Source organism: Paenibacillus sp. FSL K6-2524 (assembly GCF_038005525.1).
Lineage (GTDB): Bacteria > Bacillota > Bacilli > Paenibacillales > Paenibacillaceae > Fontibacillus > Fontibacillus anaericanus.
The window spans coordinates 4,664,288-4,721,958 of record NZ_JBBOSP010000001.1 but is presented as its reverse complement, the minus strand read 5'-3'; the positions used below and the strand labels follow the sequence as shown (position 1 = coordinate 4,721,958).

General features: G+C 41.3%; 50 protein-coding genes (1 of these 50 cut by a window edge). 40 read left to right on the top strand and 10 right to left on the bottom strand.

Going from position 1 to position 57,671, the window contains the following annotated elements; genetic code table 11:
- The 10 genes from NST85_RS21985 to NST85_RS21940 form a co-directional block, all read left to right on the top strand.
- Positions 1-323, top strand: the 3' portion of a protein-coding gene (locus NST85_RS21985; RefSeq protein ID WP_341190408.1) for an ABC transporter ATP-binding protein. It extends 376 nt beyond the left edge of the window; the window shows 323 of its 699 coding nt (coding positions 377-699); its start codon lies beyond the left edge, outside the window; its stop codon occupies positions 321-323.
- A gap of 29 nt (positions 324-352) precedes the next feature.
- Positions 353-2,596: an ABC transporter permease gene (locus NST85_RS21980; protein ID WP_341190407.1), complete on the top strand. Its 2,244-nt coding sequence runs from the start codon at positions 353-355 to the stop codon at positions 2,594-2,596.
- A 374-nt stretch (positions 2,597-2,970) separates the two neighbouring features.
- The gene (locus NST85_RS21975; RefSeq protein WP_341190406.1) at positions 2,971-3,852 is read left to right on the top strand and encodes an AraC family transcriptional regulator; all 882 of its coding nucleotides are present in this window, start codon (positions 2,971-2,973) and stop codon (positions 3,850-3,852) included.
- Between the two features lie 196 nt (positions 3,853-4,048).
- The gene (locus tag NST85_RS21970) at positions 4,049-5,278 is read left to right on the top strand and encodes a glycoside hydrolase family 16 protein (protein ID WP_341190405.1); all 1,230 of its coding nucleotides are present in this window, start codon (positions 4,049-4,051) and stop codon (positions 5,276-5,278) included.
- A gap of 228 nt (positions 5,279-5,506) precedes the next feature.
- Positions 5,507-6,511, top strand: coding sequence for a Gfo/Idh/MocA family protein (locus tag NST85_RS21965; protein ID WP_341190404.1), 1,005 nt, complete (start codon positions 5,507-5,509; stop codon positions 6,509-6,511).
- Positions 6,512-6,595: 84 nt separating this feature from the next.
- Positions 6,596-7,513, top strand: a complete 918-nt coding sequence (locus NST85_RS21960) for a helix-turn-helix domain-containing protein (protein WP_246054404.1) — start codon at positions 6,596-6,598, stop codon at positions 7,511-7,513.
- A 20-nt stretch (positions 7,514-7,533) separates the two neighbouring features.
- Positions 7,534-8,616, top strand: coding sequence for a Gfo/Idh/MocA family protein (locus NST85_RS21955; protein ID WP_341190403.1), 1,083 nt, complete (start codon positions 7,534-7,536; stop codon positions 8,614-8,616).
- Between the two features lie 49 nt (positions 8,617-8,665).
- Entirely contained in the window at positions 8,666-9,550 is an 885-nt protein-coding gene (locus NST85_RS21950; protein ID WP_341190402.1) for a sugar phosphate isomerase/epimerase family protein, read from the top strand.
- Positions 9,551-9,590: 40 nt separating this feature from the next.
- On the top strand, positions 9,591-10,859 hold the full coding sequence (locus NST85_RS21945) for a glycoside hydrolase family 125 protein (RefSeq protein WP_341190401.1): 1,269 nt from the start codon (positions 9,591-9,593) through the stop codon (positions 10,857-10,859).
- A gap of 230 nt (positions 10,860-11,089) precedes the next feature.
- Positions 11,090-12,598, top strand: a complete 1,509-nt coding sequence (locus NST85_RS21940; RefSeq protein WP_341190400.1) for a methyl-accepting chemotaxis protein — start codon at positions 11,090-11,092, stop codon at positions 12,596-12,598.
- 38 nt (positions 12,599-12,636) lie between these two features.
- Here the strand turns inward: NST85_RS21940 and NST85_RS21935 are convergent, their stop codons facing one another.
- The 3 genes from NST85_RS21935 to NST85_RS21925 all read right to left on the bottom strand — a co-directional run bounded on the left by NST85_RS21935 (position 12,637) and on the right by NST85_RS21925 (position 14,071).
- Entirely contained in the window at positions 12,637-12,972 is a 336-nt protein-coding gene (locus NST85_RS21935; protein ID WP_127192158.1) for a hypothetical protein, read from the bottom strand.
- Positions 12,973-12,975: 3 nt separating this feature from the next.
- Positions 12,976-13,584, bottom strand: coding sequence for an ImmA/IrrE family metallo-endopeptidase (locus NST85_RS21930; protein WP_127192159.1), 609 nt, complete (start codon positions 13,582-13,584; stop codon positions 12,976-12,978).
- Between the two features lie 130 nt (positions 13,585-13,714).
- Positions 13,715-14,071, bottom strand: a complete 357-nt coding sequence (locus tag NST85_RS21925) for a helix-turn-helix domain-containing protein (RefSeq protein ID WP_127192160.1) — start codon at positions 14,069-14,071, stop codon at positions 13,715-13,717.
- Positions 14,072-14,370: 299 nt separating this feature from the next.
- Between NST85_RS21925 and NST85_RS21920 the strand changes: the two genes are divergently transcribed.
- The 9 genes from NST85_RS21920 (at position 14,371) to NST85_RS21880 (ending at position 26,815) form a co-directional block, all read left to right on the top strand.
- Entirely contained in the window at positions 14,371-14,520 is a 150-nt protein-coding gene (locus NST85_RS21920; protein ID WP_341190399.1) for a hypothetical protein, read from the top strand.
- Positions 14,521-15,073: 553 nt separating this feature from the next.
- Entirely contained in the window at positions 15,074-15,568 is a 495-nt protein-coding gene (locus tag NST85_RS21915; RefSeq protein WP_341190398.1) for an ArpU family phage packaging/lysis transcriptional regulator, read from the top strand.
- Complete coding sequence (locus NST85_RS21910; protein WP_341191190.1) at positions 15,531-15,845, top strand: hypothetical protein; 315 nt, start codon at positions 15,531-15,533, stop codon at positions 15,843-15,845. The genes NST85_RS21915 and NST85_RS21910 overlap by 38 nt, the downstream gene beginning before the upstream one ends.
- 334 nt (positions 15,846-16,179) lie before the next feature.
- A complete protein-coding gene (locus NST85_RS21905) occupies positions 16,180-16,893 on the top strand; it encodes a hypothetical protein (protein ID WP_341190397.1) in 714 nt (237 codons plus the stop codon).
- Positions 16,894-16,918: 25 nt separating this feature from the next.
- Positions 16,919-17,713 carry a hypothetical protein gene (locus NST85_RS21900; RefSeq protein ID WP_341190396.1) on the top strand — a complete coding sequence of 265 codons (795 nt, stop codon included), beginning with the start codon at positions 16,919-16,921 and terminating at the stop codon, positions 17,711-17,713.
- 151 nt (positions 17,714-17,864) lie between these two features.
- On the top strand, positions 17,865-18,311 hold the full coding sequence (locus NST85_RS21895) for a hypothetical protein (protein ID WP_341190395.1): 447 nt from the start codon (positions 17,865-17,867) through the stop codon (positions 18,309-18,311).
- Between the two features lie 38 nt (positions 18,312-18,349).
- A complete protein-coding gene (locus tag NST85_RS21890) occupies positions 18,350-23,257 on the top strand; it encodes an NlpC/P60 family protein (protein ID WP_341190394.1) in 4,908 nt (1,635 codons plus the stop codon).
- A gap of 3 nt (positions 23,258-23,260) precedes the next feature.
- Positions 23,261-24,040 carry a hypothetical protein gene (locus NST85_RS21885; RefSeq protein WP_341190393.1) on the top strand — a complete coding sequence of 260 codons (780 nt, stop codon included), beginning with the start codon at positions 23,261-23,263 and terminating at the stop codon, positions 24,038-24,040.
- 12 nt (positions 24,041-24,052) lie between these two features.
- The gene (locus NST85_RS21880) at positions 24,053-26,815 is read left to right on the top strand and encodes a phage tail spike protein (RefSeq protein WP_341190392.1); all 2,763 of its coding nucleotides are present in this window, start codon (positions 24,053-24,055) and stop codon (positions 26,813-26,815) included.
- A 6-nt stretch (positions 26,816-26,821) separates the two neighbouring features.
- On the opposite strand, the gene NST85_RS21875 is transcribed toward NST85_RS21880, so the two are convergent.
- Entirely contained in the window at positions 26,822-27,409 is a 588-nt protein-coding gene (locus NST85_RS21875) for a copper amine oxidase N-terminal domain-containing protein (protein ID WP_341190391.1), read from the bottom strand.
- Positions 27,410-27,498: 89 nt separating this feature from the next.
- On the opposite strand from NST85_RS21875, the gene NST85_RS21870 reads away from it, so the two are divergent.
- The 13 genes from NST85_RS21870 (at position 27,499) to NST85_RS21810 (ending at position 42,963) form a co-directional block, all read left to right on the top strand.
- Positions 27,499-28,644, top strand: coding sequence for a fibronectin type III domain-containing protein (locus NST85_RS21870; protein WP_341190390.1), 1,146 nt, complete (start codon positions 27,499-27,501; stop codon positions 28,642-28,644).
- Positions 28,645-28,718: 74 nt separating this feature from the next.
- On the top strand, positions 28,719-30,743 hold the full coding sequence (locus NST85_RS21865; RefSeq protein WP_341190389.1) for a hypothetical protein: 2,025 nt from the start codon (positions 28,719-28,721) through the stop codon (positions 30,741-30,743).
- Positions 30,744-30,758: 15 nt separating this feature from the next.
- On the top strand, positions 30,759-33,512 hold the full coding sequence (locus NST85_RS21860; RefSeq protein WP_341190388.1) for a glycosyl hydrolase family 28-related protein: 2,754 nt from the start codon (positions 30,759-30,761) through the stop codon (positions 33,510-33,512).
- 531 nt (positions 33,513-34,043) lie between these two features.
- The gene (locus NST85_RS21855; protein ID WP_341190387.1) at positions 34,044-34,289 is read left to right on the top strand and encodes a hemolysin XhlA family protein; all 246 of its coding nucleotides are present in this window, start codon (positions 34,044-34,046) and stop codon (positions 34,287-34,289) included.
- A gap of 1 nt (position 34,290) precedes the next feature.
- A complete protein-coding gene (locus tag NST85_RS21850; RefSeq protein WP_341190386.1) occupies positions 34,291-35,193 on the top strand; it encodes a glycoside hydrolase family 25 protein in 903 nt (300 codons plus the stop codon).
- A gap of 34 nt (positions 35,194-35,227) precedes the next feature.
- A complete protein-coding gene (locus NST85_RS21845; RefSeq protein ID WP_341190385.1) occupies positions 35,228-35,449 on the top strand; it encodes a phage holin in 222 nt (73 codons plus the stop codon).
- Between the two features lie 300 nt (positions 35,450-35,749).
- The gene (locus NST85_RS21840) at positions 35,750-35,968 is read left to right on the top strand and encodes a hypothetical protein (RefSeq protein ID WP_341191149.1); all 219 of its coding nucleotides are present in this window, start codon (positions 35,750-35,752) and stop codon (positions 35,966-35,968) included.
- Positions 35,946-36,188, top strand: coding sequence for a hypothetical protein (locus NST85_RS21835; RefSeq protein ID WP_341190384.1), 243 nt, complete (start codon positions 35,946-35,948; stop codon positions 36,186-36,188). The genes NST85_RS21840 and NST85_RS21835 overlap by 23 nt, the downstream gene beginning before the upstream one ends.
- Before the next feature lie 264 nt (positions 36,189-36,452).
- A complete protein-coding gene (gene araA / locus NST85_RS21830; RefSeq protein ID WP_341190383.1) occupies positions 36,453-37,940 on the top strand; it encodes an L-arabinose isomerase in 1,488 nt (495 codons plus the stop codon).
- A gap of 76 nt (positions 37,941-38,016) precedes the next feature.
- Positions 38,017-39,111 carry a GntR family transcriptional regulator gene (locus tag NST85_RS21825; RefSeq protein WP_341191148.1) on the top strand — a complete coding sequence of 365 codons (1,095 nt, stop codon included), beginning with the start codon at positions 38,017-38,019 and terminating at the stop codon, positions 39,109-39,111.
- A gap of 31 nt (positions 39,112-39,142) precedes the next feature.
- Entirely contained in the window at positions 39,143-39,832 is a 690-nt protein-coding gene (gene araD / locus NST85_RS21820; protein ID WP_341190382.1) for an L-ribulose-5-phosphate 4-epimerase, read from the top strand.
- Between the two features lie 287 nt (positions 39,833-40,119).
- Positions 40,120-41,790: a ribulokinase gene (locus NST85_RS21815; RefSeq protein WP_341190381.1), complete on the top strand. Its 1,671-nt coding sequence runs from the start codon at positions 40,120-40,122 to the stop codon at positions 41,788-41,790.
- A 15-nt stretch (positions 41,791-41,805) separates the two neighbouring features.
- Entirely contained in the window at positions 41,806-42,963 is a 1,158-nt protein-coding gene (locus NST85_RS21810) for a sn-glycerol-1-phosphate dehydrogenase (RefSeq protein ID WP_341190380.1), read from the top strand.
- A 71-nt stretch (positions 42,964-43,034) separates the two neighbouring features.
- Here the strand turns inward: NST85_RS21810 and NST85_RS21805 are convergent, their stop codons facing one another.
- Positions 43,035-43,442, bottom strand: coding sequence for an ASCH domain-containing protein (locus tag NST85_RS21805; protein ID WP_341190379.1), 408 nt, complete (start codon positions 43,440-43,442; stop codon positions 43,035-43,037).
- A 50-nt stretch (positions 43,443-43,492) separates the two neighbouring features.
- Positions 43,493-44,377: an AraC family transcriptional regulator gene (locus tag NST85_RS21800; RefSeq protein ID WP_341190378.1), complete on the bottom strand. Its 885-nt coding sequence runs from the start codon at positions 44,375-44,377 to the stop codon at positions 43,493-43,495.
- Between the two features lie 204 nt (positions 44,378-44,581).
- On the opposite strand from NST85_RS21800, the gene NST85_RS21795 reads away from it, so the two are divergent.
- The 6 genes from NST85_RS21795 to NST85_RS21770 all read left to right on the top strand — a co-directional run bounded on the left by NST85_RS21795 (position 44,582) and on the right by NST85_RS21770 (position 51,185).
- Positions 44,582-45,175, top strand: a complete 594-nt coding sequence (locus tag NST85_RS21795; RefSeq protein ID WP_341190377.1) for a YjgB family protein — start codon at positions 44,582-44,584, stop codon at positions 45,173-45,175.
- A 233-nt stretch (positions 45,176-45,408) separates the two neighbouring features.
- Positions 45,409-47,199 carry an L-fucose isomerase gene (locus tag NST85_RS21790; RefSeq protein ID WP_341190376.1) on the top strand — a complete coding sequence of 597 codons (1,791 nt, stop codon included), beginning with the start codon at positions 45,409-45,411 and terminating at the stop codon, positions 47,197-47,199.
- 415 nt (positions 47,200-47,614) lie between these two features.
- Positions 47,615-48,274, top strand: coding sequence for a class II aldolase/adducin family protein (locus NST85_RS21785; RefSeq protein ID WP_341190375.1), 660 nt, complete (start codon positions 47,615-47,617; stop codon positions 48,272-48,274).
- A 31-nt stretch (positions 48,275-48,305) separates the two neighbouring features.
- Positions 48,306-49,802: a rhamnulokinase gene (locus NST85_RS21780; protein WP_341190374.1), complete on the top strand. Its 1,497-nt coding sequence runs from the start codon at positions 48,306-48,308 to the stop codon at positions 49,800-49,802.
- 82 nt (positions 49,803-49,884) lie between these two features.
- A complete protein-coding gene (gene fucU, locus NST85_RS21775) occupies positions 49,885-50,316 on the top strand; it encodes an L-fucose mutarotase (RefSeq protein WP_341190373.1) in 432 nt (143 codons plus the stop codon).
- Positions 50,317-50,564: 248 nt separating this feature from the next.
- Entirely contained in the window at positions 50,565-51,185 is a 621-nt protein-coding gene (locus NST85_RS21770) for an acetate uptake transporter (RefSeq protein WP_127192195.1), read from the top strand.
- An 89-nt stretch (positions 51,186-51,274) separates the two neighbouring features.
- Here the strand turns inward: NST85_RS21770 and NST85_RS21765 are convergent, their stop codons facing one another.
- The 3 genes from NST85_RS21765 to NST85_RS21755 form a co-directional block, all read right to left on the bottom strand.
- On the bottom strand, positions 51,275-52,312 hold the full coding sequence (locus NST85_RS21765; RefSeq protein ID WP_127192196.1) for a serine hydrolase domain-containing protein: 1,038 nt from the start codon (positions 52,310-52,312) through the stop codon (positions 51,275-51,277).
- Between the two features lie 294 nt (positions 52,313-52,606).
- Positions 52,607-53,227, bottom strand: coding sequence for a hypothetical protein (locus NST85_RS21760; RefSeq protein ID WP_341190372.1), 621 nt, complete (start codon positions 53,225-53,227; stop codon positions 52,607-52,609).
- Between the two features lie 184 nt (positions 53,228-53,411).
- Positions 53,412-54,167, bottom strand: coding sequence for a DeoR/GlpR family DNA-binding transcription regulator (locus tag NST85_RS21755; protein WP_341190371.1), 756 nt, complete (start codon positions 54,165-54,167; stop codon positions 53,412-53,414).
- Positions 54,168-54,412: 245 nt separating this feature from the next.
- Here NST85_RS21755 and NST85_RS21750 point away from each other — a divergent pair, with 245 nt between their 5' ends.
- Positions 54,413-55,564 carry an iron-containing alcohol dehydrogenase gene (locus NST85_RS21750; protein ID WP_341190370.1) on the top strand — a complete coding sequence of 384 codons (1,152 nt, stop codon included), beginning with the start codon at positions 54,413-54,415 and terminating at the stop codon, positions 55,562-55,564.
- Positions 55,565-55,603: 39 nt separating this feature from the next.
- On the top strand, positions 55,604-56,452 hold the full coding sequence (gene rhaD / locus NST85_RS21745) for a rhamnulose-1-phosphate aldolase (protein WP_341190369.1): 849 nt from the start codon (positions 55,604-55,606) through the stop codon (positions 56,450-56,452).
- A 214-nt stretch (positions 56,453-56,666) separates the two neighbouring features.
- Here the strand turns inward: rhaD and NST85_RS21740 are convergent, their stop codons facing one another.
- Positions 56,667-57,584 (bottom strand): ArsR/SmtB family transcription factor, encoded by a 918-nt coding sequence (locus NST85_RS21740; protein ID WP_341190368.1) that lies wholly within the window; start codon positions 57,582-57,584, stop codon positions 56,667-56,669.
- Between the last annotated feature and the right edge of the window lie 87 nt (positions 57,585-57,671).

The following is a 57,671-nucleotide window of genomic DNA, read 5'->3' as shown; positions in this document are numbered from 1 at the left end:
TCGAAGATCTGTTACACCATTTCCCAAGTGAACTATCAGGCGGGCAACAACAGCGGGTAGCTGTCGCTAGAGCTATCATAAAAAAACCGAGTATTCTATATTGTGATGAAGCAACAGGCGCGTTGGATGAAGCAAATAGCAAGAAGGTAATCTCGCTGTTACACCTCATTCGCCAGCAATATGGGATAACTATTGTTTTTATTACTCATAACCATGAGATAGCTAAGACGGCGGACCGAGTTATTACAGTAAAAGATGGATCGATCCTACATGACATGCTTTGTGCGAATCCCATATCTGTTGAGCAGATGAGTTGGGTTTAACCTGACCGTGCTAACGAAGGAGCAACGAAATGAACCTAATCAGAAAGCAAGTCTATAAGAATTTACTGCGCAATAAAGGATATATAGCGGTCTTATTTTTAGTGGTTCTTTTAACATCGTTTATGTATTATTTTGTGGAGTTTTCCGTCGATAAGAATACGACAAATCTGCAAAGTTATGTAACTGAGCAACAAAGAGAACAGTTTAGATTTCAAGTTAGAAGTGATGTGGATGAAGCCAAGGTCATTGACCAGTTGGGTCAGGATTATGTACTAGAAGCACGAAGTATCAAGAAAATATCAGATGGAGATCAAAAATACTTTTTTATAAATAAAACAGATCATATTAACCTCCCTTACATCAAGACAGGGCGTTTGCCAATTACAGAATCAGAAATTGCCCTCTCGCCGGAGTTTATGCAAAGTAATCACATCGAGCTCGGACAGTCTTTAACGATTGAAGACACTACATACACGATATCAGGTTCTTTTTATTTACCGGATTATAAGGTCTTTATCCCTTTTGGAGATATTCAGCAGGATTATGATAGCGCAACGTTCGCGATTGTTACTCCAAAGGTTTATGAGAAATATACGGGGAAAGAGGAACTATATTTTGCAGGCAAGGTTAAGGTGGATGATGATATTGAAATTGAAGCCAAGTTAATTACCTTGAAGGGGAATTCAGCCTTTTCATATATGGTCCAAACCAATGAAATAACTAGTCATTCGCAATTACAGACTGGACTCGATTCGAATAAAATTCTCGCACATACGTTTCTGCTAATCATAGGGTTGATTAGTTTGTTCTTATATTACATGTTTTATAAACGTTTTATGATGTTACATAAACAAGAGTTTGGTTGTTACAAAGCTCTCGGATTTACTTCTCTGCAGATTAGTTCTGTACTGGTGAGATTCTCGCTCCTGATCGCAGCTGTAGGAACACTTGCCGGATTGGTATTAGGATTCTTTGGTTCTTCTATTCTTCTCCAACTCTATAGCAGCAGTTATTCATTCCCATACTTGACGAGAGGGATTGATGTGAGCTCCTTTTGTTACGGTGTGGTGTTGGTAATTGCAGCTACTGTACTGGTTACCTATATTGCGGTGATACAGTTTATGACGCAAGATGGCTACTCATTATTGAATAATGTTGATAAAACTCAGAATATGAGCGGTGCCACCGCCGTGGCTAATAAAATTGCTAATCTATTACCCCCACGTTGGAGACTTCCGGTTCGTGTGGTTTTGCGTAAGTGGAATACGTTATTACTCAGCGCACTCACGATTTTGATCGTAAGCACCTTGTTTATTACGAGTTATTCCTTATATATCTCTAGTGGCACAATCATTGATGCTCAAACGACAGGAAGATCCTATGAATATGATGTTACGTATGACAGCTATCAACAGGATCAGGAAAGTCTACGAGTTTCAAGAATGTATTACCTGAAGGAACCTATACAGATCATACAAAATGAACGTCAGATTCCGGTAACTATAGTTGGATTAGATACGCAAGGATCATTACTAAATTTGTATAACCTGAAGAATGATCTGATCCAGCTGGATCATGTAAACGGAGTTGTAATTAGTCAAGGGATTAATGAGTTATACGGTATAGGCAAGGGTGAAGCTTTACAATTTATTTTAGATAGAAAACAAATAAGTGTAAATGTTGCGGATATTGTCATAAACGGTGATACGAATACGATATATTTGGATAAAGAAGAATTGGCGACGAAGCTGGGAATTGCAAGTGATATGCATTCAGGGGAACTGAGTAATGAGTATAAGCATGATGCGAACAGTAGCGTAGTTACAGCGAAAGAGAAACGGGCAATTATAGAGAATAATGCGGTTTCCAATCGTTCTAGCGCCGTTATAAATCAAATATTAGGGGCAGTTATCGGATGCCTCCTGTTGTACATCGTTGTCATGCTCAATTTTCAAGATCGCACCCAGGATATGGTCATTCTACGGTTGTTAGGGTATAAGCCTAGAGAGATTAACCGTTTGTTAGTGGATGTATACAGACCGATGTTTGTAATTTTATATGTATTCATGTCCCCGATTGCGATCTATATTTCGGCTCAAATCCATAGGCTGATTTCCATTCAAACTAGTGACTATATTCCCTTCTCAACGAATGGCTGGTTCATAATGCTAGCGATTGTCCTCATTATGTTGCTATATAGCTTGGTTGTATTCTTTTTTAAACGGAAGACTTACGTGTGGGTACGCAATGAACCTATTGATATTTCACATTAGAAAAGAGGCTCAAAACCAAAATTGGTGCTTGATAAAATAAAGCAGGAAGTAACGTTACGTTTTGGAGGATGTTACCATCGCTGTTAAATGAGAATTTCCTTTATATACGATTGTAGTGGTTGAAATTCTCATTTAAAGGCGAACGCTTCACTTGTCCACATTCCTCCAAAACTCCACTGGTACGCTGGTTCTTATCAAGCAATGATTTCAGAGATGAGCCAGAGAAGATAGCAAAAGTCCTATAGCGATCGTAAGAACATTTCGATCTCGTAGCCTATAAATGGTACAATTCATTAATGGTTGAAACAGAAATGATGACCAACTTGGCAATTGTAGGGTTGTAGTCGCATCATTGTGGAGAAGGTGAATTTGTCATGCTCGATAAGCTTCCTGTTCTAAGTCCTGAGGAAACAATTCCATTATTACAGCATCAATTCTATTATCCGCCTTACATTACACTTGCGCATATGTACAAACCTCCAGCGGGTTGGTTTATGACGGAGCAGGAGATTATGCAATATCAGCTTCTATATGGAGTTGATGGGATGGCTGAAAATATCATTGATGGTACTACATATGAGATAAAAAAAGGAGATATTTACATTATCCCACCTCATGCCATTCGTTCACTACAGCCATCCAAAAGTGATCCTTATGTTGGTGTGACCATATCATTTCATTTCGGTCTATCGGAGTCACCACTGAAATCAATACTTGGAGAGGACGTCTATCTAGGGAATGATGCAGATGGTTCATTGCTTGGCAAGCTAATTCAATTAATTCAGGCGGTGCAACAGCAAACGATAGCAAGCGGTATGCTTGCGCAGGGACTATTGTTACAGATTATATATGAATCTGCTAATAACCGTCCCCTAGAAGAAACGGCTGTCTTGAGGACGAAAAATAATGCAAAGATGGTTCAAATCTGCAATTATATTAAAGAAAATTATTGTTCCATAATTCGAATGGATACATTAAGTGAAATGACGGGATTGAGTAGGAACTATATCATTCGTCAATTCCGCAAATGTTATGGCACTACACCGTCTGATTATCTTGCTACGATTCGGATAGAGAAGGCTAAGCAACTATCGATTCATACCGATCTTACGATAAGCGAAATTGCGAACCAGGTTGGATACGCCGATCTACATTCGTTTAGTCGAATGTTCAAAAAACGGATGGGGATTAGTCTAAGCCAGTTTAATGCTACACTCATATCTTCACTCGACATCGTCTCTCCATTAGAGGAGTAGAATAGGGGTTATTTTTGCTGTATAAGTGTTACTTTGGGCTAAATACTTCCATGAACTAGCGCAGTAAACTATGAATTAAAGCTAGTTATGTAAGCGCTTATATACACTTTGAGCAATGTGATGGTGCGTAGAGACCTAAGAACATTTTGGTAACGTAACCTATAATCACAAAGATTCCGAATAGGAGTGAGTAGATATGACAGATAATCCATTGTATAAAGAAGGCTGGACACTAGTATTTCAAGATGAGTTTGATGGGCCCACACTTGATCCTAGTAAGTTTTCACCATATGGCTTGTCTCATTGGAAGAATAAAGAAGAGGTTAAGGCCGTCTATCAAATGCGTGATAGTTGTATTGTGTTGCAGTTGCCTGATGAGAAACAACGCGTGTCTGCCATTGTAACTGGAATGCGTGATGGACTACATCGTTATGGAGATGATTTGGGTATAGACCATCATGACCGTGCCTTCATGAACCTAGTAACGAAATACGGTTACTTCGAACTGCGAGCAAAGGTAGCGAGAGGGAGTGGCTTAAATTCCGCTTGGTGGATGATTGGCTTCGAGAATCAGAAAGAACAAAATGCTGAAATTGATATTTTTGAGATGTTGGGAAAAGATACACGATTGCTGAATACGACACTCCATTCCTTACGTGATACGAAATTGAAGTATGCGCATATTCCATATGTCACTGACGTGGACCTGTCCGAAGATTTTCATGTATTCGGTTTTGAATGGGATGAATCTGGCATGAAGTTCTATCTGGATCATGAGTTGTATTGGGAGATTGATCAGTCACCAGATTATCCAATGGTCACATTGCTGCAAATTAATGATGGTGATGGAGGATGGATTGGCGATCTGGATCACTCGATCCCATATCCGAAGGAATTCCTAGTTGATTATTTCCGAGTGTACAAACGGGATGGAATGCCGCAGGAACTGACACCTATAGAAGGAAAAGAAAGCAACCTCGCACGATACGCAATTAGTGGTGTTGGTAACGATATTATGTGGGGGGACTTATATAACGCACAATCACATGTTTGTTATATCAACGATGGTGATCCGAATACAGCTTTGATTAGCAAACCAGCTGAGTCATTGCCACACTACGTGTATCTAGATTGGATGGAGCCGCAGGTCTTTGATTCCGTCGCATTAACGACACGGGCAGGTTTGAAACAAGGACCAACGGTATGGGACATCGAAGTATCACAAGATGGAGCTTCCGGCTGGTATAAGGTTGCTGAATCGGGCGAGGTTGATTGGCGTAATCATGAGGATGATCTAGAAACATGTGAGGTTACATTTGCGCGAGTAGAACAGGTAAAGTCACTTCGACTTGTGATTCGTCAGTTCAACGGGGATAAGGAAGCGGGAACGTATCAAATTCAAGATCTAGCGGTCTACTTGAAGTGAAAGACATACTGATTTATTAACAAGCTATGGATAAGAAGGACCAGTGATCACTCCTCCCATTACTTAAGCGGGAAGAGGTTAACTGGTTCTTTTGGTAATATTAATCAATACGAAATATATGTCGTGATATTATATAATCATTGTCGCATTTCCCTACTTAAAAACGTATTTGTTATGTGTTACTTTATACTTAGATGTCAGAATAATATATAATGGAGGTAACGGCAAATGAGCATAAGAATTGGCAAGATCAGCTTTTGGCATGTGCATGCATGGGATTACACGAAGCAAGCTCAGGAGCATGACGATACTTTAATAGCTGCGGTCTGGGATGAAAACCCGGAGCGAGGCAAAAAAGCGGCAGATAGCTTAAATGTACCTTTTTTTGATTCTCTAGATGACATGCTCGTACAAGAGGATATTGACGCTGTTATTGTAGATGCGCCGACCAACGTACACCGAGATGTCCTAGTGGCTGCAGCCAAAGCGGGCAAACATATTTTCACAGAAAAAGTAATTGCTCCAACGCTGAAGGAAGTTAATGAAATTATTACTGAAGTAAATAATAATGGGGTGAAATTTACCGTTTCTTTACCTCGTTTAAATGATGGATACACATTATCGATTCAAGATATTTTAAGCCAAGGTTTGCTGGGAGATATTACGTATGTTAGAGTTCGCTTATCCCACAACGGCACTACGGCAAATTGGCTTCCCGAACATTTCTACAACCTGGAGCAATGCGGGGGCGGAGCTTTGATTGACCTTGGATGTCACCCTATGTATTTGACTAAGCTGTTCTTAGGGCAAGAAGTGACCGGTGTGAGTGCTAACTTTGGATATGTAACAGGCAAAGAAGTTGAAGATAACGCAGTAGCAACATTGTTCACGGATTCAGGGGCTATTGGTGTGGTGGAAGCTGGTTTTGTGAATAGCCACTCGCCGTTTACAATCGAGGTCCATGGAACCGAGGGGACTTTATTATACGGAACACCAGAAGAGAAGCTTCTTCTTAAGACGAACAAAGCTGGGGATAAAGGAAATGCTTGGATGGAAAAGGCCATTCACGACAAACGTGAAAGCGCATTCCATCAATGGGTTAACCATATTCAACAAGACACGGTCGCAGCCGAAAATGTTCAAACAGCAGTAGAGCTTACAAGGTTAATGGAGGCTGCGAACCTCTCGGCTAAGGAAGGCCGTGTGATTCGATTAGCAGAATTGAACTCTTAATAGCTAAGCGCAAGCTTACGATGTAAGCTTTGTTCGACACTTCATCGAGGATGCAAAGCTAACAAAGTTTTAGGAGGAGTACACTTGAGTAAATTTCCCTTCGAGATCATGTTTGAGAAACAGGATCTGCTGGAAAGGCTGGACATTTCGATTCTATGGGGGCATTATGAGATTTCTGTTCTGAGGTTTCATTTGACATCCTTCCCACCGGGGAGGGTCATTGATTTCCACAATCACTCTGAATTCGAGTTTCATTTTATTCCTAGAGGAAAAGGAGTAGTCATTCTTGGTGACCAGATGTATCCTTTATCGGAGGGAATGTTGTACTTAACTGGACCAGGGGTTATGCATTATCAGGAAGCCGATGCTGAAGAGGCCATGGATGAGCTGTGTCTGCATGTAAATATTGTGGAAAACCCCAGAGATGGAGTGGATCCGTGGGAGGTTGCTGAAGCCGAAGAATGTGTTCAGAAGCTGAGACAGCTTCCGTTGGTTCCTGCGCATGATTATCACAGTGCTATGAAGTGTTTTCTTGAAGCCTATGAAGCTTGTGAAGGTAAACTAACGGGATATTATACTTCTATTAAACATCTCGTAATCAGCATTTTATTGAAAGCAGCTAGAGCCTACGATTCAGGTGAAATAGGAGCAGAAGCTCCAGTTCGAAATATGCTAACTTACCGCTATCAATATGCCATTCTCTATATGGAAGCAAATCATTCGGCAACTGTAACCTTGGATAATGTAGCGGAAAAGCTTAATATCAGCGCAAGACAATTACAACGAATTTTTAAGCATGTAAATGCCGAAAAATCCTTCAGCCGAGTTCTTGAAGACATTCGTTTGGATGCAGTCTGTCGTAAACTTGAGGAAACCTCTATGTCTATTGAGCAAATCGCTCAAGCAGAAGGATTTACCAATGCCACATATTTGCATAATGTTTTTCGCAAGCGGTTGGGAATGACTCCGGCTACTTATCGTAACGAACAGCAATCAAATTAAAAAAGCGAGGGTGAACTCATATGAGTAAAGTGTATCGTGTAGGAGTTATCGGTTGTGGTGGAATTGCGAATGGTAAGCATCTTCCAAGTTTGAGCAAACAAAGCAGAGTAGAGGTTGTTGCCTTTTGCGACATCGTTAAAGAACGGGCTGAAGAGGCAGCAGAGAAATACGGAAGTGATGAAGCTACTGTCTATACGGATTATAAAGAATTATTGAAAGATAGCTCGCTGGATATTATTCATGTTCTTACACCTAATGACATGCATGCGGAAATTTCTATTGCTTCATTAGAAGCAGGCAAACATGTTATGTGTGAAAAGCCCATGGCGAAGACCGCAGCAGATGCCAAAAGAATGGTTGAAGCGGCGAAGCGTACCGGTAAGAAACTAACCATCGGGTATGACAATCGTTTCAGACAAGATAGCTTGTTTATGAAAAAGGTTTGCGAAGCTGGGGAACTTGGACATATTTATTTTGCCAAAGCCCATGCAATTAGACGGAGAGCTGTACCGACTTGGGGCGTATTCCTTGATGAGGAGAAACAAGGTGGTGGACCGCTTATCGATATCGGAACTCACGCATTGGATCTAACACTATGGATGATGGATAACTATAAACCGAAGGTTGTTCTAGGTACCAAATATCATGAACTATCGCAAAAAGAAGATGCTGCGAACGCTTGGGGGCCGTGGGATCCGAAGAAATTTACCGTAGAAGATTCCGCATTTGGGATGATTGTAATGGAAAATGGTGCTACGATTATGCTGGAATCTAGCTGGGCACTCAATACGCTTGATGTGCATGAAGCGAAATGTAGCTTAAGTGGAACTGAAGCAGGCGCAGACATGAAGGACGGCCTACGAATTAACGGCGAGAAGCATAGTCGTCTTTACACGAATGAAATTGATCTTGGTGCAGGAGGCGTAGCCTTCTATGAAGGTAAAGCTGAAAGCAACCCTGATATCGAGTTAAGATTGTGGATCGATGCGATCGAGCAGGATAAGGACCCTGTTGTCACTCCTGAACAAGCTTATGTAGTTTCGCAAATTTTGGAGGCTATTTATGAATCGTCTCAAACAGGTAAGGCAGTTTATTTGAACTAATAGATATTATTAAGTGTCTACGATTAGCAGATATGGAGTGGTGAACAGGATGGAACAGTTGAGAATTGGTACCCTTGTGGGGGCTAAAGACGCAGTAAGAGTTATTCCGCAAATTGCTCCTCATGGATTTGAATCTTACAGTTTGACCTTTGGGGGATCGACAGAAGGCATGGATCTCAAGGAGGCGAGTAAAGCGATAGTTGAACTCGCTGCTAAGCATGATGCCGTTATTTCATCGATCGGCGTATATGGAAATCCGCTTACTGGGACTGGAGACAGCGAAGATACGCTCACGAGTTGGGAGCAGCTTATTGATTCTGCACATCTGTTTGGAACAGATATCGTCACCGGTTTTACGGGGCGATTGAGAGATCGTCCCATCGACGAGTCGATTCCCCGTTACAAAGAGGTCTTTGGAGAACTATCGAAACGAGCAGCAGATCGTGGGGTCCGAATTACCTTTGAAAATTGTAGTATGGGCGGCAACTGGTGGACTGGTGATTGGAATATCGCCCACAATCCGGCTGCGTGGGAGATGATGTTCGACGCTCTCCCAAGCGACAATATCGGGTTGCAGTGGGAACCATGCCATCAGATGGTGAGTCTTATTGATCCCATTCCTCAGCTTCGCAAATGGGTAGATAAAGTATTTCATGTGCATGGCAAAGATGCGACAATCGCCTGGGATGTCATCAAAGAACAAGGTATTCATGGTCCTAAACCGTATGTTTGGCACCGCACACCGGGATTCGGTGACAGTAACTGGAGCGACATTATCACAATTTTACGACAAGCAGATTACAAAGGCACCATTGATATCGAGGGTTGGCACGATCCTGTGTACCGGGATGAGCTAGAGATGACCGGCCAAGTTCATGCGCTGAATTATTTAAAACACTGCCGTGGTGGAAATTTTATTCCTAATCCGGTTTAAGGTCATTTGCAGAAAACCATAAAGAATTAGGAGAATGAATATGCCAAACATTACCGAAGAAAAAGTCATTCGATTGGTAAGTGAGAAGATGGCGGATCGTCCCAAGATTATCGAGATGTTTAAAAACTGTTATCAAAATACGCTCGAAACCACAATTCATCGACATGAAGAGGATGATACAGTATTCATGCTAACGGGAGATATCCCAGCTATGTGGCTAAGAGACTCCGTAAATCAGCTTAGACCTTATTTGATGCTGGCAGCGCAGGATGAGGATCTGAAGCGAATTATCGAAGGTGTATTAAAAACTCAATACCAATCGATATTAAGAGATCCTTATGCTAATGCGTTCAATGAATTTGATAATCATAATGGACATCAAAGTGATAAGACAGAAATGACTGGTTGGATCTGGGAGCGGAAGTATGAAATAGATTCACTATGTTATCCGATTCAACTAGCTTATTTATATTGGAAGAATACAGGTGAAACTGTACATTTCAACGCTGAGTTTAGACAAGTAATCGAGTTGATTCTGCATACCTGGCGGACGGAACAATATCATATGGAGAAATCCCCTTATTCCTTTGTACGAGAGAATGGTCCCATAACGGATGTGGTGAATCATGAGGTAGCTTATACAGGAATGACCTGGTCCGGATTCCGGCCAAGTGATGATGCTTGTAAGTATGGTTATTTAGTTCCTTCTAATATGTTTGCTGTTGTGGTAATGAAGTACTTGGAAGAGATTAATGATCAGTTTTTCCATGATGAGGATTTGGCTAAGGAAGTCTTGTCATTGAGACACGACATAGAACAAGGTATTGAACAATTTGCCGTCATTCAAGATGAAGAATGGGGTCAGGTATATGCTTATGAGGTTGATGGTTTAGGTAACACTTATCTGATGGACGATGCAAATGTACCAAGTCTGCTTTCTCTTCCTTATCTGAATTACTGCGATAAAGATGATTCTATTTATTTGAATACAAGAAACATGATATTAAGTCCTACAAACCCATATTTCTATGAAGGCGAGTATGCTAAAGGAATTGGAAGCCCGCACACACCAGAGAATTACATTTGGCATATCGCTCTTTCTATTCAAGGAATGACGACTATGGATGATTCCGAAAAGAATGAAATTTTGGATACATTTGAACGAACAGATGCAGGCACCAATCTAGTTCATGAAGGATTTAATAAAGATAATCCGAATGAATATACGAGAGAATGGTTTTCCTGGTCCAATGCCATGTTTGTAGAATTTGTGTTAAGCGTTTGTGGACTGGAAATCAAAAAGTCTTAAATTAAGTCTTGATAATGAAAGTTGAGAATCACATGTTAGGACTCGCTTGAAGCCCTAAGCCCTATCTAAGATAGGGCTTTTTGTCTTTTTAATATATGTTTGTTGTCCTGTTGCATTGAGAAAGAGATACTTGATGTAATAGAAAACAAAGTGCTAAAGGACATATACTTTCATCTGAGAATAATACTATAGTAGTACTAACTATAGTTTTCTAGAGGGTGGTATGCTATATGAAAGAGTTTAGTTATGAAAAGTCGGTAAATCTGATTGTCAGTATCATGAGTTGGGTTATGGTCCTCATATTATCGGCCGGATTTTTGATTGAGTATAGTAAAGGTAATCGAACCCTTGAATTTGTCATTTCTATTTTATCTGTAGGCTTTATTTCCGCCATAGTGGGATCTATTTCGTTTATAAAGAATCCGACTAACCGAATTTTACGCTATATCAGCTTTACTGGCTTTTTTGTTATGTATGTATTTTCGCTTATGACTGCAACGACTTCTGTTACCTTTACGTTCGTATTTCCGTTAGCAGCCTTATTTTGTATGTATCTTGATCGTTGGTTTATGACGATTATCTGTTCATTGATTGTTATTCTGAATGGGGCTTATGTAATAAATAGATTCAGAACTACGGATAAGCTAATTATTGGTGAAGTAGCATATAGCGAATTCTTGACAACGATGCTGATTCACGTCTTTGTAGTTATCTTATTCTTAAATAGTCTGCTTGCAGTTGTTTACATATTTAACCGAATGAAAAATGCGATGGATCTAAAAATGAAGGAAGTAGCTCATGCCCGTCTTACAGAACAAATGCTCAATCAGAAAATGAAGGAAACAGGAACTGTTCTTGAAGGTAATTCTAGGAAGGTATATGAAATTGTTCAAGAGCAACATCATTCTTCTCAGTCTGTGTTCTCCGCTATTCAAGAAATTAATCAGGGAGCTAATCAAAATGCGATATCCATTCAAGAGCAGACGGATTTCGTCCAATCGATCCAGTTAAAAGTGAAGCAAACATCACAGCTCTCCAATCTGATGGAGCAAGAAGCTGATTTGACGGCACAGAATGCTGCTGACGGTCTGGATCTCATTGATCGTTTGCAGGAAAAGTCAGTCGAAGTAGAAGAGAATACGGTGATTGCATCTGAGTTGATACATTCATTACATAAGCAAACAGTACTTATACAAGAAATATGCCAAAATATTTCGAGTATTGCACATCGCACCAATATTTTGTCGCTTAATGCTTCAATCGAAGCTGCGCGTGCGGGTGACGTGGGTAAAGGATTTAACATTGTCGCCCAGGAGGTTCGTAAGTTAGCTGAACAGACGATGACGTTATCAACGAATATCGAACAGATTACTTCAGATTTAGCTAATAGTTCTCTCGATTCCGTTCAGGCGATGGAGAAGTTACAGGTGATCAATATTGATCAATCCTCACTTGCCAAAGAAAGTGGAATGATGTTCCATACGATCAACCAACATTTACATAGTGTGAAAGAGCAAATATTTTCTGTACACTTCAATATTAAAGATATTTTGGATGCCAACTTCAAGATGAATGAAGCGATATCTAATATCTCGGCAGTGTCCGAGGAGACGCTTGCTAACACAGAAGAAGCAGCGGCTATTATGGAGTCTCATGCGAGAGGGGCCGAGCGAACCGAAGTATTAGTGGAAGAATTGCTTCATACCTCAGCTGACTTAATAAAATTAAACAATTCTTAGAAAGTTAAAATTAGAAAAGTTAAAGATTAGAGGCTATTTCACTCGCTGAAATAGCCTCTTTCATATTTCAATACTTCCTCGACGTCGTCCATTTGGAGTATGAGAAGATGAATCTCGGTTCCATGACGCTTTGCGATACTAGGGAGATGGATACCGATTACAGGGGTGGAACCTGGTTGGCGTACCATATCCTCCAGAAGTACCGATACCCCGGTAACATCACCAAATTCCTCGGCTTCAAAAGGATCGAACGGACTTGATAGAGGAATATATAGTGTTCTGGACCAATCCAATTCACCCGGGTGAACTTGAATAATTAATTGTAATGGTCGCATCGCTTCTCCATAGAAGTCTGAATATGCTGCGATCCGCATGATTTATAGAGCCTCCTTACCAGACAGTTGATGCGATAATTGCGCCAGAACACGATGGGTTTCATTTGTCCACATAGGTTCTTGCTGCTTCTGTTGACGTTGCCGCTTGCTGGCCTCCTGCGCTGCTGCGATCAAACTTCCTTGGAGAACTCGGCGCTGAATTTGATCCAGTCTTTGCTCGGCGAGAGATAGAGGAACATGAAATTTATCGGCAAGGTAAGGAATCGCTTCGTTCCGCTGATCTGGAATATTCAATTTAGCAACCAAATAAAAGGGGATAGCCGCATATAAGACAAACTGATCCGCCTCAATCTCCTGAGCGCTTTTAAAGAGAACAGACATATTTCGCTGATCCCCTGCATGCCGGAGCACATGACACAATTCATGAAAAAAGATGACCCGCGCGGTAACATCATCCGCATGTTTGTTTAGGAAGATCACCCCATCTTCGTTATCGGAGAAAGAGGGGCATATATCATAAACGAGTGCCACTTCAAAGGCTTCAGCAATTCGTTCGATGTCATGGTTGATGGTGGTCATAATTCCACGAGCTAAAAACTTTGTATTGATCCATTGTTCCAAAGGGGTTTCTTTATAGTAGGAAAATAACATAACAATCACCTCTTATGAGAATGTATGTTCTATTTTTGTTTGAAAATAAGGGCCCTTGAAGTAAGGGCCAAGTTGTTTACTCTTAATTTTATATATTCGCCAGCACTTATGTAATGTCCTGCTTGTGATTTTAATTCTTCTTGTTGTCTCTTTCCAAAAGCTTCTTCTTCTGCACACGGTAAGCCTTTAGCGCTGCTTCCATCATGGCAATTTCATCTGCTGTATAAGACTCTGGGCCACCATAGAAAGACATGCTTGTCGCCTTCTCGTCTGAAGGAGAGGGATCTTGCGTACGCCCAAGCAGATAATCCCCGTTCGTATCTAGCGCATCGACAATTCGTCTTAACGATTCAGGATCTGGTTTTCTATCGTTGGTTTCGTATCTGGACAATTGTACGATGGTTAAGTCCGCTTTGGTAGCTAGATCCTTTTGGGTCATATTCTTTTTTTCCCTAAGATATTTGATTCGATCGCCCAAAGTTTCCATAACCGCTCCTCATTTGTCGTTTGCATAAATATATCATATCATTACCAGATTGGTAAAGCGATTAGGTTACCGAAACGGTAATTATTTTGGTTGACATTACCAAATTGGTAAAATATAATCGGAGTATCTTACCCGTGAGATTGAGGTAAGCCTAGCCTTTATTTTTCCCCCACTGGGTTCCACGTTGAACTCGAGTGAGTGGACTAACACAAAGTAGTAAAGGTGCAAGGGAGTAAAAGTAGCAAAGCAAAGTTGCTAGCCGGACACCAGATCCCTTATTTTCAAGCAGGAGGCCCTTTTTGGAGGTTTATCGGACATCAGATCCGCTATTCGGTGATATAGCCCCCTTTTTGCCACCATTTCTGGTCAATAACGGATCCTATGTCCGCAACAACACGAAATATGAGGCATTTCAGGTAATTAGCGTACTCCATGTCCGGCTAAGCTAGTGAAATTTAGAGGGCCAAAGTCAGATCGAATCATTCTAAGTTAGCTCAAGTCGACTAAGTTCAAAGAAAATTCAAACCAACTCATTCAAATGTAGTCCAAGTAAAACCAAGGCAAATCAAGGTAGCTCAAGGTAGCTCAAGGTAGCTCAAGGTAGCTCAAGGTAGCTCAAGGTAGCTCAAGGTAGCTCAAGGTAGCTCAAGGTAGCTCAAGGTAGCTCAAGGTAGATCAAGGTAGATCAAGGTAGATCAAAGTAGATCTGGGTAGATCAAGACAGATCAAGGCAGACCAAGGAGACTAAGGCAGTCCAAGTTATCCCAAGCAAGTCCATGTTAGTCCCAACTATCCATGAACCACGATCGATCCTCGTTACTGTTTGATCAGCAGGTAACCCAAGTCGCAGAGGTATTCCAATGTTTATTATATGAGTGAGCAGACAAAGAAAGTGTGCTTTTCGGAGTAAGAGGTAGATTGCTAAAAAAAGAAATTTTTTTGCTCTCGAAGTTACCAAATTGGTAATATTACGACTTAATGTAGATAGCGAGCGGAGGGAATATGATGAAGAAACGTAAACACCCTATACAAATTGTTTTCAATACAATACCTATAGACCAAGCAGCAACACGAGCAGCCGTAGAGGAGCGCCTAGAAGAGGTTCGGCAGTACAGACAAATAGGCTTTATCCGTCAGGAAGCTGTGATCACCGCAAGCTACGAGCCCAAGTTTCATGGACCAACAAATGCAATCAGTAAACCGACGGAGACAATCGCAATTAGGAACGTAGATAAAGAAGCCGAATTACGCGAAAAGTCAGAATTGCTGGATAAAGCAATGAGTAAACTGTCGAGCCCTCAAAGGGAAGTCATCGAAAGAAGCTTCTTAGATAATGAAGGCGAGTACGATTTCATCAGCTGCGGGGAAATGGGAATCAGCGACCGCACGTACCGCCGGATTAAGGCGAGTGCAATTCAGATATTGGCTGCGGCCATGAGACTTGAAGTGGTTGTGTTGGATGAAGAAATGGAGAGTTGCGAGCACTCAGTCGGCTAATAGCCGGCTTTTTTTGTGGGAAAGAAAGTATGTGAATATTGAATTGATAGGTAAGGATTTTCGTCTAAATATGCTTGTCCTTCTATTGTCCGAAACATGTCAGCGGCTTGTCCGTTCATTAGACTTTACCCATGTTAAATTTGTATTGTGGGAATCGGACGAAGCGAGAGAACACAGCTTACTGAAGCCGGGTAGCCACGGTACAGTGAACACGGAACTAGTAATCATGAGCCACGGCTCACTTATCCCAGGATCACGAACCACATATCACAAATAGAAAATGCAAAAGTCGCTGAGCTTCTCGGTGGCTTTTTTTGTTGGGGGAATTCACTTGAGAAAAAGGAATAAGCTCCAGTCTCAATCTACCGAATGGAAACAGCCAGAATTATGCAAGAGATGTATCTGGGGGCGCTGGGAGGGGACAAAACAGTTTTGCAGTCGCCCACGTTGCGTGCTAGATAATTCAAGAGCTGGAAAGGAGGTGAATACCATTGTTGAAAGAAAGGACAGGCTTACCTGAACGCCGTGCAAAACCCATTTGGGGTGCAGGTGTGAAATGGAGGTAAGTGATTATCGAAATGTTATGCAAGTCAGATTAGGTTGTGATGTGTTTGAATAATGTTGATCTCCAACTTAAGATGTTAGCCAATATTCCAATCCATCTTGATCGGGCAGGTGAAATATTTCTCCCCACCTTAAAAGAGATCGCTCAAATGGGATTTAGCAATTACAATCAACAGCTTTCTATTCTTCTCATTGATAAGAATAGCTTTAATCATCCATTTGATGACAGTGTAACTGATTTCGACATTTTCTATGCGAATTGCTACCATAATGAATCTTTTCGAGAGGTGGTATTCCATGCGCTGCGACTTTTTTTTCGGGCGGAGCCTGAAATGGTGGAGGAAGAAGAACGTTTCTTTATCAGATTGAGAGAAGGGAATGTTCTTGATCGTTCCAATTTCAAAGCCCTGCAAAGCATATTATATGTGGCTAACCATCTAAAGAAAGTTATGGAACCGGAGTATAACCCCGTAAACTCTAAGGCTCAGGAAATGATTAATCTAATTCTAAAGACTAGAAAGAAGCAACCTAAACCTAAAGAGAAAATGGATTTACTGAGTATTGTTTCTGGTTTAGCTTGGAAACAGAATGGAATAAGCTTACAGGAGCTATTTGAGCTCAATATCTATCAAATTTACAATGGCTTTTTTATTACTAACAATATTGATCATTATCATCATACTATAACGGGCATTTATGCCGGTACTGTAGATGGAAAGAGTATCAACATGTCCGATATTCATTGGGCAAATAAAATTTAAATTAAACTATAGGAGTGATTTATTCATGACAACACCAAATGTATGGGCAGTACGCGAAGTAGCACTTGCAACTTTTTATGATCTGGAGACAAATAAAGCACGAATTCAGTTGGCGAACCTTAAGACTTCTGGTTTAGAGAATACGGCGGAAACGACATATTCCCTTGGAGGACGAGGCAATGCGAAGATTGTAGGTTTTTCTGGTAACCGTGGTGGACGTGTTACCCTTCAAGATGCTGTGTTCACTAATGAAGTCATTGCGATGATGACTGGAAATGATATTAAGTCAGGAGCTAAAAGCATTTATCAAAAAGAGATCCTTAAGGTGGAAGGATATAAAGCTTCCCTCAAGTTTACTCCTGAACATGTAGAAAAAGGATTGATTAGTGTATATACCCTCAACCCTGATGGTACCCATAATACGGAAATTGAGTATGCGGCTGTACTTTCTGCGAATAAATATACATTGACAGGTAAGGAACTTAAATTTAATCAAGGTGATTTGGATGATGGTGCTGAAGTTGCTGCTTACTATCAGATCATCACAGATACTACAGCTAAGACCATTACTGTATCATCTGACAAATTCGCTGGTACGTACAAAGTTGTTCTAGATTGCTTGGTTCGTAACGTAGTTGATGAAAAAGATTATGCGGCACAAATTGTCATTAATAAGGCCAAGATGGAAGACAAATGGACTATTACGATGGCAGCTACAGGGGAACCTTCCGTATTCGACATTCCAATGGAAATTTTGAAACCGGTAAATGGGACAGAACTCTATACCATGACGGTATATGATGAATCTCTTATTGCTTAAATACTGATATCAAAATTCAGGGATTAAGTTCACTAAGAACTTAGTCCCTGATTCTAAATAAGGCACTCCATAGAGTTTTCTTACTTCTCAAGAATGCTGTACCGAGTGTCTTACCGAGGAGATTAACAACATTATGAAGGAGCGATTGACGATGACAAAGCAACAGGGGAAAAGACTTACAGCGGTAGGCTTAAAAAAGCTAGAATCGACACTTAATGAACGCATTAGACTTTTAGTTTATGGAAATCAGTTTAATGTAAACATCCATACTTTTTTTCGAGAATCATTAATTGAGAATATTATCACTAATTATGTGACCATTTTACAAGAATTACAGGAGGGAACAGAAGTTGATGATACTTTAATCAAAGGCTCATTGGGAGTGTTTAATACACTTGTTTTACGAGAATTTACAGATCTCCCTATCCCAAAAACAAATGATATAGAAAGTTTAATTGTAGTATCGAACACGTTGCTTGATACGGGAATTATGAAAGAAATATATGATGCTATCCCACCAGAACAATTAATCAAAATTGAAGAAAAATTAAAGTCTGTCCAAAGTAACTTTGAACAAGTAGTAGGAACCTTGAAGTAGAGGTATAAATAGGGTTTTGAAAGGGAGTGAATAACAGAATGAGTGATAATTTAAAAATACTAATTTCGGCTGGATTAGATTCAGTGAAAACAATGAGGGATATTAATAATGACCTTAGAACTTTAGCTAAGCATCCAGCATTGCAAAAGCTTCATATTGAGATCAAGATGAACGACAATTATACCCGCTCTGCATATAGTTTTCTGAGCATAATTACTAGGATGAATGATGCAATAGCGCAAGGTACAGTCGAACTCGGTAAGCAAGCTAAATCAGTTCATGTTTTAAAGGGGAAAATGGAGGAAGTACCTGCTGTTGAAACTAAAACGAGCATGTCAAAAAAGGTGGATTCGGATTCTTTAGCAAAAAAGAGTTTAACTGATCAAGCAGGAAAGGATATTGATAGCGGGCTTCGTAGTGCTGTTAACAACGGTGACAATATCCAACTGTTGTCTGAGGCTATTGGGGAGGCCGGATTAAAATTTAAATCTTTATCCTGGTTTAGTAGTGTATATACTAGTTCTGCTATATCCGCAAGACTGGCTACGGTCGGCTTGCAAGCAGCCATGTCTATGGGATTATCTCTTGCGATAACTGGGGTAACATGGGCTCTTTCTGCTATGGTGGAGGCAATTGCCAAATCCAAAAAAGAATCCGCTGAAGCCATTAAAATTAATTATGATCAGGTGAAATCACTTCGGGAGCAAAAGCAATCACTCTTTGAATTAAAAACTGAGATGGAATCCCTTCAGCAGACTGATGATAGGGGTGATCTTAACACCGAAGGGAAACAGAGATTACTGGATATACAGTCTCAATTAGTTGAACAGTATGGTGTCGCAGCCAATAAAATTGATGCGGAAGGAAAGGCTTATAGCGACTCTAATACATCAATCAATGCAAGAACAGAAGCTTTGGAACGACAGATTAAGGCAGAAGAGTCTCTAAATCGATCTAAATTAATCGCACAAGACTCTAAGAACACCAAAGAATTAAAAAATGCACAAGAAGATGTTGGCGACTATAAAAATCGTGTTCAGAATACTAGGAATCAAATTGAGAAATTAGAAGGTGATATTAATTCAGGGGTTTTATCTCCGGATGATTTTATTACACAAAGTAAAGCTATTTCTCAATATGGTAATTTATCAAGGTCGGATAAGTTCTGGGATCAGAAATTATTAACGGAGCATTCATATTCTGCACAAAAGCTGCTAGAGGCTTATAATCAAGAACTAGCCGAATTGGAAGTTAAGTTAGGTGAATCCTCCACTGACATGGAGACGGCATTGCATGATCGTCAAGAAGTTATGAGTACAAGTGCGAATAATTATATAGACAGTTTGGTAGAAAAGGGTACACAAATATCAGACAGTCAGCGTATGTTTATTCAAGAAATCGTGAATTCAATATCAGGAAACGGCTCCTCTGTGCTTGAACAAGAAGGCCAAATTGAAGAAATAATTAAAGGTATGTCATCAGGTGATTTTGAAGGTTTAATTACTTCCTATCACAACTTAGTGGACCAGTTCGAACAAGATCCATCTTCCACAGATAATACGAAGATTAGTGTGATCCGTCAACAAGTAGAAGACTTAATTAATTCAGTTACTAATGGAGTGTCTGTATCTAGTGACTTTATGCCGGCAATCCTTTCGCAGTTTCCTGATGTAGAGCAAAAAGCGTTCAGCCTAAAGGAAGCTATGGAAGAGATCCAGTCCTCCTATGATACAACATCTGGAAAGGTCTCTTTATACAATGAGTTGTTGAATGAGAACTCATCTGGAAATGGATTAAGCGCCGATAGGGTAGCACAGTTAATTAAAGAAAACCAATCACTCGTAGATTTGTTCTACATTGAGAACGGGGTTATTAAGCTAAACACTGATTTGACTACGGAGCAAAGAGATAAGGAACTTCAAGGATTCAGAGATATCGCTAAAGCTAAGAAAGATGATTTAATTGCGTCCAATCAAATTTTGAGCCAAAAGTTACTTGCGTACGGAATTGAACTAAAATCGATAGAGTCTGTTGAAGATGCCATTAGAGCTAAGGAAACATTTAATAAAACATTTGTGGATGTGAATGGTACAGGCATAGAAGGCAGGCAATTCTTTGAGGTCAATAAAGCGAATAAAAAGGATGGGAATGCGTTCCTTGATACTATCATAGCACTCATGAAAGGATCATCGATATTAGATGAATCCTTGGAAACAGTCGAAAATGCTGCAGAGACAGCGGGCGAGCAACTTTCTGAACTCCAAAAGCAACTGATGGCCGTTGATGAGGCTATTAATAGAAGCAGTAGTAAAAGAGAAAGATACGCCAAATCTTCTCAGAAGTATCGGGATTCTTTACAGGAGGAGAATAAGCTCCTTGAACAGAAGAAGAAACTGATAGAGCAGGGAGAGGGGAGCGACTCCGCATCCCCTCCTTCAACTAAAAGTGAAAGTAAGGAAAACCCTCCTTCAACTATTCCAAGTAGTGGAGTTGCGGCGATGCTTGCTGAGGCTGGAAATCTCCAAGGTAAGTTAACACAATATGAAAAAATACCTGGAGAATACAAGGGGACGTATGAACAGTTCGTAAAAGGGGCAACTTCAGACTGCTCTCAATTTGTCCAAGAAATATTCAAGGAGTTTCTGAATATCAGGCTTCCTCGAGTCTCAAGTGATCAGGCGAAAAGTGGTATCTCCGTTGATAAAAAAGATTTGCAACCAGGGGATCTTGTATTTTTTAATGACGGTGATAAAGGTAATAAAAACGTTTCCCATGTGGGCATTTATATGGGTAAGAATAAGTTTGTTCAGATGGGATCAACTGAAAATGGCGGTCTTAATGAACAAAATTTAACAAGCAATTATTGGGAGGATAGATACCTTAAAGCGAGACGAATTGTAGGAGGAGTGTCCCAAAAAAACAATGATGGTATGTCAGATGAATGGATTGATGCGGATAACCAGAAGTATCGAAACGAAATAGATATTATTAATAGTAATATTACTTCCTCGCAGAATGAACTTGATGAGCAAGATGGATTGATGAAAAAATCGCAATCAAGGCAATCGAAATTTACAGATGGTTCGGAAGAATATCGAATTGAAGAGAACAAGCAGATCGATATTTTTCTTGAAAAACGTAAAATTCTGCATGTTCAGGCTAATATGATAAGAGATTTGATGAAGAAATATCATATCGAATCCGATGAATTAGATACCACGATTCGCACTCTCGGTGAGACTTATGATGGATTGACGCAGGAAATTATAAATAAGCGGGTTAATTTGGGTAACAGTGGGCTTGAGGAGTTTAAAGACAGACTATCAGATGTTGGGTATCAGCTTGAATTATCGAAAGCCAAAATGTCCGAATATGGCGAGGGGTCTGCTGAATATACAAAAGAACTTCAGAATCAGGTGTTTCTCACCAAAGAGCAGATAGTAATCAACAAAGAAGCCATTGCTTATCTTGAGCAGCAGCTACTAAACGAGCAGAACTCTGTGAAGGTAAAAGCGGAACTAAAGGACTCGATGGAGCAGCTGATTCTGGATAACTATGAATATTCGCAGTCGCTTAAAGAGATTAATGAATCTTATGCCGATTCGGTAATTTCTAATTACAAGAAGATGCTTGAGAAGAAGAGAGATCTTGAGCTTGAAGCAATGGAGAAGAGCAAACAGTCAGAAGATGAACGACATACAGAGTATATGAAATCCCTCGACGATGAGCTTAAGAGGTTCGAGGAAGTTATTGATGCGCAGCTCAAACTGATGGATCGACAGAATGTATCGGATGATTATGACAAAGATTTGAATAAGATGCTTCAGGATCGTCAGGACTTATTAAGTCAAATTAATACGCTGGCATTAGATGATTCTTATGAAGCCAAAGCAAAGATGAAATCGCTGAACGAGCAATTGAGTAGTAAGGATGAAGAAATTAGCGATTTTAGGTTGGACAGAGAGAGAGAGTTGAGGAAACAAAATCTCTCCGACCAGTTAGAGGATAAGAAAGAGCAAATTGAGAATCAGAAGGAACTTGAAGATGATCATCACACTGAGATAATTAAGAATTGGGAGAAAGAAAAAGAAGCAAAAGAACAACTCTATAAAGGAATGCTTGAAGACGAGCAAGTGTTCTACCAGTTGAAGCAAGGTCTGCTCAGTAACGATGCGGCAGTTGTGCAGAGTTGTATCGAGAAAATTAAAGGTGAATACGGAACTTTCTTTCTATTTCTACAAGAACAGATGGCGATCGTAGGAACAGACGCAGACTTGCTTGGTAAGAAATTGTTGGACAATCTCTTTAATGATATTAAAAAAGATGCAGATAAATTAGATCAGAATCCTAACAATAATTCAGTAGCTAGCGACAGCCATGATAATGGAGGCAGTCAGACAGGAGGGGAGACTAAGGATACCCCGGCAGCACGAGCAGCATGGGGAAAATATTTAGAAAATAAATTTGAGGCAGAGAAAATCAGAAAAGATATGGTGAGCCTGGAAAAAAAGGATCCAAAAAGATACAAGGATCTTGAGAAAAACTTTGAAGCTTTACGTTTCCAAAATGAGGACTATCGTAAAACCTATAGTTTCTTCCCTGATAAGAGCTATGAAGAATTGAAAAATTTCAACCCATTTTCGGCTGAATCCGGGGGCATGACACCAAATTTCACAAAAGGAAAGTTCTTACTCGCCCATGAGAAAGAATTAATTCTTAACAAGACAGATACAGCTAACTTGCTTACAGCTGTAGATATTACCCGAGGCTTAATTAGTGGAATTCAGAATATAGCTTCCTCTTTTTTTAATTCTTCTCCCGCGGTTGTTCCGGCTGGTGGAGATGTAAACATGTATATTACCATTGACAAGCTTCAGGGTAATGAAGATGGAGCCAATACCTTTTTTAGTATGATCCAGAAAAATTTAAAGAAATCGGGTATCTAAACTATGACAATTGCTGAAAGTTTATATTTTGTATATGACGGCATTCGAAGCGATGAAATGGGTCTGATTAATGTCAATATGAGTTCGGGCATGCAGGAGCAGATTTTTCTGCCAGAGCAGAGCTTGAAGGAAGTAACTATTCGTGGCAGGGATACCCCCTATTTTATAGAAACAGAGCGCAGACCATTTACACTTTCACTTAATTTTGCTTTTACAGAGAATTTTGATGATGAGAAGCTGAACAAAGTAGCGAGATGGTTAGGCAACCAGCCTTATTATAAACCACTCTATTTCTCAGACAACCTAGATAAGTGGTATTACACCCTCTATTCTGGAGAGGCTAAGTTACTGCATAACTGTCTGAAACAAGGGATTTTACAAATTCAAATGAGAAATATGAGTCCGTATACGTACTCTCCTGTTTATGAGTCGGACTATTATGATTACTCAACCAACACTTCCGATGGAAGTAAATGGGTGATTGAGAATAAAGGGAATTTGAGCTGTAAACCCGTGCTTACTATTCGTAAGATTGGAGATGGGGAGATTTCCTTTATAAATCTGTCGGATCGGGGGAAGAACTTTCGTCTCGTTAATTTGCGGGCAAATGAGGAAGTGATTATCGATTCTGAGGAAGAGGACATCGTATCCAATATTCCGATGACTTTTCATTTCGATGACGTCTATGGTGACTTTCCAACTTTTGTAGAGGGTGCTAATTACTTTGAAATATATGGAGATTGTTTAGTGAAATGGAAATATCAATTTAAAAATATAGGGTAGGAGGCGGAATCTATGATTGGCTTAAATGATACTGAACTTATGGATACAGAATTGATTAAGCCCAAACTGTATTTATGTAAACCAAATCTGCAAAGATCGACCTACCATAAACTCTCCGAAGCATTTAATGTCAGGCAAAAGGTCAGTTTGGGAAATATAAATGAGCTATCCTTCGAACTCCCACTGCATGTCGCTGGCTTGGGAGGTAGGTTGAAGAAAAATGGACATGTTGATTCTGTTAAGCAGCGCTATTTACTTCGTTTCGAGAAGGGGATATACAAGGAATATTACATTATCGATAAAATTGAAAAATCTTCTAACGATAGAGAAAGTGTATCCGTACAGTGTTTCGGTCTGGGATATGAGTTAACTTCAAAATTGATTAAAGATTACATTGTTGAATCTTATAATTTGACAGCCATTCTGAAGGATCTACTTAAACAGAGTATTTGGAACGTAGGATATGTAGATGTTCAATTTGATATTAAATATCGTTCTTTTGAACATACAGGTTCGGTTCTTGAAGGTGTCCAAAAACTCGCAACTACATTTCATTCTCTTATTGTATGGGATACAGACAAGAGACAAGTTAGCTTCTATGATCCGGAGCATTTTGGGCAAAATAGAGGTTTTCGAACTTCTTTTGGTAGGCTAATGAAGGATGTAACCCAGGAGACCAATCTGGATGAGTTTTGTACACGTTTGAAGTTATTCGGTAAAGACGGACTTTCGATCCAATCTATTAATCCGTTAGGTACGAATTTTATCCAAGACTTCTCTTATTTTATGTTTCCTTTTCAGCAGGATGATCAAGGGGCAATTGTCTCGCATAGTGATTATTTGAGTGATAACTTGTGTCTTCATCTAATAAAATACGATGAACTCCTTTCTTCTAAATCAAGTTCTTTTCAGTCATTATTAGCTCAAAAAAAGAACTTGCAAGTGGATTCAAGTGTAAAAGAGAATGAATACGCACTGATATATACCCAGTTACTCATGATCGAAGACAATCTGGATACCGCTAATGGAACGGGGCAACCAACAGGTGATCTTATTCAACAGAAAAATAGTAAGTCTCTTGAGTTGGCTCACAAGCAAGCTGAAATTGACACATTAAGTCAACAAATAGGTGTTATTGAGGGCTCTATTCAGTTACTAAAAGAGCAGATGAAAATGGAAAATAACTTTTCCGCAGATGAGTTGAAAGAACTAAATCCCTTTATTATTGAAAAGGAATTTTCCAGCGACATTTATGTCGAACCGGAAGATCTCTTAGAGGATGGTAAGAAAGAGTTTGAGAAGATTAGGGAACCTAAACTCGTAGCCAAAGTTTCTTTGGTTAATTTTTTTGATATTCTGACTGAACAACATCAATGGGATAAGCTCTTTGTTGGAGATATCATCACTGTTGAACACGAGAAGCTCGGGATAGGAATGAAGGCTAATGTCACTGAAATCGAGTTTAATTATGAGGAATCAGAGATCGATATTACGGTATCCAACGCCAAAGAGTTGCTGACGGACGAGGATCGTTTTCTGCAAAATTTATATAAATCTATCAATTCTTCCAACGTCGTGGATATGAGCAGAACGAAATGGGATGACGCCACAACGACAGCGAATGAAGTAGCCTCAGTCATTGATAACACTTGGAATGCCGTGAAGAGAGACATTGTTGCCGGTGTTAATGAAACGGTGGAGATTAGCCGAAAAGGGATTCTCATTAAAGATCCCGGTGATCCGAACAAATTTATCGTGATGCAACATGGACAACTTGCGCTCACACAAGATGGAGGAGATAGCTGGAAAACGGCTATTTTACCAGATCGGATCGTAGCGGAGCGAGTGATGGGGAAACTGCTGGCTGGCGTTAATCTTCAAATCGACGCTACAGATGCAGCGGGGAATAAGACTTTCACTGTGAATCAAACCGGTGTCAAAATTATGGGGCTGGCACTCACAATTGAAGGTGGACTTCCAGCTAATCAATTAGACCCTCAGTTTAAAGATGGCCTTGTCCAGATGGGCAAAGTATACAATGGCGTAGTTATTGATACCACGAATGGCTTGGTCATCACGACGAATAACAATTTAGTTAGAACAAAACTAAATGCTACTGAGGGATTTTCTTTTGAAAAGTATGAAAGTAGCAATTGGGTTAAGAAACTGTATTATGATGTATCGACTGGAAATCTGGTTGTTAAAGGAGAAATAGACGCAAACGCACTTAAAGTGAAGGGTGTCAATGTTCTTACTACAAATGACAAAATCAAAGCCTCTGCAATCGAGGATTTGGTCGTGGGTGGTAATGTAAATATGGGGCCAAATGCGACGATTAGTTGGTCAAACGTGTCTAATCAGCCTTGGATTCCTACTAGCGCAGCCGAGGTAGGAGCTATCCCCAGCACATATATAGACGCGAATGGAGTATGGACAGGATATATAAATGCCGATAGGATTACTACAGGGCAACTTGATGTAACCAAATTGAAGGGACTTATAAAAGCAACACAAATTGAAACAAAAGATCTATCAGCGATAAAAATCTATCAACCAGGAGGAGTAAACAATTATGCTATGATTAGTAGATTAGGAGATCTAGTTTTGAATTATAATAATTCCGAATATTTTAAAGTATATAATGACATTTCCGGCGCATCGTTATATACGCTAGGGGATAGGTTTTTGGAGACAACAGGTTTAAAAACCTATCCACTTGGAGTATGGGATTTTAAAGACGCTAGTGTTAAAGGAGTAACTTCGGTATTTGCATAAAGTAAACTAATTCTCTATTTTTTCACCCAGTGGAAGGATGGTGTTCTTAAAATATTCATACTCTATTGTAATAAAAGCTCTTATCCTTTGTGTTTCAACTTTCTCAATCAATACTTCTCCATCTTTATTTAATAAAGAAATATTTTTTGTTTTCATATCGGGTAAAAAAGATAATCCATACTGTGGGAGGATTTCGTATAACTCTCCGAAGTTTATATACTCCTTGCCGTCTAGTGTGAAAACTTCGTAGAATCCATATTTACCTTTCTCAGTCAAGTCAGGATAAACAGTTTCAGTACCACTAGTTATCTTACTTTTTTCGAAGGGTTTTGTGATAATAATTGTGTTGGTACTGCCATCCCAGCTAACATTCATCCCTAGTGCTCTACTGATCTCACCGACAGGAAGATAATTCAGATTGTTGTAAGTGATAGGCTGAGCGTTTAATTTTACTTTCTCTCCATTTACAAGTACATTGACTGTACTGTTCAGTTTGGCCGTAATAGATTTGACACTTTGTGCTAGTACTGGACTTGCTACAGATAAGGTTAATCCTAAAGCTAGGCCTGTAATTAAATAACCAACCTTTTTCATAAAGTCACTTCTTTCTTTTGGGAGTGTCTTTTTAATATATTTATTATAAGCATGAATTCAATTATTTTCCATACAAAACATGGATTGGGGTGGAAATGTTGGCCGTAGTGTCTATTGCGGTTTCCGGTACAGTTCAGTACAACTATATTCCTGTATCAGCAAGTTTTACAAGTGGTGGGGGATTGGCATCTTACTATAGATTCTTCTTGAATGGTGTGGGAGATGGCTCGGTTGAATCTTTTTCGAGTCCTGTTTCTTCCGCTACGAAATATCACTCTTATAACGGTTTGCGAGGCAATACATCATACTCACTAACGGTTCACTTTTATAATTCTAGCATGGTGAGCCTAGGTTCAAATACAATAACTGTAAAAACACCCGCTGAACCGGATACAACACCGCCATCGATAAATTCATGGTACGCAAATTCAATCAGTAAAAAGTCTGTGGAAATGTATGTATCGGCAAGTGATAGCTCGGGCGTGAGCGGGTTTTATTTCTATTTGAATGGCAGTTCATATGGGAGTATGTATGGTTCAAGTGGGAGATACACATTTAGTGGATTAAATGCGGGGACAACTTACTCATTTGGTGTGAAGGCTTATGATATCTACAGCAACACTAGCAGTATGGTGAATTATTCGGCTAGAACCTCGTCTAATGCTCCGCCCACAATTAGTTCATGGTATGCAACACAAATCGGCGAAAATTCCGTCACGATGTATGTTGCTGCGTCAGATGATGAGTTTATATCCGGCTATTGGTTTTATTTAAATGGAAGCAGTGTCTCGACAACGAGCGAGGGGAATGGCAGGTACACATTTTATAATTTAAAACCTAATACTTCTTATACTTTTGGTGTTAAGGTTTATGATGGGGATGGAGCCCAGTCTTCCTTATCCTCATATAGTGCAACAACAAAAAAGAATAGACCTGATGAGTTTGTGTGGGATAATGGTAAATATTCCGGATATGCATTTAATGTGACAGCAAACGAATGGACTAGACTATGCACCCGAGTAAATGAATTCAGATTTTATAAAGGACTGTCTAATTCTGTTTTTACCGCTGTAAAAAAAGGAGATGTATTTAAAGCTTCTCATTATAAAGAGTTGGTAAATGCAATTAAAGCGATGTCGCCACCTACGTCTGTTCCGAATATTAGAGAAGCGGGAGATACTATTTATGCCAGCGATATTAATAGATTAAAAGATTCACTTAATTCTATACTTTAAAAATGGAAGAAGACACTCTTTTCAGAGTGTCTTTTGTTTGTTGATTAATAATTATTATATACAGGAGGAGTCATATGTCATCCTTTGAATATCAAAACAGTACAATTTCCAAGTATCGAGCAGGTACAATCGACGATCCTTATATTGACATTACTGAATCCAAGAAGGTAATCAACAATACGATTCAACTCAATGAAGTACCCGCCTTCTTGAACAAAGTACAAATAGATAATTACGTAGAGATTCCAAACATGTCATTAGATGAACTAGAAAAAAATGAGTACAGGGTGGATTATTCGGAAGCCATTGTCCATTTTCATTCAGTTGCAGAAGGTGAAGTGTTAACCCTTAAATATAAGGGCAGAGGGAACCACTTTATTAGTTCCTCTCGTATTTGGACACAAGAGCAAAACGGTGAGGTTATAGAAACCCTGCAGAATTTCGTTGATAAAGGAACTGATGTTGTTAAGAAAATTGATGAGTTAACGCAATTGAAAGAAGATGTTGAACAATCGCTACAAAGTATTGAGGATAAAATTGTTATTATTGACCAAAAAACACAATTTGCGGAATCCCAAGGTAATTACGCAAGTACCAAGGCAATATATGCTGAAGAGCAAGGAAGTTATGCCAAGGAGCAAGGTGATCTGACTCGATCGAAAGTAAACGAAATTGATGAAATTATAGTTAATGCTAACGACATAATTGTTGTTGCCAATAAAGCTGCTATTGATGCAAGTAATGTAGTCATTGAAGCAAATCAAGCAACAGCAAGAGCTAATAACGCTGTTTCCCATGCCGACACCCAGGCTGATTACGCTGAGATGCAAGGAAATTTTTCCAAGCTCGAAGGGAATTATGCCAGAGAAATGGGAGATGAAGCACTTGCTTCAAAGCTATTGGCAGATGCGGCTTCTGAACAGGCAAAACAAGCCCGAGACAATGCCGAAAAAGCAACACAAGAGGCCATTAACATAATTAATCAGACGAACGAGGCAAGAGATCAGGCGAATTCGTCTGCGGCAAATGCTGATGAGAAAGCTACTTTTGCTGAGAATCAGGGGATCTATGCAAAAGCTGTGGGAGACTCATTGATGCACAAAGGAGAATTTAATACCTTTCTCTCATATGAAGTAAGAAACATTGTTTCATATCATGGATCGTCTTATATGTGTATTACCAGCACATCATTAGGAAAAGCTCCTACTGACCAGATATATTGGCGAAAATTAACCTCATTTAATTGGAGAGGAGTCTTCTCCGATTCAGCCAATTACGCATACGGAGACTATGTTGTAGATCCAGACAATCACGCACTTTATATGTGTAAGCAAAATGGAAGCTTGGGCTTCGCATTATCTAATGAGGAACATTGGCAGATGGTCATTGATATTTCCTCTATTGTTAAAAATGCTAATGATGCAATCGATCTTGCTAATAACGCTGTGAGTCTGGCTAATAGTGCTAAGGAAAATTCGGATGCTGTATTAGTAGATGCAAACAATGCAATATTCCAGGCGAATCTTGCCAGGGATGAGGCAATTGTATCTGCGGAACAAGCAGTTCAAGCTGCTTCACATGCTAACACCGTAGCCAATGAAACGAATCATTTAGGTATATACGACAATACCTTAACTTATAAACCGAACAACATGGTCTCATATAATGGATCTACTTACATGTGTATAGTTCAGTCTGAAAACCACGATCCTACGGAAGAAGCGTATTGGAGATTACTGGCGATAAAAGGAAGCAATGGTGCAGGTACGGTTGCTTCAATAGAATCTTCTAGTAGGGATTTGAAAATATCAGGTGCAGAATCTAATCCGGATTTAGCCATTAATGAGAATCTCAAAAACCTATGGAACGACAAGTATACGAAAGAAGAGGTTGATGCAAAGTTTGTGACGTATACACATACGCAAACCGAAGGAAGCACATTTTGGAATATCGAACACAATCTGAATCGTCATCCCTCCGTTATTGTTGTCGATAGCGAAGGCTATCAATTTCAACCAACAAGAGTGAGATACGTAAGCGAGAACGTCATTACAGTTGCATTCACTACAAACGAAACAGGGAAAGCATATCTAAATTAAACGGAGGGATAATCAGTGAGATATGATACGATTGACCTAAATCAAACGGAGCTTAAAAATGCCAGACTTCACGGTCTGGCTTCTGCTCCACCTAATCCTGTACCGGGGCAAATCTACCACAATTCAGTATCTGAAATTACCTTTATTTATAACGGAACTGATTGGGTAGACATTATGAAACAAGGGACTATAACTGAGCTCTCTGCTTCTGCTCCGCTAGTTTCGTCTGGAGGAGAAGCTCCTTCTATTTCTTTAGCTGATTCAGGAGTAATTCCAGGAAGCTATTCAAAAGTAACAGTTTCTGCACAAGGATTAGTTATAGCAGGATCGAATTCCGATGAAAAAAATGAAGATACTCTAGATGTAACTTCACCTAAATGGGGAGCCGATCCAACAGGCAAAGAAGATTCTGGTGCTAAGATTAATGCGGCCATTCAGTATGCTCATGACAACAATAATAAAAAAGTATTTATACCTTCTGGCACATATGCGTTAGAAGTCCCTATTGAACCAAGATCGGGACTTGAGATCATTGGAGCAGGCATCAGTACAATATTAAAGATAAAAGATAGCACCGATATATCCGGAATTAAAACGATGGGACAAGTGTTTAATTTTAGATTATCGGATTTTACGATTGACGGGAATAAACAAAACAACAACTTTGCAAATGGCGGTGATGGCCTAAACCTCCATATGTCAAGCTCACATATCAATAGATTAAGATTTAAAAATATTAGCAAAGTTGCAATGAGAATATGCGATGATGGAGATCTTTATGATGACACAAGCTATTTGAATCGCATATATGACAATGAAATCGAAGATTCCCATATTGGTATTAGATGGGGTTCGAGATGTGCAGATAGCTGGTGTGAAAGAAATAATGTTAGTTCAACTTATGCTAACCTACTTCTTCAAGGTGGTTCTTGCAGATTTATGGCCAATCATTTCAATGGGTCGCCTGAATACAATGTGTATGTTGAATGTGGGAACACATTTGTTTTGGATAATAATATTATTGAAAATGCCGGCAAATACGCTATCTATTCTAAAAGATTAGGATGGGAAGAAGCATCTAAATATTTCAAAATCACGAATAACATCATCAGGGATTCAAGCCATTCAGAAAATGGTGCTTACGATTTAATTCGATTTGAAGGCTATAGCAATACAACGAAAGCAAACAACATACTAATACAAAACAATCTTATTATTTCGACTAATGGAAATAAACCAAGATACGCAATTAGCCTGGAAAATTGCAGTGATGTTTCTATTGTTGGGAACACATTTACCGATGGCTTTGCTAATGCTAATCCTATTGAAATATATAATGTTGATAACTTAAAAATTGAAGGGAATCTTCCTACGAATGGGATAACAGATCTTAATCCTCATGGGCCTGGTGCTGGAACAGAAATAGACATGCGTATATCTAAAAATCTTGCAATATTCCCGGACGAATACGCTGGGATCCAATCACCATATAATTTTGCGACCATTACAGGCGTTCGAGGTGGAGTAGAATTTACAGAAATGTGGCTACTTATAAACGCTCGATACGATTATGAAACTAAAAGATTTAAACGTATAGATGTAAACAACTTTAGTTTCGGTTGGCAATATCAAGGAGGAGGAACTTATCCAGGAGAAGAGATTATTGGTGATACAATCAATCAGGGCATGTGTTTGTGGAAAGCTAACGGAAAAAAAGCCTTTAGTGCAAATGATCCGGCAAGAGACTTGATAACCGAGGATATAGGAGCACTACAGCCAGACGGTACATGGCGTGAATTTGGTATTATTATGGGCTGGAATAACCACTTTATGTGTGATTCGTATGGTGGCATGACAATAGGCGGAGCAGGATTTGAAATTGACGGGTCTGGTACTTCTCCGTTTAGCAGAGTATCATTAGGGAAATTCTCAGGAGGAAGTTCTGATCCTAATCGTCCTGTTACTGATTACGGGTTCACTTATAATGGAACATGTTGGAATACTCAACATGGGATGTGGAACAAAGATGAAGATCAATTGCCTGGTTATTTCTACGGATTTACGAGCCCAGTTAATTTTTATGATCAAGGCGACACTGTCAATGTCGGATCAAATAGAGCAGATATGGACGATGTTAAGTTTATAGTCAAAAGGCTTGGAAACTATGTTAGACCATACATTGAAAACTGGCATGATATATTCGAAGTCAATCAAGATGGCGAAATGAAACTCAGATCATGGGAAGTAGTAGATAGTAAAACAATTAATTTTAATCCTGAAGGCAAGAATTTTATAATCATTCCTTTTCCTGATTCGTCGTGGAACAAAAACAATATGATTATTAATGATTTAGAAGGAACAACTACCTACTATAAAGAAATGCTTCGAAATCGAAAGCATACATGGGTTCCAGAAGGTCTAAAAATTGATTTGGATTTCACTTACTACACTGATGTAAAAGTAAAAATACAGAAAATTTTAATAACAACAATGGGACTTCATCCAAGAAAGGGTATGACCACAAATGGATCTCCTGACAAAGCAACTATTCAAGTTGACTTGATCAAAGGATCAACAGATTTTAATGCTAACTTTCCTGATGACTCGTGGAATAAAGACAACACAATCGTCTTAGCCGTAATAGGAAAATTAGCGGATGGAAATACGAGACAATTAGGAACCAATGTAACTATGACGCCTTATGGTATGTATGGTGGATTAGGAACAAACGAATACGTTTCGGCAAAAGTAATACTTTCTAAAATCTAATTGTCTCGATTCTTGTACAAGTAAGGAGCTGAAGCTATGACAAAACCAATAATTCAATCTTGGGATGGATTTCATTTTGTTTTCCCATTACAGAAGACACGACGATTAACCTAGGATCAAGAGATCCATCGACTTATGCATCTGCAGGTCATCAGCATCTTCGTATCAATATTACAGATTTTCTCATAAAAGCACTCATAGTATGGGTGAGGTAGATGCTATCTCACCATCAGATACTGAAGTTTTGTTTTTAAATGGTGGGATACTTAAAGGGCCGCTAACAATTGCTATTAGGGAAGTTGGAAGAATTCATCGGCCCAATTTCATACAATAAATGGAAGTAGGGGAGTGGGATTCATACCACTCTCCTATTTGTACTCTAAAAGAAAATCTGAATCTTGTTGAAGTACAGGAAGATAGAGTGACTACACTAAAGATAGAACAGAAGATGCATCTATATTGTAAAAAGTAATAGAAAGAATAATGTGTTTAGAAATTAAAAATAATGAATATAAACGGGAGGAATGGAGAATGCCTGACCCACAATTGGAAACATTACAACGGGTAACACGCGTTGAGACGAAAGTAGATAATATCGAGGAAAAGTTAGACTCAGCGATCAATGCACGTGACATATCAGTGGAGGCATTATCTTCTGCAAAGTCGGCACATAAACGCCTGGACAAAATCGATAAGACGATTTTTTGGTTGGTCACAACTGTAATTGGCGCTGTCATTCTGGCAATAATTAAAGTTGTCATGGAAGGAAGAGGGTAGAATGCAATCACGCAAACGCGGAAACGCACAGGGAATTGATGTGTCTCACTGGCAAGGGGCTATTGATTGGCAACAGGTTGCGACTAGTGGGATCTCCTTTGTATTTATTAAAGCTACACAGAACAGCATGGACAAGCGGTTTCTCGACAATGTCAAAAGAGCAAAAGCTGCTGGGTTGTTGATTGGTGCATATCACTATATGGACGACTCGGTGACAACGGTGGATCAGGCAAAGGCCGCAGCGCAGTTGTTTTTCACAGCCATACAAGAGGTTGGCGGCGTTAAAGTGTTTGATCTGCCACCTGTTATGGACTATGAGTCCAATAAAAGTAACTTAAACAAAGCGACGATTACTATGGTCGCAAAGAGCTTTCTCGATGAAATTTACCGACTGACTGGTGTAAAACCCATGGTCTACACTTATCCGTCGTTTATAAGTAATTTTAGTGGTCTGAATCATTATCCTTTGTGGATTGCTCGTTACAGTGCAACTCAAGTACCGGCAGATGCTGCGGGCTGGACTCGCTGGACGGTCTGGCAATATAGCGATGGTTCAGCTGGTGGTGTGCTTCCAAACGGTACAAGGAAAATTAACGGAATCAGCGGTAACGTTGATCTGAATGAATTTGATGGCACAGTCAATGAGCTCAAAGAGCACTATTCGAGCCATGCAGCAGGGAAGGATGACGATAAAGTGGCGGACAACAAAGAGCGGGATATTAACATAGTCAGCACATGGGCGGCTGATGACTGGGCTGAAGCAAAGGTTAACGGTTATTTCGACGGTAAGCGTCCGGGAGCACCGATCACCCGTGAGGAGATGTCCATCGTCGTCAACAAGCTGCGGAGGAATTTCCTTAAATTGATCGCCGAGAACTCAGTACAAATTGATCAACTGAATTAAGACTACTTCAAATAGAGAAAGGAGATCACCAATCATGAACAAGACAAGATGGCGTAATTACGCGCTATGGATCAGTGTTGTGTCTCAGGTTCTACTATTAATTCAACTCGCTGGGCATTTGACAGGAGCTTTTGATCTGACGGATGTGATGAAGCAAGAACTGCTAACTATCGTTGATGCGTTCCTCGGTCTATTAGCGACCCTGGGAATTATATCGAATCCAACGAAACCGAATAACGGCGGATATAATTTATAGTAATTTGTGCTCATTAATAGTAATATGCAGATCGTCGCGGAGAGGACGGAATTATCCTGAAGAAGCGTAGCGTTCGCCTAAAAGCTTTCCAAAGGAAAGCTACTTCGGAAGCATATGCTTTGCCTCCAAATTTTTACCGCTATAGCGATATAATCAAACAAATTTGGAGGCAACAGCGATCGGAAGGATAATCCGTCCGCGTAGCGGTCACCTATTTATTTTATTTTCAAATATCACCCATTGAATAAAGAACATAAGTTCGCATATAATAAGAACATAAGTTCTCGTATGGAGATGATGTTGGTGGAAAAATACATTGGGCAAATGGTTGAGATCATTTATATGGATCGGGCCGGAAAGATTACGCAGCGCCGGATTGAGGTTCATGCAGTACGTGGAGGATTAGTTCGTGCGACTTGTCTGAAGACCAAATCGCCGCGAGCGTTCCGGATCGATCAAATTTTGGCGTGTATTCCCGTTCAAGGAGGTGGCAGATTTGCTTCCAGATCTGGAGCGTAAGCTATTACGAATTCTCTATAACTTCTCAAGCAAACGTCGCAGGATGCCGGAGATGGGCGAATTGGAACGTATGACGGGTAGAGGAAAGAATGACGTTATTAGTGGTTTGAACATGTTGGAGCAGGAACAATATATTAGTTGGCCGGATAAACCGTTTCTCCATAGTATCGTTGTATTGGAAGGTTGGGAGCGAGGCAAGCCGGTTAGACTATGGTATTGAGAGAATAACGATCGAGATACCGTTGCCTGCGCCGGAGAGTGCTATACGAGAGGATTTTACAATAAAATCCCTATCAGTTATGTAGAAAGAATATCTCTCCGGCGTCAAAATACATACAAAATTCCCCTTGCCTTTTTGAAGTTGCGCATATACAATAATCATATCATCACTTGTACGTACAACATATCTTTTAATGGTGTATATATTATATATGTATGTACAAGTTAGCTTTGTTTTATTACTACTTTAGGAGGCGTTGGATTAATGAAATTGAAACCGCATTCATTTTGGTTTGTGACAGGCAGTCAGCACTTATACGGTCCAGAGACACTTGATCAAGTGGCAGAGCATTCACGTATTATCGTAGAGCAAATGGGTAAAGACCCTGTGTTCACGTACCCTATTATTTTCAAACCAACGGTGAAGACACCGGACGAAATATACAACTTGATTATTGAAGCGAATAGCGACGAATCTTGTGCGGGTATTATCACTTGGATGCATACGTTCTCGCCTGCAAAAATGTGGATCAGAGGCCTTTCGCAATTGCAGAAGCCGATGCTGCACTTCCATACTCAATTTAACCGCGATATCCCTTGGGAAACGATGGATATGGATTTCATGAATCTCAACCAATCTGCGCACGGTGACCGGGAATTTGGCCATATTGGCGCACGTCTTGGGATTGCCCGCAAAATTGTAGTAGGGCATTGGGAGGACGGAGAAGTTCGGAGCAGTATTGCAGGCTGGATGCGCACAGCGGTTGCTTATGCAGAGAGTCGTGGTCTGAAGGTAGCACGCTTCGGAGACAACATGAGAGAAGTTGCGGTTACCGACGGTGACAAAGTAGAAGCACAGATCAAACTCGGCTGGTCTGTTAATGGTTATGGTATTGGAGATCTGGTGCAAGTACTAAATGAAGTAAGTGATGAAGAAGTAAAAGCGCTACTGAATGAATATGCAGAACAATATACGATTACCAAGGCTGGTTTAAGTGAAGGCCCAGTTCGAGATTCTATTGCGTATCAAGCAAAAGTTGAGATTGCCATGAAACGTTTTCTAGAGGCTGGGAATTTCGGAGCTTTTACAACGACGTTCGAAGATTTGCACGGGTTGAAACAATTGCCGGGTCTTGCGGTGCAACGGTTGATGGAACAAGGTTACGGCTTTGCAGGTGAGGGCGATTGGAAGACGGCAGCCCTGACGCGTGTACTCAAAGTACTAGCCAACAACCAGAGCACTTCTTTCATGGAAGACTATACGTATCATTTTGAACCGGGTAACCATATGATTCTTGGATCGCACATGCTGGAAGTATGCCCGACGATTGCGGCTACACGACCAACGGTTGAGGTACACCCATTAGGTATAGGCGGCAAAGAAGATCCAGCGCGTATTGTCTTTGACGGTCAAGATGGACCAGCGGTAAATGCATCACTTGTAGATATGGGACATCGTTTCCGCTTGCTTGTTAATGTTGTTGATGGTGTAAAAGTGGAGAAAGCATTGCCGAAGCTTCCTGTTGCACGTGTACTCTGGAAACCGCAGCCGTCCTTGCGCGAATCAGCTGAAGCATGGATTTTGGCTGGTGGTGCTCATCATACGGTTCTGTCTTATGCGATCAATGCTGAAAATTTGATTGACTGGGCTGAGATGACGGGTATTGAAGCGGTAATTATTGATAAAGACACCTCAGTACAACGGTTCAAGAATGAGCTGCGCTGGAGTGATGCTGCCTATCGTTTACGGTAAGTTGAGATACCGCTAACGTTCTCCGGCCTATGGTACAATATAGGGTATAAAAATAGTGCATTGGCTGAGGTGAATGATGAATAATAGGCGGATTCCAAAATATATGCAGTTAAAAAATGAATTGCTGTCGTGGCTTCAATCAGGACGGCTGCAACCCGGCAAACAATTCCCTTCGGAGAATGAGATTGCGGAGCAATTCAGTCTAAGTCGTCAAACGGTGAGACAAACTTTCGGTGAGTTGGAGAAGGACGGCTGGCTGGAGCGGATTCAAGGTAAAGGAACCTTTGCACGAAATCCTCTACGACGCGATGGTGAACAGGTTAAGACGATCGGGATCATCACAACGTATATTTCAGACTATATTTTTCCACATATCGTACGGGGTGCAGAGGCTGAGCTGCGGAACCAGGGATATCGCCTCCTTCTTTCTAGCACGGATAACAACAAAGAGAAGGAAATGGAAAGTCTACAATTGATGACGAGTCAACCGCTAAGCGGCCTGATCATCGAACCAACCAAGAGTGCAGAGGGTAATCCGAATCTAGGATATTTCCTAGAGCTGCAAGAGAAGGGCATCCCATATCTGATGATCAATGAGAAGTATCGTGAATTGGAATGTCCATGCCTCAAGGTAGACGATGAGATGGGCGGGTACAAAGCGGCACGTCATTTGTTGGAGAATGGTCATAGATCTATTGCTGGTTTTTTCAAAAGAGATGACCTACAAGGTGTGAATCGACTTAAAGGTTTTCTGACGGCGCATCGGGAGTTTGGGGTTACGGTTTCTCCTCAGAGAGTAGTTACTTATACGACGGAGCAAAAGAGTGAACTTCCTATTCAAATTGCGAAGGAATTGCTCAGCGTTGGAGTAGAGGAACGCCCTACCGCTTTTGTCTGTTATAACGACGAATTGGCGATGAATCTGATGGAAGTCGCAACGCAGTGTGGGCTATCTATCCCAGAAGATGTGTCATTCATCGGATTCGATGATTCCAGTCTGGCTGTGGCTTCGGGTACGAAGCTAACCACACTAACGCATCCCAAGACCGAGATGGGTGAACTAGCAGCAAAGCAATTGATTGAAATGATCCAGCAGGGAGCTGTGTTGGGAGATACGGTGTTCCAGCCGGAATTAATACAACGTGAATCGGTATTTATCCGACAATTATAGAGGGAAAATCAGAGGAAGGAAGTGGCCGGTAATGCTAGAGGCGCTTAAACAACAAGTGTTGGAAGCAAATTTAGAGTTGCCCAAATATGGGCTGGTTACTTTTACATGGGGAAATGTGAGTGGAATTGATCGGGAGAGCGGTTTGTTTGTAATTAAACCTAGCGGTGTACCATATGAGGATTTGAGAGCAGAGCAGATGGTTGTTGTAGATCTAGAGGGCAACGTAGTTGAAGGAGATTTACGTCCTTCATCAGATACTCCAACTCATATGGTGTTATATAAATCATTCCCGGATATTGGAGGCGTGGTGCATACGCATTCTCCTTGGGGCACGAGTTGGGCGCAGGCTGGACGTGCGCTTCCGGCTTATGGAACGACGCATGCTGATTATTTTTACGAAGAGATTCCGGTTACCCGTCCTATGACGAAGGAAGAGATAAATGGAGCTTATGAGCTAGAGACGGGGAATGTGATCGTAGAGCGTTTTGCTGATATCGATCCGAACCAAGTACCTGGAGTTCTCGTTCATGCCCATGCACCATTTGTTTGGGGAAAAGATGCCCACAACGCCGTCCATAACGCCGTAGTTCTGGAAGAGGTAGCTAAAATTGCCGCCCGGATGTTGCAACTCAACCCAGATACCGCTCCCATGGACCAAACACTATTGGATCGCCACTTCCTACGTAAACACGGCGCCAATGCCTATTACGGACAGAAATAATACTACTTTTTTAAGGCTCTATATTGTGTTCCGTACTGGTTGGAAGTAGAAGTATATGCGATCTTAGGGTCCTTCTTTAAAGTTAGGTTAAAGAATCTTGATATAGCGAAGAGTGCGAAATGATTCTGAAGAAGCGGAGCGTTCGCCTTTGTCCCCAAATTTCAACCCTTATAACAATTCAATGAAGAAATTTGGGGACAACAGCGATCGTAAGAACATTTCGTTCTCGTAGCGGGTTTACCAAAGTTGTACGTACAATTTACCATCATTCATTTGGAGGGAATCACATGGGCACAAAATATACCATCGGCGTAGACTATGGCACCCAATCAGGGCGTGCCGTATTAGTCGACTTGGCGAATGGCCATGAAGTTGCGGATCATGTAACGCCGTATCCACACCATGTTATCGACGAGCGGCTACCCGTGTCTGGCATTAAGCTGGAACATGACTGGGCGTTGCAACATCCTGACGACTATTTGGAAGTACTACGAAAATCCGTTCCAGCTGTCATTGCGGAATCAGGAATTGATCCTATTGAAGTGATTGGAATTGGAATCGATTTCACAGCATGTACGATGTTGCCGATTGATGAAGCAGGCGAGCCACTTTGCTTCGATGCGGAGTTAATTGATCAGCCGCATAGCTGGGTGAAGTTGTGGAAACATCATGCTGCACAACCCGAAGCAGATAAGATTAATCAAATCGCTGCTCAGCGTGGGGAAGCTTTCCTACCGCGGTATGGGGGGAAGATTTCGTCGGAATGGATGATTGCGAAGATATGGCAAATCCTCGATGAGGCTCCAGAAATTTATGAACGTACCGATCTGTTCTTAGAAGCGACCGATTGGGTTATTTCACAAATGACAGGAAACGTTGTACGTAATAGTTGTACGGCTGGCTATAAGGCAATTTGGCATAAACAAGATGGATTCCCGAGCAAAGAATATTTCAAAGCATTAGATCCACGATTGGAGAACCTGGTTGATACCAAACTTCGCGGTGAGGTTATTGCACTCGGTACCACTGCGGGTGGACTTACAGATAAAATGGCTGGAATCATGGGTCTCAAACCGGGCATCGCCGTTGCAGTTGGTAACGTGGATGCACATGCAGCAGTTCCTGCAGTTGGTGTTGTAACACCGGGTAAACTGGTCATGTCGATGGGAACATCGATTTGCCATATGCTGCTGGGTACAGAGGAGAAACAAGTCGAAGGCATGTGTGGTGTCGTAGAGGACGGAATTATTCCTGGATTATACGGATATGAGGCTGGGCAATCGGCTGTGGGTGATATTTTTGAATGGTATGTTGAAGAATCACTTCCAGCTTACGTGAAGGAAGCAGCTGCAGCAGAAGGACTTGGCATTCACCAGTGGCTGGAAAGAGAAGCTGCGACATACAAACCTGGGCAAACCGGATTACTGGCGCTTGACTGGTGGAATGGTAACCGTTCCGTTCTAGTGGATACCGATCTAACAGGTCTCATTCTTGGTATGACCTTATTAACCAAACCACAAGAGATTTATCGAACATTGCTTGAAGCAACCGCTTTTGGTACACGCAAAATTGTAGACGCTTTCCACTCTAACGGAGTAAGTGTGGATGTGTTGTACGCTTGCGGAGGATTGCCACAAAAGAACCATTTGCTGATGCAAATCTACGCGGATGTAACGAATCGTGAGATCGTTATTGCTGATTCCAAGCAGACGCCTGCACTTGGGGCGGCTATGTTTGCAGCGGTAGCAGCGGGGCAAGGCGCTGGCGGATATGATACGATCATCGACGCTGCCGAAAAAATGGCACGGGTCAAAGAAGAGACATTTAAGCCGATTCCGGCTAATGTCGAAGTCTACGACAGTTTGTATAAGGAATATAGTCAATTGCATGATTACTTTGGCCGCGGCGAGAACGACGTCATGAAACGGCTCAAGAATATTAAGAAGTCCTCGGAGTAAAGAGAACTAGCACTTATGCGAACAGACGGAGGAGGAACTGTCATCATAAATACTTTGGAAATGGCACAGTTTGAAGAGATCGTGCTGGAATCAGCTGCGCTTCAGCAAGTTGCACCTTATTTGAAGAAACGTGGTTGTCAGCACCTTATCATTGTGGCAGATAAGAATACGTATGAAGCAGCGGGCAGATCGCTAGAACAGAGTTTACTTGGTGAAAATGATCTGAATGTGGAGATATGTCTCATTGATCCCAATGAAACAGGCGATGTTGTGGCGGATGAAATATCACTGGTTCAGCTCATGATTGAGGTGAAACCGGGGATTACGGATGCTTTGATCGCTGTTGGTTCCGGTACTATCCATGACATCGTGCGTTTTGTTAGTCATAAGACGGGGATTCCTTTTATTTCGATTCCAACGGCTCCATCTGTTGACGGATTTACATCTGCCGGAGCACCCCTTATCGTGCGTGGCGTGAAAAAGACGTTTCCGGCCGTGCCACCCGTTGCTATCTTTGCTGATCTAGATATACTTACAAAGGCTCCGCAACCTCTTGTAGCTGCAGGGTTTGGTGATATGCTTGGCAAATACACCTCCTTGTTTGATTGGAAGTTCTCTCATCTTACAGCGGGCGAACCCTACAATGAACAAGCGGCAATCATCACGGAACGTGCGCTCATCTCCTGTGTAGAGCATGCTCATGAGATTGGAAAGCGCTCTGAGCAGGGTATCCGCATCTTAATGACGGCTCTAATTGAATCAGGTATTGCTATGCTATTGTTCGGACAGTCTCATCCGGCTTCTGCAGCAGAACATCACGTTTCACATTATTGGGAAATGGAGTATTTACGACGCGGAAATAGAGCACTGCTGCATGGTGCGAAGGTAGGTGTAGCTTGTGCTGAAATTTCGCGTGTATATCACGATGCGGTTGAACGTGGAATTTTCCCAGGACAAGAACCAAGTGTACTACGTGAGTTCAAAGGACAAATTAGCGAATGGTTGGCTGAGGTTCCTACGGAATCACTTATCCGCGAACTATTGAGGCAGGCAGGTGGGCCAACGGATCGGCGGGAACTGGGGATTGACGATGAATTGTTAGAACGTAGTCTTGCTGAAGCTCACAAGGTCCGCGATCGACGCACCTTACTGCGGGCACTAAATGAGGCTTGAACTGAATTCCTAATAAAAGATAAAGAGGGACCCCAAAGCCATGAACATGACTTTTAGGGACCCTCTTTTTTTTATAGGTCTTCAACCAACTCAAATAACTCAACTATTAAATCCATCTCGTCTTTCAATTCAACGTTGATATCTTTCCACGCTAATCGGTGATCTTCTTGAAATTTATTTACGTCGTCCCCATCTCCTTCTCCTCGCACAAGTCTTAGATCGGGATTACCGAAGGTAGTCTCAAATACTTCGATCAGTCTAACATTACATCTGGGTTTACCTTCTTTATCATAGATGGTTAAAATTTCACCAACGGGTTCATATGTTTCTTGTAATTCTTGTTCTGAATATTCCTCTTTGGGAGCGCATGTAGCTGTCTTTTCGCCATTAAGGATTTGTTGTATTAACATTTCCCCTAACCCATTATCATTTTCCCAACCAAAAATCATTTTATTTTTACTTTCTTTAACTTCGGACATTTGAAACCTCCACACTTATCATATTTATCCAATGATTTATTCGAATATCATCATTTGGACGAGCCCGGCGTTATACTGCTGCTTCCTTTTCTTTTCTCCTCATCCCGGAACCCCGTGGGTGTTAGGCCAGTTACCTTTTTGAACAACATCGAGAAGTATTTATCGTTGCTGTAACCTACGCGGGCAGCGACTTCGTGCACAGGACAGCTACTCTCTGTTAACAACCGCTTAGACTCTTCAATTCTACGACGAATGAGATAATTGAAGGGAGAGTCGCCTAGATCTCTTTTGAATAGGTGGGATAGGTAATGCTGGCTGACATATAGCGTGTCGGCGATATCTTTTAACGTAATGTTCTGCGTGTAGTTTTTATCGATAAAATCTTTGGTCCGAATCGAAATTTCATTCTTGCCTTGGAGGGATTGGAACTGGTGCTTCACATCAACAATTCGGTAGATTAGCGTAATGAGGGACATGAGCAAGTTGTTGCTCAGTGTTTCGTAACCAAGCACTTGGGAGTCGCATTCCTGTAGCATTTCAGATAAATAACTTTCTACTTTAAAAGCGTACTTCTCGCAGGAGATGACCGGATCGACAGATGGAGGCAATAACATGCCAAATGGAACGCCTTCGATATGTAAGTTGTCGACGCCACAGTAGAACACCTTGAAGGGTCCGCCGCTAGAGGAACGCTCTTCGTGCTGGACGCCAGGATTATAAATGGCCATATCGCCTTGATTCAATATATAGGTCTTGCCGTTAATGTTAAATTCACCAGTTCCCTCAACAATATAGATCATTTCACAGAAATCATGAATTTGTGGGGCTGCATAGAAGGAGTACTCATCGACCACTTGTCCGGCAAAAAGTAGCTCAGGTGTCTTTTTGAAGCGGAAGCGGTCACTCTTGCTGTGGGGAATTTCGATCTTAGGCACGGTGGTTCCTCCCGTTCAATAATACTTCCATTATATATCATAGTGGGGGGAGACAACAGAATATAGGTAGTTAATTCGAGGTGTTCTTAGGAAATCTAGTATGTTTCTGTTGTTTTGCGATGAGTGAGAAAGGGTAAATATAAGAGAACTGTCATCTCCCAAAAATAAACATCATAAGTACCATACACAAGGAGGAAGTTCATTATGCGATTAAAACAGCCATTTTTAAAAATCACCATTGCTGCTGCATTGACGAGTATAGTTGGTATGGGAGCCGTTATATCCAGTTTGAGTTTTCTGCCTGTGAGTCACGCCGCAGCTGCAAGTGTAACTGTAACTGAAGCAGATTCGGAGCAAGCTTTGAAAACCTTGAACAGCTTCTATAAACCCGCTCTGAAAGGCCAGTTTCCTGGTTCCGTCAGCGGTCTTGCCGTAGGGAAAAGCACTCGTAAAGACGTGTCCAAACTGATTGGAGAACCGTATGAAAAGGGTGATAACTCGGACGCTTTTGATATCTATCATGCTGAAATGGGTAATCCGGGTTATGCATTTTCGTTTAGGTTGGACAAGATTCGTGAAATGCGCTATTTTGGTACGAATGTAGAGCGAGGAACCAATATCGGCGGCATTACCATGAACATGTTACGTAAGAACTGGTATGCCCCCGAGTCCACAACTACCATTAAAAATGGCAAGGTCAAACAAACGAAAATTACCTATCTTCGCGGCCAGTATAAATTGGAGTTTATTTTTAACAGCAGCACTGATTTGGATCATATTAATTTGATGCATTCTTAATCAATTTAAGAAATTCCGAACTTCATACGCGGGATTTATATAAATATCATTTGGCCGGTCAGAACTCCTGACTGGCTTATTTTTATTGAACTAAGAAATGATCACTTATCAAAAAGGTTCACTTTATGGACTATTTGTAGGCGGGTAAACAACAACATAGTGGGTTATCGTTTCCGGTTCCTCAATTTAGTATAGGAGTATAATATTCGAACTCCAAGGAGGAATTAACGACTATGATTGAAAGCACTTACAGATGGAAAGATGGATTTCCTAAGATAGGGATAAGACCAACGATAGATGGAAGAAGAAGAGGCGTGCGTGAGTCGCTTGAAGTACAAACTATGAACCTGGCAAAAGCTGTAGCGAGATTGCTATCAGAGCAGCTTCGTTATCCCAATGGGGAGCCGGTTGAGTGCGTAATTGCAGATACATGTATTGGTGGTTTTGCAGAAGCTGCTGCTGCCGCTAAGAAATTCAAAACCGCAGAGGTTGGTCTGACAATTACAGTGACACCTTGCTGGTGTTATGGAACAGAGACGATGGATACCGATCCAAGTCTGCCTAAAGCTGTATGGGGTTTCAACGGTACAGGTAGACCGGGAGCTGTGTATTTGGCGGCGGTGTTGTCAGCTCATGCACAAAAGGGACTGCCTGCTTTCGGTATTTATGGCGAGGACGTTCAGGACGAAGGAGATGACCGCATTCCGGCTGATGTGCAAGAGAAACTGCTACGGTTCGCTCGGAGTGGACTGGCTGTTGCATGCATGAAAGATCAAGCCTATTTATCCATGGGTTCCGTATCGATGGGGATCGCGGGTTCCATTGTGAACGACCAATTTTTCCAAGAATTTTTGGGTATGCGCAATGAATACATCGATATGAGTGAGTTTACTCGTCGTATGGAAGAAGGAATCTATGATCCCGAGGAATATGAGAAGGCCTTTGCTTGGGTGAAGGAAAATTGCAAAGAAGGATCAGATAACAATCCAGAACATCTGCAAACATCCCGTGAACGTAAGGATTGGGAATGGGAAATGGTTGTAAAAATGACGCTGATTACGCGAGATTTGATGATCGGTAACCCACGCTTGGCTGAACTTGGTTATGGCGAAGAAGCGCAAGGGCACCATGCCATTGTCTCCGGCTTCCAAGGTCAACGCCAGTGGACAGATCATGCTCCGAATGGTGATTTCATGGAAACGATACTGAATTCCTCATTCGATTGGAATGGCAAACGTTCTCCCTACATGGTGGCAACCGAAAACGATAGCCTGAACGGAGTTGGCATGTTGTTTGGTTATTTACTTACGAATACAGCGCAAATTTTCGCCGACGTTAGAACCTATTGGAGCCCGGATTCAGTAGAACGGGTGACTGGACATAAGTTGGAAGGTCGTGCAGCTAACGGAATTTTACACTTGATCAATTCAGGATCTGCAACGCTGGATGGCACGGGAGAACAAATGATAGATGGCAAACCTGCCATGAAGCCTTTCTGGGAAATAAGTGATGAAGAAGTAGAGAACATGCTGAAGGCTACCGAGTGGCGTCCAGCATCTGTGGAGTATTTCCGAGGCGGTGGATTCTCTACTGATTATCTCACACGTGGGGAAATGCCGATGACGATGGCACGCCTCAACTTGGTGAAGGGACTTGGTCCCGTGCTGCAAATCGCAGAAGGTTATTCCGTAGAATTACCAGAGCACGTACACGAAACGTTGGATAATCGTACAGACCCAACTTGGCCGACCACTTGGTTTGTGCCGAATCTGACAGACAACGGCGCATTTACAAGCGTGTATGACGTAATGGACAACTGGGGCGCTAATCATGGCGTAATCAGCTATGGTCATATCGGAGCCGACCTGATCACTCTAGCTTCCATACTTCGTATCCCAGTTAGCATGCACAATGTGCCGAAAGAGCAAATATTCCGTCCACGCGCTTGGGGACTATTCGGAACAGAGCAAGCCGAGAACGCCGACTTCCGCGCCTGCCAGAGCTTCGGACCTCTCTATAAATAACCCCCGCATGTGGGGGTTGCACTTTTTTTCGGAATTTCAGCAGTGGTGAAAAACTAGCGGAGCGAGGCGGGCGTTAGATATGTTCGCCTTGATCCTCGGATTTCATTTGGCGATGTATAAGTTGTTCTAGAGAATAGTGGATAGGCAAGAGTGTGAAATGATTCTGAAGAAGCGGAGCGTTCACCTTTGTTCATAGATTTCTACTACAAATGAATTCATATAATTAAGGAAATCTAGGAACAACAGTGATCGTAAGAACATTTCACAATCGCTGCCTAATTAGCGAGAATCGGTAGTTCAACTTATATAGCGGTACAAATTCAAGAAATCCGAGGATAACAGCGATCGAAAGCCCAAATTCTTCTCGAAGTTACGATGTTACCACCAGTATGAATTAAAAAGGGGAGACAACATCATGCAAAATATGGATACACGCCAAGAACTATGCAAATACGCCCGCAAAATCGTGGACAACGGCTTAGTCGTTGGACCAGGAGGGAACATTAGCGCCCGGTCGGGAGACAAAATGTACCTATCACCGAGTGGTTTTGCTCTTGAAGATATCGAGCCAGAACAATGGGTTGAAGTGGATATCCCTACAGGTGAAATAACCGATAACGGCTTTCGGCCGTCATCAGAGGTGCTAATGCACTTATACGGATATCGGCAGAAGCCAGATATGGGAGCCATGGTTCATACTCATCCTTCACATTGTATTGCGTTCACTTTAATAGAAGAGAATTTGCCAATGATGTTCCCGGATCAAGCGGCACTCGTTGGTAGAACAGCCTTTATTCCTTATTTGATTCCGACAACGGACCTGTTAGCCGATGCAGTTGCTGCGAAGGTAAATGAGGCAAGTTCAATTCTGCTTGGAAATCATGGTCTAGTAACAACGGGTCGCAACTTGAGGGAAGCTTATTACCGCACACAGGTTGTAGAGGAGAGTGCGAAGATTTACTTAAGCGCGAAGGCTGCAGGAACTCCGGTTCCGTTGACAGATCAGGAGGTTGCGGACATCGCAGCACTAGAAAGTGAAGATTACCGAATTCAACTCCTACAAAAAATGAAGTAATACTGTTATATAAAAAGGGTGGTGCGGCTTCATGAATAACACCGCTACGGTGCTTGCATTTGATATTGGAGCTAGCAGTGGACGGGCGTTGATTGGGCAAATTGTTCAGCAGAATAGTGGCGAGCCTGGTCTGCTGACGATCACGGAAATTCATCGTTTTCCGAACATCCCTGTCCAGATCGGCAATCATTTACATTGGGACACGGTGATGTTGCTTCAAGAAGTAAAAAATGGCATTCGCAAGGCATTTCAAGCCGGATATACACCGGAGAGTTATGGGATTGACACTTGGGGCGTCGATTTTGGATTGCTGGATAGCCAAGGTGAGTTGCTCGGTATTCCATATCATTACCGTGATCCGCAAACAGAAGGTTTAATAGATGAGCTGAATGAAAAGCTAGGGCGGGAGCGTTTATTTCAGGAAAGTGGTCTGCAATTCATGCCGTTTAATACAATTTATCAATTGTATGCCATGCTAAAGGCGGGTTCTCCGAAGCTGGATATTGCGGAGACGCTGCTGCTTACACCGGATTTATTGCATTATTTTCTGACGGGGGAAAAAGTGTGCGAGTTTACAATGGCGACGACAACGCAGTTATATGATGCGGGTCAAAACGTTTGGAACAAGCCGCTTATGAAGGAGCTTGGCTTATCGCCTTCCTTATTCTTGGATCCCATTGAACCCGGTACAGTCATCGGAACTCTTAGTGAAGAGGTATGCCGGGAGTTGAAGGTGCCGTCTATCAAAGCTATCGCTGTTGCTTCCCATGATACGGAGTCAGCAGCAGCAGCTGTGCCAGCGCATAGCACTGATTTTGCCTATTTGGTGTGCGGAACATGGTCACTACTAGGGACTGAGCTATCTGAAGCACTGCTTCTCCCGGAGGTGCTGGAGCATAACTTTTCAAACGAAGGTGGCGCTTTCGGTACATTCCAGCTGCTAAAAAACATCATGGGCCTATGGATCTTACAGGAATGCAAGCGCAGATGGGAATTGAATGGAGTTAACTTGTCCTTCCCTGAGATGGTGAAACTTGCCGAGGCGGCAGAGCCTTTCCGTAGCTTGATCGACCCAGATGATCTGCGTTTTATGAATCCAGCGGATATGGTAGAGACGATAGCTGAATATTGCCGGGAGAGTGGGCAACTTGTACCGGAGACGGAAGGGCAGTTTATCCGCTGTATTTTGGAGAGCCTTGCACTGCGTTATCGTGAGGTGCTGGAGAAAACAGAGGTGTTGGCGGGCCGTTCGTATGCTGGATTGCATATGGTTGGTGGCGGCATTCAGAACGAACTACTCTGCCGATTTACTGCGGAAGCCATTGGCCGACCTGTATGGGCCGGACCGATTGAGGCTAGCGCTATTGGTAATATGCTACTGCAGTTTGTGGCAGGAGGACATGTACAGCATAAAGAAGAGGGCATTGAACTTGTGAAACGCTCATTTCCATTAGCGGTCTACCATCCAGAAACCCCAGAATTATGGTCTGCTGCGTTCCAAAAATATGTACAGATTACAGGCAGATAAGGCGTCTAGTTGGCTTCTAAAGGTACGATAAATGTACTGCTGAGCTCTACGCAAAGAATCAACTTTTACGGGAGGGCTATGTATGCTAAAAGGAATTTCTAACTTGATATCACCAGAATTGATCAAAGTTTTGATGGAAATGGGTCACTCCGATGAAATAGTATTTGCCGATGGCAACTTTCCAGCAGCCAGTCATGCCCAACGCCTTGTGCGTTGCGACGGGCATGGAATACCAGAATTGCTGAACGCAGTGCTCCCGCTGTATCCTTTGGATACCTATGTGGATCGTCCTGTGTCGCTGATGGCCGTAACGCCCGGAGATACGGTAGAGACACCGATTTGGCGGCAGTATAAGCAAATTGTGAGTGATCATCACCCGGTAGCAGATGTGTTTGAGGAAGTGGAACGGTTCGCTTTTTATGAGCGGGCGAAAAAAGCATATACGATCGTATCGACAGGTGAAAGGGCGCTTTATGCTAATATTATTTTGAAAAAGGGTGTTATTACGCAGTAAAACATAACTGAATCATTAAAGTTTAAAACACAGCGGCAGCTCCTATGAGAAATGCTACTGTGTTTTTTGTGCGGATTTCTATTGAGTGAACCCCTCATACTTTTCCGCCACCATTCACTGTTAATCGGGGATATAATATAAGATTATACAAAATGTTCAAAAAAGGTTGCTAATTCCTTTATGCAATTTGTATTAGGTATGATATGATATGTCAGTTGAAATTTATTGTATCGGAGGCTTCATTCTTCATGTCATCGCAGTCTTATCAAAACGTGAAAATTGTTAGTGCGGATCCTAGCGCTATCGGCCTGTTTGGACTGGCCATCGTCACACTTGTGGCATCTTCACAAAAGCTTGAGATTACTTCAGGATTGAGTTATGTCATTCCTTGGGCTATATTTCTCGGGGCTTTTGCACAATTGTTCGCTTGCATTCAAGATGCTAAGCACAACAATACCTTCGGCATGACCGCATTTGGCGCATACGCCTTTTTCTGGTTTGCCATGGGGACCAGTTGGTTGATCAAACTCGGTGTATTCGGTCCTGAACTGGCGTCTACTATCGATGTGAAACAAATGGGCTTCGCTTTTCTTGGGTACTTAGTATTCACCTTGTTCATGACTCTTGGGGCTATGGAGACGCATAAAGTGTTGTTTACCATCTTTGTGCTCATTGATTTCTTGTTCCTTGGATTGACACTAGACTCTTTTGGAGTAGGTGGAGGAGCTTTCCATACTGTAGCGGCTATCGCTGAGTTAGGAATTGCAATTATGTCGCTATACGGTTGTGGCGCTGCTGTATTGAATACACATTTCGGTCGTGTCTTTTTACCAGTAGGGAAACCGTTTGGAATATTTAAGAAATACTAGGATCGACATAAGTTAATATGAAAAAAATATGTAACAACAAGGGGGGCTTTCATGAATTTGAAAGTGCTCCCTTGTTATTTAAGAGAGAATTATAACGTTAGTGAATTGAATATTTCCCCAATGATCCCCTGTAATTGATGAACACCTAAATCTGCATTTGTCATAATGACTGCACCAGTCCCCTTATATGGATACGCCACCAGCATACATTGAAATCCTACACCCCAACCTAGCGAAGAAATTTTAAGTTCTTGTTCTGCACCATCTAGAAACACCCCAAGTCCAGTCCACTCTTTACATCCTTGAGAAGTAATAAACTCCTTTGCCTTACTTTGAGATAGTCCCAAGTTACTTCTACCTTGTAAGGAATTCATTAATTCCACCACCAAAATGGCTAAATCTGAGGGTGTTGACCACAATCCAGCAGCTGCGGGAAAAGGATATATCGGATACTTGCTATCAACCACATGTCCATTTTTGTTATGTCCACAAGAAAAATCATCGTTTATTACTTCTGATATGTACTGCACAACAAATGTGCTGTTATTCATATTTAACGGTCTAAATATATGTTCTGTTACCATAACCTCAAAGGGCCTTCCTGAAGCATCTTCTATCAGTTGTTGTATGATACAAAATCCAGCATCTGAATATTGAAAGTCACTCCCAGGTTCATACTGAACTTGAATTGCTTCTTTACAATAAGCGGTTTTTCCCTCTAATAATTCAACCATGGTAGGAATCCCTTGCGTGGAATCAAATTCACCAAAGCTTCCTTCAGGATCGATGATCCCCGATTGATGACTTAGTAATGTTCGAAGGGTGACTTTTTTGTCCAGAGTAAATTCATTCGTGGGAACCTTCCAAGAAGTAAGCCTATTATTTATATCTTCATCTAAATCGAGCATACCTAATTCTATTAACTTCAAAACTAGCATTGAAGTTATAAATTTACTTATTGAACAGGCATGAAAAATTGAATGATTACTTACCCTGTTATTGGTTCCTGATTCAAGAACACCAAAGCCTTCAGCTGTACTAATTTGACCATTGCCTATTAGAGCTATGCTTAAGCCAGATACATTATAAAACTTCATACGTTCATCCATACTTATATTCAATTCCATACTAAGCTGTCACCACCTAATTTTTACTATATTATAGAACGTTTGTTCTCGTTTGGCAAATAAATTTGATACGATGGTGACAGAACAGATAATTTAGAAGGCAGGATATTGTTACTGCGGCATGTGTTTTGACATACAAATTGCCCGTCCGATAGAAGATGACGATAGTTGCATCTATTGGAAGGGTAGTTTATATGGTGAAGTTTGGCGCAATCTAAAAAAATCAGTGGTTTACAAAACGTAACGCTGCTTCACACCGTAGGGCTGTCTCCCGCTGATTTTGGTTTTGAGCTATTATTTCGATAACGATTTGATGATTTTATTTAATCTCTTGCTCTGTGAATCCGTCAAATCATCTTTTCGTTTTTCTAAAACCCTTACAAACTCTTTGGTATTATCAGCCGTAATACATATCATCATTCTCTCAGCGTGTTGAGGGACCTCTTTCGACCTGCAAGTAGCTAAATGCTGCATTAGAAATGGAAATACTTCTTCCTGATATAGTTCATTCGCTTTGCAGAGCTTCGCCAATACAGTGATACTGTTATCTACAGTAATAACACTGCCCGCCTCATAGGCTTTTTTAACAATATCCAACTTACTGTATATTTCATCCGCACTTAAGTCAGCTATCGTTGCCAATGCTGTCATGCTTCCCCAAGCCAAACGGTTGTTTTTGGAGAGTAGAAGTGAGATAAAGTCTTCAGTATATTCCGCAATCAATTCAGGCTTTCTACTGCCGATTTCATATAGTACTTTAATACAATCATTCGCGATGGCTTTATCTGTACTCTTTAATCCATGAACAATTTCCTCGATGCCTTTAATATTGTTAGTCTCACAAAGTTCAACAGCTAACTCAATATTAGGCTCCTCATCATTTCGCCCTAGGCTACTCGCTAATTTTGTTAACATATTCAAAAAACCACCTGTCTATAGGGCTTGAGATGTCACGTTCGTCTTTGCCGTGTGATTGTAACCCCATAGGGTATTATCCAATAGAAAACAATCACACGGCAACAACGATCGAAAGATCAACGACCAACGAAGCGCCCCAATCGCACCTTTTCCCTACTCTGCTCTTCTTTTCACCGCAATTCTAATACACCACTTCGATATTTTTACGCCCCAACAACTCCAACCACTCCGCAGATGGCTTACGATCTGTGATTAGATAGTCGATTTGTTCCAAATCTGCTAGCTTAACGAAGGCCGTTTTATCGAATTTGGTATGGTCAGCCAGTAGAATGATCCGGTCGGCATGGCTCAGCATATATTTCTTCAACTCACACTCGGGTTCGTTGGAATCCGAGATGCCTTTATCAAGCGACAATCCCTTGCAGCCAATGACGGCGGTATCCACATTATATTTCTGCACGGTATCATGTGCAGTTGGTCCAACTAGTGACAAAGAGCGAGAACGAAGCGAACCACCTGTGGAGATGATGTTTAAAGCCGAACTAGCGAATTCGTGTAGGATGTTGATCGAATTCGTGATGACGGTTAGGTTATTTTTGTTATTTAGCGTTTTCATAAATTCAAATGAGGTGGAGCTAGGATCAACCATTAGCGTATCTCCATCATTGATCAGATCCATGGCTTTCAGAGCTATTTCTCGTTTCATATCCATATTAATTGTATTACGTGTTGTATAGGGAAGGTCTTCGTTAGTATGTCTGTTCAGCACGGCTCCGCCATATGTACGGCTTAAAATACCTTCCTTCTCCAACTTTTCGAGATCACGACGGATCGTCTCTTCCGTTACATCGAACATTTTACTTAAGTCAGATACAAGCACGCGCTTGTCCTGATGGATCAGGTCGATTATTCTCTGTCTTCTTTCTGGAGCCAACATACTCATCACCTCATATTTATCTCATGTCCTGTAAAGCTCAAGACTGTTTTCTCTATCATAACGATAAAACAGTTTTGTTGGCAACTGTCACAAACAAAACAACAAACAAAATAAAACAACATAAAATATCTTTATTTTGTTGACAACAAAGATTTACGAAGGTAGGATGAAATTGTAAATGGCAGTTATCGATCAATTATCAAAATATGTGATGAACTAAAGATGACATGGGAGGCTTATTGAGAATGAGTACACGTGTTTACTATGTTCCGTCAATTAACATTATGGGCAAGGGATGTCTGGGTGATATCGGTCCGTACATTCAGGAGTTGAAGCTACGGAAAGCACTTGTTGTAACTGACAAGTTCCTCATGAAATGTGGGATCGCGGCCAAAGTACTTACAATATTGGACGGAGCGGGCATTCCATACGCTATTTATGATGATGTTAAGCCAAACCCGACTTGCAAAAATGTACATGATGGCGTTGATTTCCTGATAGCTAACGATTGTGATTTTCTCATATCCATTGGTGGTGGTTCACCGCAGGACACAGCGAAAGCAATCGGGATTATTGCTACAAATGGCGGTCATATTACACAGTACGAAGGAGCTCATAAGTCAGCCAATAAGTCATTGCCGATCGTTGCGATCAATACAACTTCCGGTACTTCAAGTGAAGTAACCGTTAACTATGTCATTACCGATGAAGATCGTAAGGTCAAAATGGTGATGGTCGATAAGAACAGTTTGGCCACCATCTCGGTTAATGACCCTGAACTAATGGTCGATAAGCCAGCCGACTTAACTGCTGCTACAGGAATGGATGCATTAACCCATGCGATTGAGGCACTCGTTACACCAGGAGCATATCCCGTAACGGATGCAACGGCATTGGCAGCTGTTGAAATTATTTTTAACTACTTACCACGAACCGTGAAGAACGGACATGATATCGAAGCTCGGGAACAAATGGTTTATGCTATTTTCCTAGGCGGACTTGCTTTCAATAATGCGGGTCTGGGGTATGTGCACGCGATGGCGCATCAACTTGGCGGAGTTTACGACCTACCTCATGGTGTGTGTAATGCAATGCTACTTCCATATGTGGAAGAGGAGAACGCTAAATATGTACCAGAGAAATTCCGCAATATTGCCAAAGCGATTGGTTGTGAAGTGGCTGGAAAATCAGATAAAGAGTGTGCAGACTTCGTTGTCGAAGCGATCAAGGCTCTCTCGAAAGAGGTTGGGATTCCCTCTAAACTATCGGAGCTTGGTGTGAATGAGGTCGATTTGGATCTATTAGCTGAAAATGCGATGAAAGATGCCTGCGCACCAGGCAATCCGTTCATACCAACGAAAGAAGAAGTTATCACTTTATTCAAAAAAATACTGTAGAAGCTATAAAGAAAATACATTTAGAGGAGAGAACCTATTATGAGCAAACTAACTATTGAAGAAACAGCAGGTTATATAGCACAGACAGAAGCGCCTTTTATTAAAGAAATGGCAGAGATCACTTACCATATGTGGAACCTAGGTTGGGACGAACGTAATGGCGGTAACATTAGTTACTTGTTAGATGAAGCAGAAGTTGCCAAGTACATTCACATCGGGCAGGCAGATCGAAGTATCAAGCTCTCTTTCCCTGTTCAGGAACTAGCGGGTAAATACTTTATCGTCACGGGTTCAGGTAAGTATTTCAGAAACGTGATCTCTAATCCAGAAGCTAACTTGGGTGTAATTCGGGTATCCGCAAGTGGGGATAGCGTAGAGGTACTATGGGGACTTCGTGATGGAGCTGTTCCTACTAGTGAGCTAGCTTCGCATTTTATGAGTCATATTGAGCGCCTAAAAGTAGATCCTTCCCACCGCATCGTGATGCACTGTCATGCAACAAATGCTCTAGCAATGACGTTCATTCATGATCTGGATGAGAATAAGTTAACCAAGACGTTATGGGAAATGTGTACGGAATGTCTCGTTGTGTTCCCAGACGGCGTCAGCGTGATTCCTTGGATGGTGCCTGGTAGTAATGAAATCGGCCGAGCAACTGCCGATAAAATGAAAGAGCGCCGGGTAGTAATTTGGCCGCAACATGGTATTTTCGGTACAGGTTCGACGATGGATGAGACATTTGGGCTAATTGAAACGGTGGAGAAGGCAGCGCAAATCTATATGCTAGTCGCTCATCATGAGATCAAGCAAAGAATTACGGATCAGGAGCTTATCGATTTGGCGAAGGCATTCGGAGTAACTCCAGTACCGGGGATCTTAAAAGGGTAATTGTTCTTTTACCGGGAAAACCTCCCGATAATTTGGTAGAATATCTATCATTACAATAATTAACTGGAAATAATCTAGGTGTTATTATCAAGTTTGCCTCAGTTGTAAACATCGTTATAAACGACAAGAAGTGTTGCAATACAGGACTGGGAGTAAAACGTCCATATATAATAAACAGGGTCCTCCATCAATATAGTGGAGGACCCTGTTCATCTTATAACTCATGCACATCATACAACACTCGAGCCAACAGATCTTGGCTGTAGTTGCCGAAATTTTTACCGTAAATGGTCAGGCCACGTTTATTGATGGGGCTGTCGGTGACTGCGATCCGGAAGGTCAACTCACTTTTATAATCTAATTGGATTTGATCCAAAGTGACATCCGAAATTCGGCACCCGTCGATGAAACTTCCTTCATTGTTGATACGGATGAGCTTCAGCATTCCATATTGATTCAGGTGAGGTGGCCACCAGTCTGGATTGAAGGTTCCCCTCGTATCTCCAAAGTCTCCTGGACTCGTCCAGAAACCGATCTCAATTCCATTCACATAGAAATAAATGTCTGATGGATAGTTGTCAGAGAAGCCAGGGGCTTCTGAGCCAAGCTCCATAGAAAATTGAATTTCGCGGAAAGTTTGGTTAGGCTTAAGGTAGTTAGGGATACGATACTCCAGAAATCCATCAGCCAACCAAATAATCTCCGAATCGATTCGTTGTGGATCAGCAAAATACCTAGGATCATCGAAATCACCGATAATACTGTCTTTGGTAGCCAATCCACAGGTAGGAATGGCTTGATAATTGCTGAAATGTCCAACTTGGATTTCTACCTCATATAAGTTCTCAACAGCTTTGCTGCGGAGATCGACCATGAGTTTGTCTTTGTTCAAATAACAAATTTTCTGAATGCCATGTTTGCCAACTGAAGTATTTATCTCAATTAATCCGCTCTCTTCGAGCTTCTTGATGTGCATGGTTATCGCCCCATTACTAATATTCAGTTTCGTGGCGAGATCATTTAAGTTAAGCGCTTGATTCTTGGCTAGTAATTCGAGGATTTGAATTCTTACTTCTGAACTTAATGCTTTGAAAATATCAATACCGCTCATCAAATCCTTAATATAGATCATGTAAGATAACCTTCTTCCAATAGGAAATATGTATTTTGTTTATTTTAGATCATTATAAACCAATTGGGTCGTTAAAGGAAGTATCAG

Coding starts and splice junctions, on each gene's coding strand:
- NST85_RS21760 (WP_341190372.1), bottom strand. CDS start 53,227: ATGTTAACAAAATTAGCGAGTAGCCTAGGGCGAAATGATGAGGAGCCT.
- NST85_RS21885 (WP_341190393.1), top strand. CDS start 23,261: ATGACAATTGCTGAAAGTTTATATTTTGTATATGACGGCATTCGAAGC.
- NST85_RS21980 (WP_341190407.1), top strand. CDS start 353: ATGAACCTAATCAGAAAGCAAGTCTATAAGAATTTACTGCGCAATAAA.
- NST85_RS21825 (WP_341191148.1), top strand. CDS start 38,017: ATGAATAATAGGCGGATTCCAAAATATATGCAGTTAAAAAATGAATTG.
- NST85_RS21945 (WP_341190401.1), top strand. CDS start 9,591: ATGCCAAACATTACCGAAGAAAAAGTCATTCGATTGGTAAGTGAGAAG.
- NST85_RS21790 (WP_341190376.1), top strand. CDS start 45,409: ATGATTGAAAGCACTTACAGATGGAAAGATGGATTTCCTAAGATAGGG.
- NST85_RS21930 (WP_127192159.1), bottom strand. CDS start 13,584: ATGTTATTTTCCTACTATAAAGAAACCCCTTTGGAACAATGGATCAAT.
- NST85_RS21975 (WP_341190406.1), top strand. CDS start 2,971: ATGCTCGATAAGCTTCCTGTTCTAAGTCCTGAGGAAACAATTCCATTA.
- NST85_RS21855 (WP_341190387.1), top strand. CDS start 34,044: ATGCCTGACCCACAATTGGAAACATTACAACGGGTAACACGCGTTGAG.
- NST85_RS21770 (WP_127192195.1), top strand. CDS start 50,565: ATGTCATCGCAGTCTTATCAAAACGTGAAAATTGTTAGTGCGGATCCT.
- NST85_RS21845 (WP_341190385.1), top strand. CDS start 35,228: ATGAACAAGACAAGATGGCGTAATTACGCGCTATGGATCAGTGTTGTG.
- NST85_RS21895 (WP_341190395.1), top strand. CDS start 17,865: ATGACAAAGCAACAGGGGAAAAGACTTACAGCGGTAGGCTTAAAAAAG.
- NST85_RS21970 (WP_341190405.1), top strand. CDS start 4,049: ATGACAGATAATCCATTGTATAAAGAAGGCTGGACACTAGTATTTCAA.
- NST85_RS21935 (WP_127192158.1), bottom strand. CDS start 12,972: ATGCGGATCGCAGCATATTCAGACTTCTATGGAGAAGCGATGCGACCA.
- NST85_RS21955 (WP_341190403.1), top strand. CDS start 7,534: ATGAGTAAAGTGTATCGTGTAGGAGTTATCGGTTGTGGTGGAATTGCG.
- NST85_RS21865 (WP_341190389.1), top strand. CDS start 28,719: ATGTCATCCTTTGAATATCAAAACAGTACAATTTCCAAGTATCGAGCA.
- NST85_RS21815 (WP_341190381.1), top strand. CDS start 40,120: ATGGGCACAAAATATACCATCGGCGTAGACTATGGCACCCAATCAGGG.
- NST85_RS21740 (WP_341190368.1), bottom strand. CDS start 57,584: ATGATCTATATTAAGGATTTGATGAGCGGTATTGATATTTTCAAAGCA.
- NST85_RS21795 (WP_341190377.1), top strand. CDS start 44,582: ATGCGATTAAAACAGCCATTTTTAAAAATCACCATTGCTGCTGCATTG.
- NST85_RS21785 (WP_341190375.1), top strand. CDS start 47,615: ATGCAAAATATGGATACACGCCAAGAACTATGCAAATACGCCCGCAAA.
- araA (WP_341190383.1), top strand. CDS start 36,453: ATGAAATTGAAACCGCATTCATTTTGGTTTGTGACAGGCAGTCAGCAC.
- rhaD (WP_341190369.1), top strand. CDS start 55,604: ATGAGCAAACTAACTATTGAAGAAACAGCAGGTTATATAGCACAGACA.
- NST85_RS21780 (WP_341190374.1), top strand. CDS start 48,306: ATGAATAACACCGCTACGGTGCTTGCATTTGATATTGGAGCTAGCAGT.
- NST85_RS21850 (WP_341190386.1), top strand. CDS start 34,291: ATGCAATCACGCAAACGCGGAAACGCACAGGGAATTGATGTGTCTCAC.
- NST85_RS21750 (WP_341190370.1), top strand. CDS start 54,413: ATGAGTACACGTGTTTACTATGTTCCGTCAATTAACATTATGGGCAAG.
- fucU (WP_341190373.1), top strand. CDS start 49,885: ATGCTAAAAGGAATTTCTAACTTGATATCACCAGAATTGATCAAAGTT.
- NST85_RS21875 (WP_341190391.1), bottom strand. CDS start 27,409: ATGAAAAAGGTTGGTTATTTAATTACAGGCCTAGCTTTAGGATTAACC.
- NST85_RS21810 (WP_341190380.1), top strand. CDS start 41,806: ATGCGAACAGACGGAGGAGGAACTGTCATCATAAATACTTTGGAAATG.
- NST85_RS21940 (WP_341190400.1), top strand. CDS start 11,090: ATGAAAGAGTTTAGTTATGAAAAGTCGGTAAATCTGATTGTCAGTATC.
- NST85_RS21755 (WP_341190371.1), bottom strand. CDS start 54,167: ATGTTGGCTCCAGAAAGAAGACAGAGAATAATCGACCTGATCCATCAG.
- NST85_RS21915 (WP_341190398.1), top strand. CDS start 15,074: ATGATGAAGAAACGTAAACACCCTATACAAATTGTTTTCAATACAATA.
- NST85_RS21965 (WP_341190404.1), top strand. CDS start 5,507: ATGAGCATAAGAATTGGCAAGATCAGCTTTTGGCATGTGCATGCATGG.
- NST85_RS21950 (WP_341190402.1), top strand. CDS start 8,666: ATGGAACAGTTGAGAATTGGTACCCTTGTGGGGGCTAAAGACGCAGTA.
- NST85_RS21910 (WP_341191190.1), top strand. CDS start 15,531: ATGAAGAAATGGAGAGTTGCGAGCACTCAGTCGGCTAATAGCCGGCTT.
- NST85_RS21805 (WP_341190379.1), bottom strand. CDS start 43,442: ATGTCCGAAGTTAAAGAAAGTAAAAATAAAATGATTTTTGGTTGGGAA.
- NST85_RS21880 (WP_341190392.1), top strand. CDS start 24,053: ATGATTGGCTTAAATGATACTGAACTTATGGATACAGAATTGATTAAG.
- NST85_RS21890 (WP_341190394.1), top strand. CDS start 18,350: ATGAGTGATAATTTAAAAATACTAATTTCGGCTGGATTAGATTCAGTG.
- NST85_RS21900 (WP_341190396.1), top strand. CDS start 16,919: ATGACAACACCAAATGTATGGGCAGTACGCGAAGTAGCACTTGCAACT.
- araD (WP_341190382.1), top strand. CDS start 39,143: ATGCTAGAGGCGCTTAAACAACAAGTGTTGGAAGCAAATTTAGAGTTG.
- NST85_RS21765 (WP_127192196.1), bottom strand. CDS start 52,312: ATGGAATTGAATATAAGTATGGATGAACGTATGAAGTTTTATAATGTA.
- NST85_RS21925 (WP_127192160.1), bottom strand. CDS start 14,071: ATGGAAACTTTGGGCGATCGAATCAAATATCTTAGGGAAAAAAAGAAT.